General features: G+C 70.2%; 53 protein-coding genes (2 of these 53 cut by a window edge). 31 read left to right on the top strand and 22 right to left on the bottom strand.

Translation table 11 applies throughout. The features are described 5' to 3' along the window. A protein-coding gene (locus ACFZDJ_RS01230; RefSeq protein ID WP_390928293.1) for a DUF899 family protein crosses the window boundary here: on the top strand, positions 1-88 show its end. It extends 602 nt beyond the left edge of the window; 88 of the gene's 690 nt are visible here — the last part of the coding sequence; its start codon lies off the left edge, out of view; its stop codon occupies positions 86-88. A 189-nt stretch (positions 89-277) separates the two neighbouring features. Continuing rightward, positions 278-451, top strand: coding sequence for a hypothetical protein (locus tag ACFZDJ_RS01225; RefSeq protein ID WP_095855250.1), 174 nt, complete (start codon positions 278-280; stop codon positions 449-451). Between the two features lie 12 nt (positions 452-463). On the opposite strand, the gene ACFZDJ_RS01220 is transcribed toward ACFZDJ_RS01225, so the two are convergent. From ACFZDJ_RS01220 to ACFZDJ_RS01210, 3 genes are all read right to left on the bottom strand, one after another. Continuing rightward, on the bottom strand, positions 464-2473 hold the full coding sequence (locus ACFZDJ_RS01220; RefSeq protein WP_391055247.1) for an ATP-binding cassette domain-containing protein: 2010 nt from the start codon (positions 2471-2473) through the stop codon (positions 464-466). Between the two features lie 229 nt (positions 2474-2702). Next, complete coding sequence (locus tag ACFZDJ_RS01215; RefSeq protein WP_390928296.1) at positions 2703-3149, bottom strand: hypothetical protein; 447 nt, start codon at positions 3147-3149, stop codon at positions 2703-2705. After that, positions 3146-3850 (bottom strand): ATP-binding protein, encoded by a 705-nt coding sequence (locus ACFZDJ_RS01210; protein WP_390928298.1) that lies wholly within the window; start codon positions 3848-3850, stop codon positions 3146-3148. Before ACFZDJ_RS01210 ends, ACFZDJ_RS01215 begins: the two co-directional genes overlap by 4 nt. 298 nt (positions 3851-4148) lie before the next feature. On the opposite strand from ACFZDJ_RS01210, the gene ACFZDJ_RS01205 reads away from it, so the two are divergent. Together ACFZDJ_RS01205 and ACFZDJ_RS01200 are read left to right on the top strand one after the other, a co-directional pair. Further along, positions 4149-5009 carry a helix-turn-helix transcriptional regulator gene (locus tag ACFZDJ_RS01205; protein ID WP_060897851.1) on the top strand — a complete coding sequence of 287 codons (861 nt, stop codon included), beginning with the start codon at positions 4149-4151 and terminating at the stop codon, positions 5007-5009. Continuing rightward, the gene (locus tag ACFZDJ_RS01200; RefSeq protein ID WP_266623926.1) at positions 5010-5273 is read left to right on the top strand and encodes a DUF397 domain-containing protein; all 264 of its coding nucleotides are present in this window, start codon (positions 5010-5012) and stop codon (positions 5271-5273) included. A 171-nt stretch (positions 5274-5444) separates the two neighbouring features. Here the strand turns inward: ACFZDJ_RS01200 and ACFZDJ_RS01195 are convergent, their stop codons facing one another. Further along, positions 5445-6857, bottom strand: a complete 1413-nt coding sequence (locus tag ACFZDJ_RS01195; protein ID WP_391055244.1) for an aminotransferase class I/II-fold pyridoxal phosphate-dependent enzyme — start codon at positions 6855-6857, stop codon at positions 5445-5447. Between the two features lie 47 nt (positions 6858-6904). On the opposite strand from ACFZDJ_RS01195, the gene ACFZDJ_RS01190 reads away from it, so the two are divergent. Further along, entirely contained in the window at positions 6905-7441 is a 537-nt protein-coding gene (locus ACFZDJ_RS01190) for a carboxymuconolactone decarboxylase family protein (protein WP_391055241.1), read from the top strand. Positions 7442-7490: 49 nt separating this feature from the next. Here the strand turns inward: ACFZDJ_RS01190 and ACFZDJ_RS01185 are convergent, their stop codons facing one another. The 3 genes from ACFZDJ_RS01185 to ACFZDJ_RS01175 form a co-directional block, all read right to left on the bottom strand. Continuing rightward, a complete protein-coding gene (locus ACFZDJ_RS01185) occupies positions 7491-8978 on the bottom strand; it encodes a glutamate synthase subunit beta (RefSeq protein ID WP_168508095.1) in 1488 nt (495 codons plus the stop codon). Between the two features lie 158 nt (positions 8979-9136). Then, positions 9137-9616 carry an anthrone oxygenase family protein gene (locus ACFZDJ_RS01180; RefSeq protein WP_390928304.1) on the bottom strand — a complete coding sequence of 160 codons (480 nt, stop codon included), beginning with the start codon at positions 9614-9616 and terminating at the stop codon, positions 9137-9139. Between the two features lie 162 nt (positions 9617-9778). Continuing rightward, entirely contained in the window at positions 9779-10474 is a 696-nt protein-coding gene (locus ACFZDJ_RS01175; RefSeq protein ID WP_384905986.1) for a DUF2293 domain-containing protein, read from the bottom strand. 206 nt (positions 10475-10680) lie between these two features. Here ACFZDJ_RS01175 and ACFZDJ_RS01170 point away from each other — a divergent pair, with 206 nt between their 5' ends. Both ACFZDJ_RS01170 and ACFZDJ_RS01165 read left to right on the top strand, forming a co-directional pair. After that, positions 10681-11313 carry a uridine kinase gene (locus tag ACFZDJ_RS01170; protein ID WP_391055238.1) on the top strand — a complete coding sequence of 211 codons (633 nt, stop codon included), beginning with the start codon at positions 10681-10683 and terminating at the stop codon, positions 11311-11313. A gap of 128 nt (positions 11314-11441) precedes the next feature. Next, positions 11442-11870, top strand: coding sequence for a CBS domain-containing protein (locus ACFZDJ_RS01165; protein ID WP_095855260.1), 429 nt, complete (start codon positions 11442-11444; stop codon positions 11868-11870). 85 nt (positions 11871-11955) lie between these two features. Here the strand turns inward: ACFZDJ_RS01165 and corA are convergent, their stop codons facing one another. Then, a complete protein-coding gene (corA, locus tag ACFZDJ_RS01160) occupies positions 11956-13083 on the bottom strand; it encodes a magnesium/cobalt transporter CorA (RefSeq protein WP_384905988.1) in 1128 nt (375 codons plus the stop codon). 260 nt (positions 13084-13343) lie between these two features. Between corA and ACFZDJ_RS01155 the strand changes: the two genes are divergently transcribed. Continuing rightward, entirely contained in the window at positions 13344-14135 is a 792-nt protein-coding gene (locus tag ACFZDJ_RS01155; protein ID WP_391055235.1) for a methyltransferase domain-containing protein, read from the top strand. A 5-nt stretch (positions 14136-14140) separates the two neighbouring features. Here ACFZDJ_RS01155 and ACFZDJ_RS01150 read toward each other — a convergent pair whose 3' ends face one another. Next, on the bottom strand, positions 14141-15058 hold the full coding sequence (locus ACFZDJ_RS01150) for a PfkB family carbohydrate kinase (RefSeq protein WP_391055232.1): 918 nt from the start codon (positions 15056-15058) through the stop codon (positions 14141-14143). 71 nt (positions 15059-15129) lie between these two features. Next, positions 15130-16035, bottom strand: a complete 906-nt coding sequence (locus ACFZDJ_RS01145) for a pseudouridine-5'-phosphate glycosidase (RefSeq protein WP_384905990.1) — start codon at positions 16033-16035, stop codon at positions 15130-15132. Between the two features lie 97 nt (positions 16036-16132). On the opposite strand from ACFZDJ_RS01145, the gene ACFZDJ_RS01140 reads away from it, so the two are divergent. Together ACFZDJ_RS01140 and ACFZDJ_RS01135 are read left to right on the top strand one after the other, a co-directional pair. Continuing rightward, positions 16133-16561, top strand: coding sequence for a VOC family protein (locus ACFZDJ_RS01140; protein WP_390928314.1), 429 nt, complete (start codon positions 16133-16135; stop codon positions 16559-16561). Positions 16562-16624: 63 nt separating this feature from the next. Further along, positions 16625-16987, top strand: coding sequence for a cupin domain-containing protein (locus ACFZDJ_RS01135; protein ID WP_384905992.1), 363 nt, complete (start codon positions 16625-16627; stop codon positions 16985-16987). Positions 16988-17000: 13 nt separating this feature from the next. Here ACFZDJ_RS01135 and ACFZDJ_RS01130 read toward each other — a convergent pair whose 3' ends face one another. From ACFZDJ_RS01130 to ACFZDJ_RS01120, 3 genes are all read right to left on the bottom strand, one after another. After that, the gene (locus ACFZDJ_RS01130; RefSeq protein ID WP_168508086.1) at positions 17001-18275 is read right to left on the bottom strand and encodes an MFS transporter; all 1275 of its coding nucleotides are present in this window, start codon (positions 18273-18275) and stop codon (positions 17001-17003) included. Between the two features lie 185 nt (positions 18276-18460). After that, entirely contained in the window at positions 18461-19015 is a 555-nt protein-coding gene (locus ACFZDJ_RS01125) for a methylated-DNA--[protein]-cysteine S-methyltransferase (RefSeq protein ID WP_391055228.1), read from the bottom strand. 92 nt (positions 19016-19107) lie between these two features. After that, positions 19108-19983 (bottom strand): glycerophosphodiester phosphodiesterase family protein, encoded by an 876-nt coding sequence (locus ACFZDJ_RS01120; RefSeq protein ID WP_391055226.1) that lies wholly within the window; start codon positions 19981-19983, stop codon positions 19108-19110. A 279-nt stretch (positions 19984-20262) separates the two neighbouring features. On the opposite strand from ACFZDJ_RS01120, the gene ACFZDJ_RS01115 reads away from it, so the two are divergent. From ACFZDJ_RS01115 to ACFZDJ_RS01090, 6 genes are all read left to right on the top strand, one after another. Beyond that, on the top strand, positions 20263-21129 hold the full coding sequence (locus ACFZDJ_RS01115) for an MHYT domain-containing protein (protein WP_168508083.1): 867 nt from the start codon (positions 20263-20265) through the stop codon (positions 21127-21129). A 40-nt stretch (positions 21130-21169) separates the two neighbouring features. Then, positions 21170-23299 (top strand): excinuclease ABC subunit UvrB, encoded by a 2130-nt coding sequence (gene uvrB / locus ACFZDJ_RS01110; protein WP_391055223.1) that lies wholly within the window; start codon positions 21170-21172, stop codon positions 23297-23299. A gap of 160 nt (positions 23300-23459) precedes the next feature. Continuing rightward, on the top strand, positions 23460-24038 hold the full coding sequence (locus tag ACFZDJ_RS01105; protein WP_054235941.1) for a TerD family protein: 579 nt from the start codon (positions 23460-23462) through the stop codon (positions 24036-24038). Between the two features lie 45 nt (positions 24039-24083). Beyond that, positions 24084-26102 (top strand): TerD family protein, encoded by a 2019-nt coding sequence (locus ACFZDJ_RS01100; RefSeq protein ID WP_391055221.1) that lies wholly within the window; start codon positions 24084-24086, stop codon positions 26100-26102. A 283-nt stretch (positions 26103-26385) separates the two neighbouring features. Continuing rightward, positions 26386-27402 (top strand): TerC/Alx family metal homeostasis membrane protein, encoded by a 1017-nt coding sequence (locus tag ACFZDJ_RS01095; RefSeq protein WP_390928323.1) that lies wholly within the window; start codon positions 26386-26388, stop codon positions 27400-27402. 127 nt (positions 27403-27529) lie between these two features. Continuing rightward, a complete protein-coding gene (locus ACFZDJ_RS01090) occupies positions 27530-28630 on the top strand; it encodes a calcium:proton antiporter (protein ID WP_389601290.1) in 1101 nt (366 codons plus the stop codon). A 44-nt stretch (positions 28631-28674) separates the two neighbouring features. Here the strand turns inward: ACFZDJ_RS01090 and ACFZDJ_RS01085 are convergent, their stop codons facing one another. Then, on the bottom strand, positions 28675-29976 hold the full coding sequence (locus ACFZDJ_RS01085) for an MFS transporter (RefSeq protein WP_390928326.1): 1302 nt from the start codon (positions 29974-29976) through the stop codon (positions 28675-28677). A 223-nt stretch (positions 29977-30199) separates the two neighbouring features. On the opposite strand from ACFZDJ_RS01085, the gene aroQ reads away from it, so the two are divergent. Further along, on the top strand, positions 30200-30673 hold the full coding sequence (gene aroQ / locus ACFZDJ_RS01080) for a type II 3-dehydroquinate dehydratase (RefSeq protein WP_168490478.1): 474 nt from the start codon (positions 30200-30202) through the stop codon (positions 30671-30673). Between the two features lies 1 nt (position 30674). Here the strand turns inward: aroQ and ACFZDJ_RS01075 are convergent, their stop codons facing one another. From ACFZDJ_RS01075 to ACFZDJ_RS01055, 5 genes are all read right to left on the bottom strand, one after another. Then, positions 30675-31427 carry an amino acid ABC transporter ATP-binding protein gene (locus ACFZDJ_RS01075; protein WP_067364105.1) on the bottom strand — a complete coding sequence of 251 codons (753 nt, stop codon included), beginning with the start codon at positions 31425-31427 and terminating at the stop codon, positions 30675-30677. After that, a complete protein-coding gene (locus tag ACFZDJ_RS01070) occupies positions 31424-32326 on the bottom strand; it encodes an ABC transporter permease subunit (RefSeq protein ID WP_391055218.1) in 903 nt (300 codons plus the stop codon). Before ACFZDJ_RS01070 ends, ACFZDJ_RS01075 begins: the two co-directional genes overlap by 4 nt. Continuing rightward, positions 32323-33207 (bottom strand): transporter substrate-binding domain-containing protein, encoded by an 885-nt coding sequence (locus ACFZDJ_RS01065; RefSeq protein ID WP_391055215.1) that lies wholly within the window; start codon positions 33205-33207, stop codon positions 32323-32325. The genes ACFZDJ_RS01070 and ACFZDJ_RS01065 overlap by 4 nt, the downstream gene beginning before the upstream one ends. 360 nt (positions 33208-33567) lie before the next feature. Next, positions 33568-34224: an MBL fold metallo-hydrolase gene (locus ACFZDJ_RS01060; protein WP_075026258.1), complete on the bottom strand. Its 657-nt coding sequence runs from the start codon at positions 34222-34224 to the stop codon at positions 33568-33570. Between the two features lie 9 nt (positions 34225-34233). After that, a complete protein-coding gene (locus tag ACFZDJ_RS01055; RefSeq protein WP_391055212.1) occupies positions 34234-34923 on the bottom strand; it encodes a maleylpyruvate isomerase family mycothiol-dependent enzyme in 690 nt (229 codons plus the stop codon). A 223-nt stretch (positions 34924-35146) separates the two neighbouring features. On the opposite strand from ACFZDJ_RS01055, the gene uvrA reads away from it, so the two are divergent. Beyond that, a complete protein-coding gene (gene uvrA / locus ACFZDJ_RS01050; protein ID WP_391055210.1) occupies positions 35147-38188 on the top strand; it encodes an excinuclease ABC subunit UvrA in 3042 nt (1013 codons plus the stop codon). 129 nt (positions 38189-38317) lie between these two features. Here the strand turns inward: uvrA and ACFZDJ_RS01045 are convergent, their stop codons facing one another. Then, on the bottom strand, positions 38318-39229 hold the full coding sequence (locus tag ACFZDJ_RS01045; RefSeq protein WP_390928335.1) for a PfkB family carbohydrate kinase: 912 nt from the start codon (positions 39227-39229) through the stop codon (positions 38318-38320). Then, positions 39226-40311, bottom strand: coding sequence for a substrate-binding domain-containing protein (locus ACFZDJ_RS01040; protein WP_391055207.1), 1086 nt, complete (start codon positions 40309-40311; stop codon positions 39226-39228). Before ACFZDJ_RS01040 ends, ACFZDJ_RS01045 begins: the two co-directional genes overlap by 4 nt. Before the next feature lie 211 nt (positions 40312-40522). On the opposite strand from ACFZDJ_RS01040, the gene ACFZDJ_RS01035 reads away from it, so the two are divergent. Next, the gene (locus tag ACFZDJ_RS01035; RefSeq protein WP_391055204.1) at positions 40523-40927 is read left to right on the top strand and encodes a Rieske 2Fe-2S domain-containing protein; all 405 of its coding nucleotides are present in this window, start codon (positions 40523-40525) and stop codon (positions 40925-40927) included. A 39-nt stretch (positions 40928-40966) separates the two neighbouring features. Here ACFZDJ_RS01035 and ACFZDJ_RS01030 read toward each other — a convergent pair whose 3' ends face one another. After that, entirely contained in the window at positions 40967-41914 is a 948-nt protein-coding gene (locus ACFZDJ_RS01030) for a hypothetical protein (protein ID WP_101405790.1), read from the bottom strand. Between the two features lie 292 nt (positions 41915-42206). Between ACFZDJ_RS01030 and uvrC the strand changes: the two genes are divergently transcribed. From uvrC to pgi, 12 genes are all read left to right on the top strand, one after another. Continuing rightward, positions 42207-44375, top strand: coding sequence for an excinuclease ABC subunit UvrC (uvrC, locus tag ACFZDJ_RS01025; protein ID WP_391055201.1), 2169 nt, complete (start codon positions 42207-42209; stop codon positions 44373-44375). A gap of 122 nt (positions 44376-44497) precedes the next feature. Then, positions 44498-45385 carry an RNase adapter RapZ gene (gene rapZ, locus ACFZDJ_RS01020; RefSeq protein ID WP_075026813.1) on the top strand — a complete coding sequence of 296 codons (888 nt, stop codon included), beginning with the start codon at positions 44498-44500 and terminating at the stop codon, positions 45383-45385. Next, complete coding sequence (yvcK, locus tag ACFZDJ_RS01015; protein WP_390928342.1) at positions 45382-46449, top strand: uridine diphosphate-N-acetylglucosamine-binding protein YvcK; 1068 nt, start codon at positions 45382-45384, stop codon at positions 46447-46449. Before rapZ ends, yvcK begins: the two co-directional genes overlap by 4 nt. Then, a complete protein-coding gene (gene whiA / locus ACFZDJ_RS01010) occupies positions 46440-47429 on the top strand; it encodes a DNA-binding protein WhiA (protein ID WP_010987695.1) in 990 nt (329 codons plus the stop codon). The genes yvcK and whiA overlap by 10 nt, the downstream gene beginning before the upstream one ends. Before the next feature lie 163 nt (positions 47430-47592). Further along, a complete protein-coding gene (locus tag ACFZDJ_RS01005) occupies positions 47593-50550 on the top strand; it encodes a M14 family zinc carboxypeptidase (RefSeq protein WP_391055199.1) in 2958 nt (985 codons plus the stop codon). 190 nt (positions 50551-50740) lie between these two features. Then, positions 50741-51751: a type I glyceraldehyde-3-phosphate dehydrogenase gene (gene gap / locus ACFZDJ_RS01000; RefSeq protein ID WP_384906011.1), complete on the top strand. Its 1011-nt coding sequence runs from the start codon at positions 50741-50743 to the stop codon at positions 51749-51751. A gap of 132 nt (positions 51752-51883) precedes the next feature. Next, on the top strand, positions 51884-53095 hold the full coding sequence (locus ACFZDJ_RS00995; protein ID WP_391055196.1) for a phosphoglycerate kinase: 1212 nt from the start codon (positions 51884-51886) through the stop codon (positions 53093-53095). Positions 53096-53101: 6 nt separating this feature from the next. Further along, positions 53102-53878, top strand: a complete 777-nt coding sequence (gene tpiA / locus ACFZDJ_RS00990) for a triose-phosphate isomerase (RefSeq protein WP_168490465.1) — start codon at positions 53102-53104, stop codon at positions 53876-53878. A 125-nt stretch (positions 53879-54003) separates the two neighbouring features. Further along, entirely contained in the window at positions 54004-54240 is a 237-nt protein-coding gene (gene secG, locus ACFZDJ_RS00985; protein ID WP_006373292.1) for a preprotein translocase subunit SecG, read from the top strand. Between the two features lie 236 nt (positions 54241-54476). Continuing rightward, positions 54477-54812, top strand: a complete 336-nt coding sequence (locus tag ACFZDJ_RS00980) for an RNA polymerase-binding protein RbpA (protein WP_075026247.1) — start codon at positions 54477-54479, stop codon at positions 54810-54812. A 188-nt stretch (positions 54813-55000) separates the two neighbouring features. Further along, positions 55001-56269, top strand: coding sequence for an MFS transporter (locus ACFZDJ_RS00975; RefSeq protein ID WP_391055193.1), 1269 nt, complete (start codon positions 55001-55003; stop codon positions 56267-56269). 72 nt (positions 56270-56341) lie between these two features. After that, a protein-coding gene (pgi, locus tag ACFZDJ_RS00970) for a glucose-6-phosphate isomerase (RefSeq protein ID WP_168508066.1) crosses the window boundary here: on the top strand, positions 56342-57671 show its 5' portion. The gene runs 323 nt beyond the window's last position; the window shows 1330 of its 1653 coding nt (coding positions 1-1330); the start codon lies at positions 56342-56344; its stop codon lies off the right edge, out of view.

The raw sequence follows: 57671 nt of genomic DNA, 5'->3' as shown, positions 1-57671 counted from the left end.
GTGGGAGGTGCCCCGGGGGCGCGCCTCGGCACTGGGGGCGCCGGCGGGCAGCGAGCGGATCCTGTACCACGACGAGTACGAGGAATGACAAGAAAGTACGAGAAGGGGAAACGCACGAAGTGAAACGTGCACAGGCCGAGAGTTCCCTCACAGCGGAGTGGTGAACGAGTGTTGACTATGTCTCAGTACCGTCACTGACCGAGCCGTTCACCCCGCCCTTGGCGTTTAACTCTATGAGTACGCGTCATGAGTACGGCGCGCTCCATGGAGGTGCAGGGTGAACGGGCGAATGGTGCTGGAGCGCTTTCCCGCCGGAGGGCCGCGCGGTTCGTGGCCCGCCGAGGAGTTCGCGCAGGCGTGCCGCCTTCAGGGGCAGGCTGCCGAGGTCGTCATGGACCTCGCCTCGGACGCGTTCTTGGTGATCGTGCGTGCCGGGGAACTCGTCGAGTGAGGTCGGCCGAGGTCAGCCCACCTTCGGGGCGGGCACTGTCGGTGCGGGCACTGTCGTAGGAATCTTCGTGGGCACCTTCGTCGTGAACTGCTCGGCCTGCAAGGAGTACAGCTCGGCGTAGACACCGCCCTTCGCCAGCAGTTCGTCCGGACTGCCGGACTCCACCAGGCGACCTTGTTCGAGGACATGCACCAGATCGGCGTGGCGGACCGAGGCCAGCCGGTGGGTGATGAGGACGACCGTCTGGCCGCTGCCCGCCAGGGCCCTGATCTTGTCGAAGACCTCCAGCTCGGCCCGGGCGTCGAGCGCCGCGGTCGGCTCGTCCACGATCAGGATGCGACCACGGCGGTACGCGGCCCGTGCGATGCCCAGCCGCTGCCACTGCCCGCCCGACAGCTCGTGCCCGCCGCTGAAACCGCGGGCCAGCAGCGTGTCCAGGCCGCGGGGCAGGTCGGCGACCACGTCCTCGGCCCCGGCCTGCGTCACCGACGCGGTGACGCGCTCGTCCGTCAGCGGCACCGAGGCGCGGCCGACCGCCACGTTGACGCGGGCCGTGAACGGCCAGCGTTTGAAGTCCTGCGCCACCATCGCGATGCGTTCGGCGAGTTGCTGTCGGTCCGCGGTCGCCGCGTCGACGCCGTCCCACAGGATCCGGCCCCGCTCGGGCGCGTACAGGCCCGCGAGCAGCTTCACCAGGGTCGTCTTGCCCGAGCCGTTCTCGCCGACGAGCGCCACGATCTTGCCGAGCGGCAGACGGAGGGTGACGTCCGCGAGCGCCGGCCGGGTCGAGGCGCCCGGATAGGTGAACGTGACGTTCTCGAAGCGGATTTCGCTCGGATCGTCGGGGAGCGGCTCGCCGCCCACCGGGATCGCGCGCTCGGCCGCCTCCACGTACAGGCGTTGCAGATCGCCCACGAACAGGGCTTCCTCATGCAGGGAGTTGACCTCCAGGACGAGGGTGTCGAGGCTCGCGGAGCCGGTGCGGATCGCGATGACGGCCGTACCGGCGACGGAGAGTGCCATCGCACCGGCGAGCAGCAGTCCGCCGAGCGTCGCGTACGTCGCCACGGTGGCGATGCCCGTCCAGCCCGCCGCGACCAGGCCGGTGCGGGCGGAGAGACGGGCCAGGCGGGCCTGTTCCGCCTCCGCGGTCTCCGACATCGAGCGGAAGTGACGGAGCAGGAACGGGCCGACGCCGTGCACGCGGATCTCCGGGGCCGCCGCGGGCTCGGTGAGCAGACTGCTGATCAGATGCCCGGCGCGGGCGTGCTGCACCCAGGTGTGAAAGGACTCGTAGCGGCGCCGGGCGATCGTCAGGGAACTCCAGGCGCTCGGCAGGGTCATCGTCACGAGCAGCGGCAGCAGGGCGGGGTGCAGCACGGTCAGCACACCCGCGGCCGCGATGAGCGAGATCATCGCGTTCACCACGCGGGTGGCGATCGCGATCATGCGGCGGGCCGAGGAGGCACCGTACTGCGCGGTGTCCAGCAGTTTGTGAAAGGCGTCGTCCTCGATCGCGGACAGTTCGACGGCCGCCGCGCGCTCCAGGTACAGCTCGGTGGCGACGCGTTCCACCTTGGGTTCCAGCCGCCCGGTGGCATACGTCGAGGCCGCCCGCAGCAGCGCGCCGAGCAGCATGACGGCGGCGACCGTGATCAGCGCCGGGACCGCGCCGTGCAGCCGGTCCCCGACGGAGCCGCTCGTCATCAGACGGCCCAGCACGATGTTGACGGCCAGCAGGCTCACCGCCTGCGCCGCGCCCCGGGCCAGTTCGGCGGACACCACGATCCGGGCGGCGCGGCGGTCGGCGGTCCAGGCGAGCCGGAAACTGGACGCGAGCAGGGACGGCAGCCGTGTCACCATCGCGCGGAAGTTCAGCTCGAGGAACGCGTCGGAGTGCTGCGACCAGCCCATGTCATAGCGCAGCGGGCCGCCGAAGAGCAGGTGTTCGGAGGCGGACGGCGCCGGTTTGTCGTCGTCGCGTTTCTTCTTGCGCGCTTTCCCTGTGGTTTTCCCCACCATCGGCCTCCCCGGGAACGGATGAACGTGCCCTCCCCAGGAACACGGCACTCCACTCGTGGTGATGGCCGAGTACGGGTGGCGACCGGCGCACTTCGGACACGCTCGCCAGCCCCCGGACCGGAGGACTACGCGCCGCTCGGCGACCGGAGGGTCACGCGCTGATCGGCGACAGGAGAGTCATGCGCCGCTCGGCGACAGGAGAGTCATGCGCCGCTCGGCGACCGGAGGGTCACGCGCTGATCGGACGCGACCAGACGGGTGTCGTACCGGTGACCCGGCACAGGGCCAGATAGAGGGGGATCGGCGGGGTGTACGGCAGGGTGCCGGCCGGCTTGTGGATGAGGCCGGGGGCGTGCGGGGTGTCCGGTACGACCGCCCCGGCGGCGTAGTGGGCGGGTGCGGGCCAGTCCAGGGCCACATCGGACTCGGAGGGCACGAGCCACCACCAGTGCGCCCCGTCGGCGTACACACAGCCCACCCGGGGCAGCCGGGTCATCAGCAGGGGGCCGAACCGGGCGGGCACCGCGACCGCGTCGCAGCCCAGCGGTACCGTCATGCCCTCGGGCACGGGGAGACGTCGCAGCGCCTTGGACGCCGTCTGCTCGCGTCTCAGGCGGACCAGCGTGTCCAGGCTCAGGACCTGAGCACCGGGTCCTGTCGCCGACGTACCCGTCACAACCTTCCCCGATCCCGGCTTCGCCCGATCGGGGGGACCCCCATGGTCCGCGTCCCCCAGGAGGTTTCCCTCCTCCAGGACGCCTCCCTCCTCCAGGACCCTTCCGTCCTCCAGGAGTCTTCCGTTCCCCAGGACGCTTCCGTCCCGGTGCCCCGGCCGTCGGCCGGTGGCTTCCTCGCGCCCCATCCGAGGTCGGAGCGGGCCGCTGCGGCACCCGTGGCGTCGGCGGCAGGGGAGCGCGGGAGATCCGCCCAGACCAGCAGCCCCGGCGCGGTGTCCTGGGCGCCCCAGGACCGGCACACGGCCGTGACGAGCAGCAGCCCCCTGCCGTGTTCCTCCTCGGGACGCTGCGGCGAGGGGTGCGGCTCATCAGGAGCGCATCCCTCGTCACGTACGGCTATCCGCACCAGGTCGTCCCCGTCGTGCAGTTCGCACACCACACGCGCGCTCGCGCTGTGCACGATGGCGTTGGTGACCAGCTCGGAGACGACGAGGACCGCCGTGTCACAGGTGTCGTCGGACACGTCCCAGCCGGAGAGCCGGGCGCGCGTCAGGTGCCGGGCCTGAGCCACGGAACCCGGGTGCGCGGCCAGCTCGAAGCGGAACCGGCGCGCGGCGGCGCCAGGGCGCACCCCTGCGGCGGCACGCAGACCGGAGCGGTCCTCGGCGGCGTCTGTTCCTAAGGGCGCGGACGGAATCACGCTTGCCACTATCTCCCCGCCGTGAACACTTGGCAAGTGTCACTCTGAAAATTGCAGAGTGACGTGTGACTCTGAGAAGTGCCGTGGCACACTGCTGGCAACAGCACGCCGAGCGGCGCCAGTTGGGATCGTCGAAGAAGTCGAAGAAGACGAAGAAGACGAAGAGGACCCCGAACGGCGCCGTCCGGTCTGTCATGACGCAGCACCTGTTCAGAACCGTTCAGAACGGCGTTTGACCGTTCACGACGGCATCCGACCGTCGCAACGGCGTCTGTTCGGGACTCAGTGGAGGTGGGACGTGAGCGAACCGCGGTCCGCGCCGACGGTCGGCCAGGTCGTCCTCGGCCGGCGCCTGCTGGACCTACGGGAACGCGCGGGTCTCAAACGTGAGGAGGCGGCGCGCATCCTGCGTGTCGCGCCCGCCACGGTCCGCCGGATGGAGATGGCCGAAGTCGCCCTCAAAATCCCGTACCTCCAGCTCCTGCTGAAGTCGTACGGGGTGTCGGACGAGGAGGCCGAGGCCTTCGTCCAACTGGCCGAGGAGGCCAACCGGCCCGGCTGGTGGCAGCGCTTCCACGACATCCTGCCGGGCTGGTTCTCGATGTACGTCAGCCTGGAGGGCGCCGCCACCCTCATCCGTTCGTACGAACCCCACTTCGTGCCCGGAATCCTGCAGACCGAGGAGTACGCCCGTGGCGTCCTGAAGTCGGGCGCCATCGGCCAGACCAGACCCGAGGACATCGAGCGCCATGTGGCGCTGCGCATGCAACGCCAGAATCTGCTCACCCGTGAAGGCGCACCCCGGATCTGGGCCGTGATGGACGAGACGGCCCTGCGCCGCCCCGTCGGCGGTCCGGAGGTGATGCGCGCCCAGATCGACAAGCTGATCGAGGCCACGAAGCTGCCCAACGTGACGCTCCAGGTCGTCCCGTTCTCCACGGGGCCGCACCCCGGCACGTACGGGCCCTTCGTGCTGTTTCGCTTTGCCATGCCGGAACTCCCGGACATGGTCTACAGCGAGTACCTGACCGGCGCCGTCTATCTGGACGAGCGTTCCGAGGTGGCGACCCACCTCGAGGTCATGGACCGCATGGCGGCTCAGGCCGCCACGGCACATCGCACGAAGGAGATCCTCCGGGATTTCCGCAAGGAGTTGTGAATGGACAACATCAAGCAGCGGATACGCAATGAGCGGATCTACAACGGGATGCCCGCCCGTGAACTGGGCAGCGAGGGCTGGCACAAGCCCTGGAGCGGCGGCAACGGCGGCAACTGCCTGGAGGCGATGAAGCTCGCGGACGGGCGTATCGCCGTCCGCCAGTCGGCGGATCCGGACGGGCCCGCGCTGATCTACACACCCGGTGAGATGACCGCGTTCATCCAAGGCGCCAAGGAAGGGGTGGCGGACTTCCTTCTCTCCTGAACTCTCTTGAAATGGTGCTGAATAAATTGGTGCTGAATTGATTACTTGCAGCGGTAGAAGACCGAGACCGTAGGACCACGACAACAACCGCTTTACGCAACAACCGCTTTACGAGACAAACGCTTTACGAGACAAACGCTTTACCTGGCGGGGCGTCGGCCAAGAGGGTGTCTAAGGACCCGGCGGCAGCGCCCCGCACAACGCCTCCAACGCCGCCCCGTACGCATGCTCCGAGGGTGTCGCGTAACCCACCACCAGCCCGTCCGGCGCGGACATCGTCGCCTCCGGATGCCGGAACCCGGCGAGCCCGTCGAGCGCGACACCCTGCCAGGTCGCGGCCTTGACGGCCGACCGCTCGGTGCCGGGCGGCAGCCGCAGCACCGCGTGCAGCCCGGCCGCGATCCCCGTCACCTCGATGTGCGGCGCCCGCTCCGCGAGGGCCGCGACGAGCCGGTCACGCTGCCCGCGATACCGCTGCCGCATCCGGCGGACATGACGGTCGTACGACCCGGAGGCGAGGAAGTCCGCGAGCGTCAGCTGCTCCAGGACGCTCGCCCACGCCTCCCGTTCGCCTTTGACGGCGAGGACGGCGTCGACGTACCGCCGCGGCAGGACCATCCAGCCGAGTCGCAGCGCCGGCGACAGACTCTTGCTCACCGAGCCGATGTGGATGACCCGCTCGGGGTCCAGTCCCTGCACGGCGCCGACGGGCTTGCGGTCGTAGCGGAACTCGCCGTCGTAGTCGTCCTCCAGAATCACGCCGCCACGCGCGCGTGCCCAGTCGACGACGGCGGCCCGCCGCTCCGGGTGCAGCGGGCCACCGGTCGGGAACTGGTGCGCGGGCGTGAGCAGGACCGCCCGCTCCCGGCCCAACTCGCCCACCTGGGCACCGTTCTCGTCCAGTGGCAGCGGCACGGTCCGGACCGACGCGGCGGCCAGCAGCTCGCGGTGGAAGCCGAGGCCGTACGACTCGACCGCCAGCGGTCCGCGCAACACGCCCGGGAAGAGCAGCCGCAGGGCGTGCGCGAAGCCCGAACAGATCACGATCCGTCCCGGCTCGGTGCGCACGCCACGCACGCGTGCCAGATACTCGGCGAGGGCCTCGCGCAGCTCGACGCGGCCCGCGGGATCGCCGGGCCCGAAGGCCGAGTTGGGCGCCTGCTGGAGCGCACGCCGGTACGAGGCGAGCCAGGCGGCGCGCGGGAACGACGAGGCGTCAGGCGTCCCCTGCCGCAGATCGTGTCGGGGTCCACGCGCGCGTGGAGGTGCCTTTTTCGGTACGCGCTCCGGGGCACCCAGTGGTTCGGCGCGCTCGGCAACGCGGGTGCCCGAGCCCTGCCGGGCGGTCAGCCAGCCCTCGGCGACGAGTTCGGCGTACGCGTCGGCGACCGTGTTGCGGGCCACGCCCAGGTCGGCGGCGAGCGAGCGGTACGGCGGCAGCCGGGTGCCCGGGGCGAGCCTGCCACCGCGTACGGCCTCGCGCAGCGCCCGGATCAGCGCGGCCCGCCGGCCGCCCGGCCCGGACAGCTCCAGATGCAGGTCGGCGCCGATCCGCTCCGCAGAATTGACCCATGATTCCGCCATGGAAATGCACCCTACAGCCGGTCTTTCCGGTCCGTAGATTCATGGTCATGACGACGAACACGAACACGAACGCGACGAACACGAACACGACGAACGCGAACGCGGCGAACATGATCAACGCGACGACCGCCGTCCCCGCTCGCCTCGACTTCGCGAAGTCCGCCCCGAAGGTCTTCCGCGCCCTCGTCGGCTTCGACGCGGCGGCCCGCGACGGGCTCGACCCGGCCCTCGTCGAACTGATCCAGATCCGCGCCTCCCACCTCAACCACTGCGCGTACTGCCTCCACATGCACACCAACGACGCCCGCAAGGCCGGCGAGAGCGAAGACCGGCTGCACATGGTCCCGGTGTGGCGCGAGGCCCGGCACTTCTTCACCGAGAGGGAGCGCGCGGCCCTCGCCCTCACGGAGGCGGTCACGCGCGTCGCCGACACGGGTGTGCCCGACGACGTCTACGCGGAGGCCGCCGCCCACTTCGACGACCAGGAACTCGCTCACGTCCTGGCCCTCATCCTCACGATCAACACCTGGAACCGGGTCGCGCTGTCCACGGCGAAGGTCGCGGGCACGGACGAACGCCGCTGACCCGCACGGCTTCGCAGCCCCGGGGTCTCCCGCACCGACCGGCCGAGCCCTACGCGGTCATGGGGCGGTCGTACGGTCCGATCGGCGTCGGCAGCTGCGACGTCCCGGCCAGCGCACGGTCCACGGCCGCCGCCACCGCCCGCCCCTCGGCGATGGCCCACACGATGAGCGACTGCCCGCGGGCCGCGTCTCCGGCGACGTACACCTTGGGGACATTGGTCGCGAAGTCGGTGTCACGGGTGATCGTGCCCCGCGCGTCGAGGACCAGGCCGAGCTGGTCGATCAGACCGTCGTGCCGGTCGGGCCCCGAGAAGCCGAGGGCGAGCAGCACGAGGTCGGCGGGGAGAGTCCGCCCGGAGCCGGGGACCGGGCGGCGCCGCTCGTCGACCTCGACCAGATGCAGCGAGCGCACATGCCCGTCCGCGTCCCCGGTGAAGTGGAGCGTGGACGCCGCGAAGAGGCGCGCGTCCGCGTCCGCGGCGGGCGCCGTCTCCAGGTCCCGGGCCTCCTCGTGCGCGGCCGAGAGCCGGTAGATCTTCGGGTATGTCGGCCATGGCTCGACGTCCTCGTCGCGCTCGGCCTCCGGCTGCGGATAGATGTCGAGCTGGGTCACGGACGCGGCGCCCTCGCGCACGGCGGTCCCCAGACAGTCGGCGCCCGTGTCACCACCGCCGACGATGACGACGTGCTTCCCGGCCGCGGACAAGGGCGAGACCTCCAGATCCCCCTCGCACACCCGGTCGGCCAGCGGCAGATACTCCATCGCCTGATGGATGCCGGCCAACTCCCGCCCCGGAACGTCCAGTTCGCGCCAGGCCGTGGCGCCCACCGCGAGCACGACGGCGTCGTAGCGCGCCCGCAGCTCGGCCGCCCCGAGGTCCCGGCCGATCGCCGTGGACGTCCGGAACTTCGTGCCCTCCGCCCGCATCTGCTCCAGCCGCCGGTCCAGATGCCGCTTCTCCATCTTGAACGCGGGGATCCCGTACCGCAGCAGCCCACCGATCCGGTCGGCCCGCTCGTACACGGCGACGGTGTGCCCGGCCCGGGTCAGCTGCTGCGCCGCGGCGAGCCCGGCGGGCCCCGACCCGATCACCGCGACCGTACGGCCGGAGAGCCGGTCCGGCGGACGCGGCGGCGTGAAACCGTCCGCCCAGGCGCGGTCGGCGATGGCGACCTCGACGTTCTTGATCGTCACCGCGGGCTGGTTGATCGCGAGAACACAGCCCGCCTCGCAGGGCGCGGGGCACAGCCGGCCGGTGAACTCGGGGAAGTTGTTCGTCGCGTGCAACCGGTCGCTCGCCGCCCGCCAGTCCTCGCGCGAGACGAGGTCGTTCCACTCGGGAATCAGATTGCCCAGCGGGCAGGCGTCGTGGCAGAACGGAATGCCGCAGTCCATACAGCGGTCGGCCTGCCTGCTGATGATCGGCAGCAGCGCACCGGGGACGTACACCTCGTTCCAGTCCCGCACCCGTTCCTCGACGGGCCGACGGGGGTACTCCTCGCGCGGAGTGGTCATGAATCCCTTGGGATCGGCCATGGCCGTCTCCCTCACGTACGCGTACCGGTACGGGGCCGCGCGGCCATCGAACGCCTTCGGCCCACGGCCCCTGGGCGGCACTCCTTTCCCGCCACGATACGTCGCCTCCACGTACCCTGCCGCTCAGCTGCGGGCCCCGGTCGCAAGTGGTGGCAGCCTCAGGTGAGGGCCAGCGTGTACGACACCGCCGCGGCGGCCGACGCGACCGCGCGAACGTGGTTCCACCGCGTCCACTCGCGCACGTACGAACGCCAGTACACGGCCGCCTCCGGCGTACCCGGGTCCATCTCCAGCAGCGCGTCGTTGCGCGGGACGTTGGCGACGACCGTCACCCCGAACGTCCCGAACAGATACAGCGCGCTGCCCACCAACAGCTCCACCGTCCCCTCGTCGGGCAGCAGCACGAAGGTGACCACGGCGAGCACGGCACACAGCCCCGCCGACCCGACGAACACGAGCATGAACGCCGGGCGCACCGCGGCCACGTTGATCGCGTTCATCGCCGCCACGCCCTGCGCGGGCGGCAACGCGGCGAGCCCCCGCATCACGAACGTCGAGAACCCGCAGAACACCCCGGCCACCAGCCCGCAGCCGAGCACCCCCAGCACGGTCAGCACGAAATACGGTCCATCGATCATGACAACTCCCCCGTCGCTCCCCGAAGCCCAAGATCCTGCACGCCACCCACCGTCACCACAAGTGAAATCCCGCACTGCCACAGTGACCATGGCCGAGGGGTGCGGAGGCATGCGCGAGCGTCCAGAACCCGGGGTGGCACGCCCTCGCCGGGTGGCACGCCGTCACGCGCGTGCCGCGAGCTCGTCGTGCCACCCCTGGAGCCGCGCCTCCACCGCGGCCGCGATCCGCCGGCGCGCCTCGTGCCGCGGCACGCCACTCATCAGCAACTGGTCGTACGGAGTGTCCGTGTGCCGTACGGCGGCACGGACCGCAGCCGTCACCGCGGCCTCGGACAGCGCACGGCCCGCGGCGCTGCGCCCCACCCGGCCGCTCCCGCGCACCGAGGCGTGCGCGGCGATCGCCAGCGCCCGGTCGGCAGGACAGCCGGGGAAAAGCCCGCGTATCTCCCGCGCGAACGCCTCCGTGAACCGCAGATCCTCCGCCTCCCGCCGCCGCGCGTCCCGTGCCCGGCGCCGCCGTCGCGCCTCCGCGTCCGCCAGGCACCGCTCCTCGGCCCGGGTGAGCGCCGCCTCCTCGACGAGGACGCCCTGCCGCTCGTAGCGGCTCCGCCGCCGGTTGAAGCGCACCACCACCGCCGACAGCGCGCTGCCCTCCCGCGACCGGCGCGTCAGCGCGGTGTCGCCCCGCGGCAGGAACACCAGGTGCCCCAGGTCCGCGCAGTCCAGACAGCGTGGCTCCCCCTCCTCCAGCACCAGCAGCGCCAACGGCCCGCTCCGGCACTCGGCACAGAGCCGCTTCTTGAGCGGCTGGATGACGAGAAGTCCGCCACGGGGCGGGGGAGTTGCGATCGGTGCCATAGGTCGTTCATTCCCCCGTCGGGGGCGGCTCCCTACGCGATGCCGCCCCCCTTCTCGGCACCGCCCCCTCCTCGACCCCCGCCCCCTGGGGCCCGCCCCCTCGCCCCCTCCCCCACCCTCTTCTCGCCCCGCCCCGCCCCGCCCCCCTGGCCCTCGCCGCTCGTCGCGCCCACGAGAGCGACTCGTGATCGCGGCATCATGGGGCTGTGCGACTCGAAGCGATCACCTGGGAACGGCTCGGCGACCTCCTCGCCGAGCGCCTGCTCGACCTGAAACCGGACGACGGCAGTCCGTGGCCGCGGATCGCTTTCGACGGAGCCCCCGCCGCCCGCCCCGGTGACCTCGCGCGGCGCGTCGGTGAGGCGCTGCGCATACGCGGCCGGTCCTCGCTCGTCGTCGGCACGGAGGGCTTCCTGCGCCCCGCGTCACTGCGGCTCGAATACGGTCACGAGGACGCCGAGGCGTACTACAACGGCTGGGTCGACACCGGCGCCCTGTGGCGCGAGGTCTTCGGCCCGCTCGACCCCGACGGCGACGGCCGCGTCCTGCCCGACCTCTGGGACCCGGCCACCGACCGCGCCACCCGCAGCCCCTATGTCCAGCTCCCGCCCGGCGGGGTGCTGCTGCTCCACGGCCCCTTCCTGCTGCGGCACTGGTTCCCGTTCGACCTGAGCGTCCACGTCCTGCTCTCCCCGGGCGCCCTTCGCCGCCGCACTCCGGAACCCGAGCACTGGACCCTGCCCGCCTTCGAGCGCTACGAGACGGAAGTGGACCCGGGCGCCACGGCCGACGTCCTGGTCCGCGCCGACGATCCCCGCCACCCGGCCTGGAACGGCTGAGCGGCTGCCACGGAAACGCATCCCGAACCTCCGGGTGCGCGTCCCTGGGGACACGGCAAGAATGTAGGGCGCCGGGACTAGCGGTGTGTTCCGCGCCGCGCCGGCCGTCCGGCACCGGGAGGTACTTCATGACCACCGCCGGAGACATCATGCACCGTGGTGCCCAGTGGATCCCCGCTCACGAGACCCTGGACCGCGCAGCCCAGCTGATGCGTGAGCTCAACGTGGGCGCGCTGCCCATCAGTGACGAGAACGAACGGCTCTGCGGCATCCTCACCGACCGCGACATCGTCGTCGGCTGTGTCGCCATGGGCCACGACCCGGCCCAGGTCACCGCGGGCGAGATGGCCCAGGGCACCCCGCGCTGGATCGAGTCGGGTGCCGATGTCGGCGAGGTGCTCCAGGAGATGAAGGGGCACCAGATCCGCCGGCTTCCCGTGATCGAGAACAAACGCCTCGTCGGCATGATCAGCGAGGCCGACCTGGCCCAGCACCTGACGGACGAACAGCTCGCCGCGTGGGTCGAGAGCGTCTACGCGAGGAGCGCGTTGCGCTGACCGCGCGGACTCTTCCGACCGGGAGGGTCATGAGCGCGCACTCCCGCCCGGCCGGCCGTGCCGGGCGAGGAGCGGCTCACCACCCTCACAGCCAGCCGTTGCGCCGGAACCCCCGGTACAGGACGAGGCAGGCGAGGGTGATCACGCCGATGACTATGGGGTAACCGAACCGCCAGTGCAGTTCCGGCATGTGGTCGAAGTTCATGCCGTAGAGCCCGCAGACCATCGTCGGTACGGCGATGACCGCCGCCCATGCCGTGATCTTCCGCATGTCCTCGTTCTGCGCCACCGTCACCTGCGCGAGGTGCGCCTGCAGGATCGAGTTGAGCAGTTCGTCGAAGGCGGCGATCTGTTCGGTGACCCGCAGCAGATGGTCGGAGACGTCCCGGAAGTACGCCTGTATCTCCGGGGCGATCACCCGTATCGGCCGGGTGGCGAGCTCCTGGACGGGGCGGGCGAGCGGCACCACCGCCCGCTTCAGTTCGAGAAGTTCGCGCTTGAGCTGGTAGATGCGGCCCGCGTCCGCCCGCGCGCCGTTCTCGGCGAACACATCGGCCTCGACCTGGTCGATGTCCTCCTGGACCGAGTCCGTGACATGCACGTAGTCGTCGACCACATGGTCCGCGATCGCGTGCAGCACCGCGGCCGGGCCCTTGGCGAGCTGACGGGTGTCCGCCTCCAGCTCCTCGCGCAGCGGCCCCAGCGACCCGTGCCGTCCGTGCCGCACGGTGATGACGAAGTCGGACCCGACGAAGACCATGATCTCGCCGGTGTTCACCACCTCGCTGGTCGCCGTCAGCTCCTTGTGCTCGACGTAGCAGACCGTCTTGAACACCGCGAAGAGTGTGTCGCCGTACCGCTCCAGCTTCGGCCGCTGGTGAGCCTCCACCGCGTCCTCGACGGCCAGCGGGTGCAGGTCGAAGAGGTCGGCGATGCCGGCGAACTCCTGGTCCGTGGGCTCGTGCAGCCCGAGCCAGACGAAGCCCTCGTCATTCTTGCGGATCCGCTCCACCGTCTCGACGAGATCGCGTCCGCCCGGGACCCTGGCGCCGTCCCGGTACGCCACGCAGTTCACCACCGCCGTGCCCAGCGGGGACCGGGCGTGGTGACTCAGGTCGACACGGGTACGCCGCCGGGCCAGCCGCGCCACCTTGCGGAGGCCGCCGACCTTGCCGAGGCCCGTGACCTTCCGCAGATTCCCTGCCATGGACATCCGGAACTCCTTGCGTGGATCTCCCCGCGCCGTACTTCGCGCCCTGGCGTGCAAGTCTGCCAGTCCCTTTCGCTCGCCGGGAAAGCCTGTGGGAACGGAATGTTCCACTTCGTTTCTGTGGTGCCGGGCGGTCTCGGACCAGACCGGGCAGGGTTGCTGTCCGAGCGTCAGCGGAGGTCGGTGCCCGCGGTGACGCACGGGTGGGGAGAACGGGAGCGTCGGCGATTCCGGACAAGCGGGTCAACTGGGATGATCGCGGTATGACGCAAACCGACGGCTATCTCCTCGACAACCGGCAGACCGAGGCGGGAAAGCGCTTCGACGCCTTCGCCACTCTCTTCGACCCCACGACCTTCCGGCACATCGAGCGCTTCGGCATCGGGTCCGGCTGGCGCTGCTGGGAGGTCGGCGCGGGCGGCACGTCCGTGGTGTCCTGGCTCGCCAAGAAGGTCGGCCCGACCGGGCGGGTCGTCGCGACCGACATCGACACGTCGTGGGCGGCCTCCGCGGCCCGCCCGCCGGTCGAGATCCGGCTGCACGACGTGGGCGCCGAGGAACCGCCGGGGGAGGGCTTCGACCTCGTGCACGCACGGCTCGTGCTGGTCCATGTACCGGACCGGGAGCGGGCGTTGCGGTCGATGGTCAAGGCACTGCGGCCCGGCGGACGGCTTCTCATCGAGGACGCCGACCCCGCGCTGCAACCGCTGCTCTGCCCCGACGAACACGGCCCCGAGCAACAGCTCGCGAACCGGCTGAGGCAGGGCTTCCGCAAGCTGCTCGCCGAGCGCGGCGCCGACCTCTCCTACGGCCGCAAACTCCCTCGCCTGCTGCGGGAGGCGGGGCTGCGCGAGGTGGAGGCCGACGCGTACTTCCCCGTCACCTCGACCGCCTGCGCGGACCTCGAGTCCGCGACGATCCGTCAGATCCGCGACCAGCTCGTCACCGCGGGACTCGCCACCGACGAGGACATCGACCGCCACCTGGCCAACGTGGCCTCCGGCTCGATGGACCTGGCGACCGCGCCGATGATCTCGGCCTGGGGACGCAAGTAGCGCCGCTACCGGACCCGCGCCCCCTCGGGCCTGCCCCCGACCCGCTCCACCGCCATCGCCCCCGCCCTGCACCCCTCCACCGCCGCCGCCTCGGGCTCGGCGCCCGCGAGAAGGGCGGCGAGGAACGCTCCGGTGAAGGCGTCGCCGGCGCCCGTGGTGTCGCGAGGGTTCGCGGGCACCGCCGGGACGTGGGCCCGTACGGCACCCGAGCGGGCCACCAGGGCCCCGTCGGGGCCCTGCTTCGCGACGACCAGGGGGACGTGGCGGCTCAACTTGGCCGCCGCGTCCGCCGGATCGGGCAGGCCCGTCAGCAGGAACGCCTCGTCGCGACTGGGCAGCAGCAGATCGACGCCCTCGGCGAGCGCGAGGAAGCGGTCCACGCCCAGTTCCGTGAGGAACCCCGCCGACGCGGGGTCCAGGCTGACCGGTACCCCCCGCGCGCGTGCCGACTCCAGAGCCACCGACACCAGCGCCCGGCTCGGCTCGGAGAAGAACAGATAGCCCGACAGGTGCAGTCGCGCGACACCGTCCAGCAGCGCGGGCGACCAGTCGTCGGGGCCGAGCCGCAGGGAGGCCCCGCTGTCGGTGAGGAACGTCCGCTCGGCCGAGGCATCCTGGTCCACCAGGCAGATCACCGTCCCCGTCGGCGCCTGCGGATCGACGACGAGGAGGGGGCGTACGCCGCAGGTCACCAGCTCACGCTCGTGCCAAGCGGCGGAATCCGCCCCCACCCGGCCCAGCAGCCGCACCTGCGCGCAGCCCCGATGCGCGGCCCAGCACGCGACGTTGGCACCGGCCCCGCCCGGCAGGGTCCGGATCGCGGCGGCCGTGTCGGTGCCCGCCGCGAGCGGCCCGTGGTGCCGGGCGACGATGTCCGTGACCACGTCACCGACGACGAGCAGCGCCCCCGGCGCCGGGCTCACGTCCCGCCCAGCACCGTCCCGGTCCGTCCGGTTCGCGCCCCGGCCCGGACCGCCGTCGCGATCCGTCCCGTTCACGCCCCGGCCCAGGCCGCCGCGATCCGTCCCGCGAGTCGCACGTTGCCGCGCACCGCCGCCAGATTGGCGCTCAGCGACGCGCCGTCGGTGTGCCGCACCAGATGGTCGAGCAGGAACGGCGTCACGGCCTGCCCGCTCACGCCCTCCGCCTCGCACGCCCGCAACGCCTCGGCGAGCACGCGCGCGTGGAGCGCGGGATCGAGCTGCTCCTCCTCGGGGACCGGGTTCGCCACGATGAGCGCCGATTCCGGGCCGTCCAGCGCGTCCTGCGCGCGCATGACGTCCGCCACCTGTCCCGGGGAGTCCAGCGTCCAGTCCACGGGATGCCCCGAGTCGGACAGATAGAAGCCGGGGAAGCGCCCCGTGCCGTACCCGGCCACCGCGACGCCCAGTGTCTCCAGGCGCTGCAGCGTCGCCGGCACGTCCAGGATCGACTTGACGCCCGCGCACACCACCGTGATCCGGGTCCGCGCCAGCAGACCCAGGTCCGCCGACTCGTCCTGCGTCACCGTCCACTCCCGGTGCACCCCGCCGAGGCCGCCCGTCGCGAACACGCGGACACCCGCGAGAGCGGCCAGCAACGCCGTCGCGGACACGGTCGTCGCGCCGCTCGCGCCCGCCGCCACCGCGAGCGGCAGATCGCGGTGCCCCAGCTTGCGGATCCCGTCCTCGTTGGCGACCCGCTCCAACTGCTCCTTGTCCAGTCCGACATGGGGCCGCCCGTCCAGCACGGCGATCGTCGCCGGTACGGCGCCCTCCTGCCGTACGACGTTCTCCAGCTCCAGCGCGACCTGCAGATTGCGCGGGCGGGGCAGCCCGTGCGCGATGATCGTCGACTCCAGGGCCACCACCGGCCGGCGCGCGTCGAGCGCTTCCCGCACCTCTTCGGACACCACGATCACGTGCCTGCCTCCTGTCTGCCGCCTTTCCTCATCTCTGGCGGGCGGCGCGCCCGGTCAAACCCTTGCGACCTGCGGCGTACGACACCAGCCTGGGGGCATGACGGACAACTCGGCACGTCTTGACCATGTCGTCCTCTGGGTGCGCGATCCGGTCGCCTCGGCCGACTTCTACGAGAAGACGGTCGGCCTGGAACCCGTGAGGGTCGCCGAATACGCGGAGGGGAAGGCACCGTTTCCCTCCGTGCGCCTCGGTGAAGAGACCATTCTCGACCTCATGGCCCTTCCCATGGCCGCGTACATGAACATGATCCCGGGCGCCGCGGACAGCGCGGGGCACCCGGTCAACCACGTATGTCTGTCCTTCCAGAAAGCCGATTTCGACGCGCTGCACACACGTCTGGAGGAACGGTCCGTCCCCCTTTCGGGCTTCTCGTACGACTCCTTCGGCGCCCGTGGCATGGCCAAGCGCAGCTTCTACTTCCAGGACCCGGACGGAAACGTCTTCGAGGCACGCCACTACGACTAGGTTCCGGGCTCTCCGGCCACCCTGCGCGTGAGGCTTTCTCGCATGCCCTTAAGGTGACCGCTCATGACCACGAACACGCAGGCCACCCCGTCCTTCGCCGTGCACATCCCCGACGCCGAGCTGGAACCGGAGCCCCTGGACCCGGCTCAGATCGTCTCCGGCGACCCGGTGGTGAGCGGCAAGGTGCTGTGGGAGTCGGCCGACGGCAAGCAACTGCGCGGCATCTGGCAGATCACGCCCGGCGTGGTCACGGACACCGAGGCCAACGAACTCTTCGTCGTCGTCAGTGGCCGCGCCACGATCGAGGTCGAGGGCGGTGACGTGATCGAGGTGGGTCCGGGCGACGCGGCCGTGCTGCGCGAGGGCGACCGTACGACGTGGACCGTGCACGAGACGCTCCGCAAGGCGTACCACATCAGCCTCTGAGGCCGTTGGGCGCTCACCGGCGGCTTCGGCCTCGGCGCCGCGTGAACAGCGCCAGCCCGCCCAGCGGCACCAGCAGGCACGCGGCGAGGAGGTTCAGCCACCCGTAGCTCGCCTGTGCGACGACGAGACCGGCGGTCGCCCCACCGACACCGGCCGCCGTGTTCATGGTCAGGTCGGACACCCCCTGGGCGGCGGCCCGCGCGGCCTGGGGCACCGAGTCCGTCAGGAGCGCCGAGCCGGACACGAGCCCGGACGACCAGCCGAGACCCAGCACGAAGAGCCCCGCGGCAATCTGCCCGTGGCTGCCGCCCGCCGTGCCCGCGAGGAGCGCCGCGCAGGCCAGCAGGCCCACGGCGAGCCCGATCCCGGAGAGCCGCCCGAGCCGGTCCGAGAGCCGCCCCATGAGGGGCGAGAACGCGTACATGCCCGCGATGTGGCCACTGATCACCAGCCCGATCAGATCGATGCTCGCCCCGTGGTGTCCGAGGTCGACGGGGGTCATTGACATGATCGAGACCATCGCGGTGTGCGAGACGGCCACGGTCACGAGCGCCAGCCTGGCCCGCGGCGAGGCGGCGACCGCGGCGAAACCGGCGCGGATGGAACGCGCCTGAGCCGACTGCTCCTCGACGGGCGCCAGCGCCCGGGCGGTCAGCAGGGGATCGGGACGCAGCAGTACGGCCACCAGCAGCGCGGAGAGGAGGAAGACTCCGGCCGCCCAGAGGAACGGCCCCGCCGCCTCGGGTATCCCGAGCCCGGAGACGCTGCGTCCGGCGGGTGCGGCGATGTTGGGCCCCAGCACCGCTCCGATCGTGGTCGCCCACACCACGTTCGAGATGGCCCGGGCACGCCGCTGCGGCTCGGCCAGATCGGCGGCCGCGAACCGCGCCTGGAGGTTCGCCGACGAGGCCGCGCCGAAGCCCGCCATGCCGAGCAGCAGCAGCGGAAAGCTCCCCAGACAGGCGGCGACCACGACGACGCCCGCTCCCGACGCCCCGATGAGGTACGCCAGCACCAGGCCCGGTCGGCGTCCTCGCGCCGTCATCAGCGCGGCCAGCGGCACGGAGAGCACCGCCGTTCCGGTGACCGTCGCGGTGGGCGCGAGCCCGGAGAGCGACTCGGTGCCGCTGACCTGCTTGGCCAGCACGGTGGCGAGCGCGATGCCGGTGGCGACGCCGAGCCCGCCGAGGATCTGACCGGCGATGAGTACGGCGGTGATACGGCGCCGCAGCGCCGGTATCTCCTCGGCGTCCACGGGTACGGCGAGCTGCCGCTCGACGGAGGTCACGGCGAACACTGGGATGCGCTGGAATCGGCTCGGGTCACCGGCGCAGTTTCCAGCCCGCGCCCCCACATGAACAAGGGATATCGCGAAGCGATGAGCGCTGTCGGCTCCGCCGGTCCGGCAGATACGGCAGCCCACACCGGGCACGCCAGGCACCATACACAGCCGCCGGCCGCCAGCCCCGCCCGTCAGAACAACGGCTCCGGCAGCACCCCTTCCAGCGCCAGCAGCTTCCGCTTGGTCTCCAGGCCGCCCCCGAACCCCCCGATGCCGCCGTCGCTCTCCACCACCCGATGGCACGGCACGACGACCGGCAGCGGGTTCGAGCCCATGGCCACGCCCACGGCCTGCGCCGCGCCCGGCTGACCGACCCGCCGGGCCAGATCGCCATAGCCCACGACCCCGCCGTACGGAACTCCCGCGGCCAGCTCGCGCAGCACCTGACGGTTGAACCCGGAGATCAGCGACCAGTCCAGCGGCAGCTCGAAGTCCCGCCGCTCGCCCGCGAAGTACGCCGCGACCTGGCGTATCGACTCGGCCAGGAGCGGCGACCTGGGCGCCTCGACCGGCTCGGTGCCCAGACGCGCGGCGAGCCGCTCGAGTGCCTTGTCGCGCACCGCGTCCGTGGCGTGGAAGACCACGTTCACCAGGCCGTCCGGTGTCGCCGCCAGCAGCAGCGGACCGATGTTCGTGCCGACGACGGCCCACACGACCCGCTGTTCGTCCTGCCCATCGCTGTTCATGCGATCCACCGTACGATCCGCCACTGACAATGCCCGCGGCACGGACGCCGCCCGGCGTCCGCACCACGGGCGAGAGGTCCGCCGGCGACCGTTCAGGTCTGTTGCAGAGCGCTCCGGATCACGTCGGGCTTGTTCGTGATCACGCCGTCCACGCCGTAACCCGCCAGGCGCCGCGCGGTGTCCGCGTCGTCGATGGTCCAGGCGAAGACCTCCATCGGCCGGCGGTGCGGTCCGACGAACGAGTGGACCGCGGAGACATAGCCGGACGAGAGGGAGGTGTGGTCCGGGTTGATCAGATCGGCGAACCGTGCGAACTCGTGCAGGCGCGCGAGCGACGGCTTGCCCAGGAAGGCCGTCGTGATCCCCGGACGCAGTTCGTGGACCGTCCGCACGCTCTGCTCGCTGAAGCTCTGGACGACCAGCCGGTTCCTGAGATGGTCCGGATCCAGCCAGCCTTCGTTGCTCAGGACCTTGAGGGTCTGCCGCTCGATACCCGGATAGAGCTCGGGGTTCTTGATCTCCAGCACGAGCTTCTGGTGATTGTGCGAGACGCGGTTCATGTACTGCTTCAGCGTCGGCACACGTGTGCCCGCGTACCGGCGACCGAACCAGCTGCCCGCGTCCAGGCGCGCGATCTCCGCCGCGGTGAAGTCCTTGACCTTCCAGGGAGCCCGGCGGGGATAGACCTTCTTGACGTCGGTCGTACGCGCCAGGCTTGCGTCGTGGAGCACGACGAGCTCGCCGTCCTTGGTGCGCTGGACGTCGTTCTCGACCCAGTCGAAGCCCATCGCGGCCGCCTTGTCGATGGAGGCGAGGGTGTTCTCGGGCGCGTGGGCGGACGCTCCGCGGTGCGAGACGATCACCGGAGCTTTGCGCAGGGAGCCGGCCTGTGCGTGGGAGGTGGGCAGTATCAGGACGGTTCCCCCGACAAACGCGGCGGTCGTGGCGGCGGCAACGCGCGCGTGCATACGTACTCCTCGCGTCGAGCGATCACAGACAGGTCAAGAGTGACAGCAGAGAGTCAACGACGGAGGGGTACGGGATGGACACGGATTGAATGGAGTTGACCAAGTCCGCTCACCGGCATCACACAGGTGCGGCGAGGTCGTGATTCTTTGCCGGAAAATCGTTCGACCATTCAGGTGAGGGTCATACTCTCTGCCTCGACCCCGGCCGTTGTTTCGGTCCTGAGGGTGGGGGCATTTCCGGGAATTTCTGGCGTAAAAGGGCGGGAAGGGCAGCCGCGCATGCAGGGCACGGTCGACGGCTTCAGTTACGGACTCGTCACACCGCTGGTGGCGTACCTCATGGCCTGCCTGGGTGGAGCGCTCGGCCTGCGCTGCACCACCAGATCGATGCTCGTCGCCCACTCCTGGCGGGCCGGCTGGCTCGCGCTCGGCTCGGTGGCGATCGCCTCGGGCATATGGACCATGCATTTCATAGCCATGATGGGGTTCACCGTGAAGGAGACCCCGGTCCACTACGACAAGCCGACGACATTCGCGAGCCTGGGCGTTGCCATCGTGATGGTCGGCATCGGCATCTTCATCGTGGGTTACCGGGGCGCCACCGGAACGGCGCTCTTCACCGGGGGCACCATCACCGGTCTGGGAGTCGCCTCGATGCACTATCTGGGCATGGCCGGCATGCGCCTCAACGGGAACCTCGAGTACAACACCCTCACCGTCTCCGCCTCGGTGGTCATAGCCGTCGTCGCCGCCACCGCCGCTCTGTGGGCGGCGGGTCAGGTCCGGGGCTTCCTCTGGAGCGTGGGCGCCAGCCTCGTCATGGGGCTGGCCGTCAGCGGTATGCACTACACGGGCATGGCCGCCCTCAGCGTCCATCTCCACGGCACGTCCAGCCGTCCCGGCGGCGACTCGGCCGCCGCACTGCTCGCGCCCATGATGATCGGCCCGCTGGTCTTCCTGTGTCTGGCGGGCGTCGTCGTGATGTTCGACCCGCTGATGGTCATGGGCAAACCCGACTGGAGGCCCACGGAGCACCGGCCCGGCGTCCCGGCCCACCCCACGGTCCAGTACGTCGGCCGCCGCCCCCTGCCGCGAGCCGGCCGGGAGCGCGGCCACCGCAGCTCACGCACCCCCCAGAACCGGTGATCCGGGCCCGTTGTCAGTGCGGGGTCGTACGGTGGAACCCATGCGGCCCGTATCAAAGATCGAACGTTCGGTGGCGCCCTTCGAGGTCGTCAGCCCCTACCAGCCGAGCGGTGACCAGCCGGCGGCCATCGCCGACCTGGAAAAGCGCATCCGCGCGGGTGAGAAGGATGTCGTCCTGCTGGGCGCGACCGGCACCGGAAAGTCCGCCACCACCGCGTGGATGATCGAGAAGCTCCAGCGCCCCACGCTCGTCATGGCACCGAACAAGACGCTGGCCGCCCAGCTGGCCAACGAGTTCCGCGAGCTGCTGCCGAACAACGCGGTCGAGTACTTCGTCTCGTACTACGACTACTACCAGCCCGAGGCCTACGTCCCGCAGTCGGACACCTACATCGAGAAGGACTCCTCGGTCAACGAGGAGGTCGAGCGCCTGCGCCACTCCGCGACCAACTCGCTGCTCACCCGCCGTGACGTCGTGGTGGTCGCCTCGGTCTCCTGCATCTACGGCCTCGGTACTCCACAGGAGTACGTGGACCGGATGGTTCACCTCAAGGTCGGCGACGAGATCGACCGCGACGACCTGCTGCGCCGTTTCGTGGACATTCAGTACACGCGCAACGACGTGGCCTTCGCGCGAGGCACCTTCCGGGTCCGCGGCGACACCATCGAGATCTTCCCGGTCTACGAGGAGTTGGCCGTCCGCATCGAGATGTTCGGCGACGAGGTCGAGGCCCTCTCCACGCTCCACCCGCTCACCGGCGAGGTCATCAGTGACGACACCTCGCTGCATATCTTCCCGGCGTCCCACTACATCGCGGGGCCCGAGCGCCTGGAGCGCGCCGCCAACGACATCGAGAAGGAACTGGGGGAGCGCCTCGCCGAGCTGGAGAAGCAGGGCAAGCTCCTGGAGGCCCAGCGCCTGCGCATGCGTACGACGTACGACCTGGAGATGCTCCGCCAGATCGGCTCCTGCTCCGGCGTCGAGAACTACTCGATGCACTTCGACGGCCGCGAACCCGGCTCCCCGCCGAACACGCTGATCGACTACTTCCCGGACGACTTCCTGCTCGTCATCGACGAGTCGCACGTCACGGTCCCGCAGATCGGCGCCATGTACGAGGGCGACGCCTCCCGCAAGCGCACCCTCGTCGACCACGGCTTCCGGCTGCCCTCCGCCCTGGACAACCGCCCCCTGAAGTGGGAGGAGTTCCAGGAGCGCATCGGCCAGACCGTCTACCTGTCGGCGACGCCCGGCAAGTACGAGCTCTCCCGCGGGGACGGCTTTGTCGAGCAGATCATCCGTCCTACCGGCCTGATCGACCCCGAGGTCGTCGTCAAGCCCACCGAGGGCCAGATCGACGACCTGGTGCACGAGATCCGGGAGCGCACCGAGAAGGACGAGCGTGTCCTGGTCACCACGCTCACCAAGAAGATGGCCGAGGACCTCACCGACTACTTCCTGGAGCTCGGCATCCAGGTGCGCTATCTGCACAGCGACGTCGACACCCTGCGCCGCGTCGAGCTGCTGCGCGAGCTGCGCTCGGGTGAGTTCGACGTCCTGGTCGGCATCAACCTGCTGCGCGAGGGCCTCGACCTGCCCGAGGTCTCCCTGGTGTCGATCCTCGACGCCGACAAGGAGGGCTTCCTGCGCTCGGGCACCTCGCTGATCCAGACCATCGGCCGTGCGGCGCGCAATGTCTCCGGCCAGGTCCACATGTACGCCGACCGGATCACCCCGGCGATGGAGAAGGCCATCGAGGAGACCAACCGCCGCCGGGAGAAGCAGGTCGCCTACAACGAGGAGAGGGGCATCGACCCTCAGCCCCTCCGCAAGAAGATCAACGACATCGTGGCGCAGATCGCCCGCGAGGACGTCGACACGGAGCAGTTGCTCGGCTCCGGATACCGCAAGGGCAAGGACGGCAAGGGAGCCAAGGCTCCCGTGCCCTCGCTCGGCGGCAAGGCGGCCAAGTCCGCCAAGGGCAAGGCCAAGGAGACGGTGCCGACCGACCGCCCCGCGGCCGAACTCGCGGAGCAGATCGAGGAGATGACGGAGCGGATGCGGGCCGCCGCGGCCGACCTCCAGTTCGAGATCGCGGCACGGCTGCGCGACGAGGTGTCGGAGATGAAGAAGGAACTGCGCCAGATGAAGGAGGCGGGCCTGGCCTGAGGCCCCCGCCCACCGTGCCGGACCTCGGCGGATGCGCGCTGTGTTGCAACACCGACACAAAGCGCGCCCCAGGGTTCGGCACGGTCGTCGGCGCTGCGTAGGGTTCTGGACATCCGCGGACTCCGCGGCAACAGGGGACAGCTCGAGAGGGGAACAGCGCGTGACGGTCAACATGACCAAGGGTCAGGCCATCAGTCTGCAGAAGAACGACGGGGGCACCCTGACCGCGGTGCGCATGGGGCTCGGCTGGCAGGCGGCTCCCCGGCGCGGCCTGTTCGGCTCGCGCACCCGGGAGATCGACCTCGACGCGTCCGCCGTGCTGTTCGCGGACAAGCAGCCCGTCGACGTGGTGTTCTTCCGTCACCTCGTCAGCGACGACGGATCCGTGCGGCACACCGGTGACAACCTGGTCGGCGGCGTGGGCCAGGGCGGCGACGACGAGGCGATCCTCGTCGACCTCCAGCGTGTCCCGGTCCACATCGACCAGATCATCTTCACCGTGAACTCCTTCACGGGCCAGACGTTCCAGGAAGTGCAGAACGCGTTCTGCCGTCTGGTCGACGAGACCAACGGCCAGGAGCTCGCCCGCTACACGCTCGCGGGCGGCGGCCAGTACACCGCGCAGATCATGGCGAAGGTGCACCGCGCGGGCCCTGGCTGGCAGATGACGGCCCTGGGTACACCCGCCAACGGCCGTACCTTCCAGGACCTGATGCCCGCGATCCTGCCGCACCTGTAGGCAGCGCGGCGCCCGGCACACGAAGCGACACGGGGGGACAAGGCGATGACGGCGGAGCTGGTCCGGGGGCAGAACCACCCGCTCTCCCAGGCCCGTCTTGAGGTCCGCGTATCGGCCGGCCGGCCGATCGTGGCCGGGGCCACGCTCAGCGACGAGCAGGGCAGGGTCCGGGGCGTCGAATGGGTGGCTCACCCCGGCGCGCCGACCCTGCCCGGACTCGAGGTCTCCAAGCAGGCGGCGGCCGACCACCGCCTCGCGTTCGACCTGGACGCCCTGCCGGGGAGCGTGCACCGCGTCAGCGTGCTGCTCGCACTGCCGACCGGTGTCGGTGGCCCTGTCCGGTTCGGGGCCGTCGCCGCCCCCTTCCTCGCCGTCACCGGCCTCGACGGCTCCGAGGTCGCCAGCTACACCATCACCGGCCTGGACACGGAGTCGGCCGTCGTCGCCCTGGAGCTCTACCGCAGGCAGGGCGCCTGGAAGGTACGCGCGGTCGGCCAGGGCTACGCGGGCGGCCTCGCCGAACTCCTCACCGACCAGGGCCTGTCCGAGGCCCAGCAGCTCGCGGGCAGCATCAACGAAGCGGTGGCCCAGGGGCTGGCCCGCTCGGTGTCGGCACCCCCGCCGCGTACGGCGGACACGGACCGCTCACGGCAGGCGGCCGCCTCGGCCCCGGGACCGGACCACCCGTACGCCGGACCGCGGGGCGCCTCCGGGACCGTACCGCCGCAGTCCCCGTACGACGCGCCGGGTCCGCAAGGCGCCACGGTGCCGCAGTCGGGCCACCCGGGAGGCCCCGCGCAGCCCGAGGCCTCCGCCGTCACCCAGCCGTCCGCTCCCACGGGTGGCCCGGTCAACTACAGCCACCCCGGCAGGCAGACCGCCGCGCCGCCCCCGTCTCCGCCGACCGCACCACCGGCCGCGCCGGGGCAGCCCGCGCAGCCCGTCGCCGGTGACGCGACCGGCTGGTCCATGGAGGAGCGGCTCTACAACCAGGTGTGGGGCATGTTCGAGGACCTGGCGCGCACCACGGCCGCGTATCGCAGCGCCGTCGACTTCGCCGACTCGCGCATGGAGCAGGAGCTCGACAAGGTCCTGTCCGACCCGCGCAGCCGGATCGGCGGGCAGGGCGACGCCGCGCGTGGGGCGGCCCAGGCCAAGCGCGCGGGTCTGGTCGACCAGGCCCGCGCCGCGCTCGACCGGGACCTCGCCCAGCTCGCGGCCGAGGCCGAGGTGGTCGAACCCGCGCTGCCCACGGCGTACGCGTCCTGGGACAACCCGGTCTGGCACGGCTACCGGGTGCCCATGGAGATCCCCATGGCCCTGCGCCTCGGTGACCTCCGGTTGCCCGAGAGCGAGAACCTGAGCATCCCGATGCTGGTCCGGCTTCCGCTCGAACGTGGCCTGTGGATCGACAGCGGACGGGCCGGCCTCGGCGACCCGCTCGCCGACTCCGACGAACTGCGCCGCCTCGCCATGGACACGGCGGTGGCGCACGCCGCCCGGCTGCTCGCCGTCTATCCCGCGGGTGAGTTCACGGTGCAGGTGATCGACCCGGCCGGTTCGGGAGCCTCGTCTCTCGCGCCGCTGGTGCGTTCCGCAGTCCTCGACGGTCCGCCCGCCGCCGGTGCCGCGGGGGTGGGCGAGGTGCTGGCCCGGCTCACCCAGCGTGTCGACCTGGTGCAGATGGCGGTGCGCGGCGGTGTGGCCGACTCGCTGCCGCCGGACCTCGACACCGCCGAACAGCTGCTGATCGTCAACGACTTCCCGCACGGTTTCGACGACCGCGCCGTGACGCAGTTGCGCTATCTCGCGGACGAGGGACCGGCCGTCGGCGTCCACCTGATGATGGTCGCGGACCGGGAGGACGCCGCCGCCTACGGGCCGCTGCTCGATCCTCTCTGGCGTTCGCTGTTGCGACTCACCCCGGTGCCCGACGACCATCTCGCCGACCCGTGGGTGGGACACGCCTGGACGTACGAACCCGCGCTCGTCCCGCCGGGCAGTCAGGTGCTCCAGCAGGTGCTCTCCCAGGTGGCGGCGGCCCGCCGCTCATGGAACCGCTGACCCTCAGAAGGCTTTACCAAGCATCAGTAAAGCGCCCTGACCAGGGTGTTTGGTCTTTCTTTTACTCATCACTTTACCTTTCCTTGGTGTTTCGGGTACAGTTTTCCGTACGGAGGGGAGTACTCCCTACCAGTAGCGGCGTTCCCGTCAATACGGATCCGACCAGATCCCGGGGCGTCGGTCCGTGGACCGCGGACGCATCACGCGTCCCTTCGGTCGCGGGCGGAAGAGACCTCCGGCAGCGACGACGCTGGTATTTGCCGTGACGACTGCCGGAGGCGCAGTGAATGTTTCCGTGACCCTTTGGGTCCTCACGATCGTGGGCCTCGCCGCCCTCATCGCGGTCGACTTCTTCATCGGTCGCAAGCCGCACGACGTATCGATCAAGGAAGCCGGAATCTGGACGATCGTCTGGATCGCTCTGGCCGGACTGTTCGGCCTGGGACTGCTCTTCTTCTCCGGCGGCCAGCCCGCCGGAGAGTTCTTCGCCGGCTTCATCACCGAGAAGTCGCTGAGCGTCGACAACCTCTTCGTCTTCGTCCTGATCATGGCGAAGTTCGCCGTGCCGACGCAGTATCAGCAGCGGGTACTTCTCGTCGGCGTCCTCATAGCGCTCGTCCTGCGCACGATCTTCATCGTCGCGGGCGCCGCGATCATCTCCAACTTCGCCTGGGTCTTCTACATATTCGGCGCGTTCCTCATCTACACGGCCTGGAAGCTGATCCAGGAGGCGCGGGCCGACGAGCCGGAGGAGGAGTTCGAGGAGAACAAGCTGCTCAAGGCCGCCGAGAAGCGCTTCGGCGTGGCCGACCGCTATCACGGCACCAAGCTGTGGATCCAGCAGAACGGCAAGCGCGTCATGACGCCGATGTTGGTCGTGATGCTCGCGATCGGCACCACGGACGTGCTCTTCGCGCTCGACTCGATCCCCGCGATCTTCGGCCTGACCCAGGACCCGTACATCGTCTTCACGGCCAACGCGTTCGCGCTGATGGGTCTGCGCCAGCTGTACTTCCTCATCGGCGGCCTGCTCAGGAAGCTGGTCCACCTCAGCTACGGCCTGTCCGTCATCCTCGGCTTCATCGGCGTCAAGCTGGTGCTGCACGCACTGCACGAATCCGGCGTCCACGTCCCCGAGATCTCCATCCCGGTCTCGCTCGGGGTGATCTGCGCGGTCCTGGTCGTCACGACGATCACCAGCCTGATCGCCTCCAAGAAGCAGGCGGCGCTGGAAGTGTCCGAAGGCGCTTCGCAGACTCCGACGTCTGAGAAGTCCCCGACGAGCAGCATCGACGTCTGATCACGTCGGAGGCGGCAACAGCCGCCCCGGGGGCAGGGTGCGCGGCGCAATGCCGCGCACCCCGCCACGTGTTCGCTCGGGCGACCATCGGAATGCGGGGCCCGCCCGCGCCTGCGACGATCGCTGCATGATCGTTCGGCTCCGGTCACTCCTGACGCAGTGGACGGCCGTCGTGCCCGTGGTCGCGGTGGTCCTGCTGGTCTTCACCTGGGGGCGCGACCTGCCCGGCGCGATCGTCGCACTGGTGACCCTGGTCCTGGCCGGGGCGGTGCTGGCCGCGGTTCACCACGCCGAGGTGGTCGCGCACCGGGTCGGCGAACCCTTCGGTTCGCTCGTCCTGGCCGTCGCGGTCACGATCATCGAAGTGGCGCTCATCGTCACCTTGATGGCGGACGGCGGCGCAAAGAGCTCGACGCTCGCCCGTGACACGGTGTTCGCGGCCGTGATGATCACGTGCAACGGCATCGTGGGACTGTGCCTGCTCGTCGCCTCCCTGCGTCACGGGCTCGCCGTCTTCAACGCGGAGGGCACCGGCGCCGCCCTGGCGACCGTCGCGACGCTGGCCACGCTCAGCCTCGTCTTCCCGACCTTCACCACCAGCAAGCCGGGCCCGGAGTTCTCCACGGTCCAGCTCACCTTCGCCGCGCTCGCCTCACTCGTCCTGTACGGCCTGTTCGTGACGACCCAGACCGTGCGGCACCGCGACTACTTCCTCCCGATCACCCGTCTGGGCGAGGTGATCGACGTGGACGAACACGCGAACGCCCCGTCCGCCCGTGCCGCCGGGATCAGCCTGGGCCTGCTCGCCCTGGCCCTCGTCGGAGTGGTCGGCCTCGCCAAGGGCGTGTCGCCCACCATCGAGTCCGGCGTCGAGGCAGCCGGTATGCCGCAGTCCGTGGTCGGTGTGATCATCGCGCTGCTCGTGCTGCTGCCGGAGACCATCGCCGCGGTCCGGTCGGCCCGCCGCGACCGGGTGCAGACGAGCCTGAACCTGGCCCTCGGCTCCGCGATGGCCAGCATCGGCCTGACGATTCCCGCGGTCGCCCTGGCATCCGTCTGGCTCTCCGGACCGCTCGTACTCGGCCTCGGCTCCACCCATATGGTGCTGCTCGCGCTCACGGTGGTAGTGAGTTCCCTGACGGTCGTCCCCGGACGCGCGACCCCCCTCCAGGGAGGCGTGCATCTGGTGGTGTTCGCGGCGTACTTGGAGCTGGCGGTCACTCCCTAGCCGCTCGCACGGTGGAGCCGCCGCTCAGTCGGTGGAGCCGCCGCTCACTCCGTGGCCGGTGCGACGGCCATCCGGGGCACCGGCCGGGTCTCCGGCAGCAGTGCGAAACACCCGAGGCTGAACAGGGCGATCCCCGTCAGATACGCCGCCACACCCCAGGGCACCCGCTCTCCCTCGGCCACCGCCGTCGCCACGATGGGCGTGAGCGCGCCGCCCAGGACCCCGCCCAGGTTGTAGCCCACCGCCGCCCCCGTGCAGCGCACCCGAGGCTCGTACAACTCCGGCAGATACGCGGAGATCACGGCGAACGTCGTGATGAACGCGAGCAGCGCCACCAGGAAGCCCAGGAACATCAACAGGGGTTCGCCGGTCGACAGCAGCGCGATCATCGGGAACATCCACAGTGCCGAGGCCGTACATCCCGCCAGGCACAGCGGCCGCCGTCCGTAGCGGTCGCCGAGAAGAGCCACCACGGGCGTGAGGGAGCCCTGCACCACCACGGCCGCCATGATGCAGGACAACATGACGGTACGGCTCACCCCGAGCCGCTCGACGCCGTAGGCGAGCGCCCAGGTCGTCACCGCGTAGAACACGGCGTAGCCGACCGCGAGTCCACCGGCCGTCAGCAGGACGAGCCGCCAGTGGTCGCGCACCACCTCGGCGAGCGGCACACGCGCGTGGTCCTCCATTTCGAGGAAGCTGGGGCTCTCCGCGAGCGAACTGCGCAGCCACAGCCCCGCGGCGGCGAGCAGGCCCGCCGCCCAGAACGGCACCCGCCACCCCCATGCCGCGAACTGCGCGTCGGACAGCGTCCCCGACAGCGTCAGCATCACGCCGTTGGCCAGCACGAACCCCACGGAGGGGCCGATCTGCGGAAAGCTCGACCACAACGCGCGCCGCTCGGCGGGCGCGTGCTCCGCGGTCAGCAGCACCGCCCCGCCCCACTCCCCGCCGAGCCCGAGCCCCTGCAGGAAACGCAGCACAAGAAGGAGCACGGGAGCGGCCGTACCGATCGAGTCGTACGTCGGCACGCATCCGACCGCGACGGTCGCGGCGCCGGTCAGCAACAGCGAGGCGACGAGCACCGGCCGCCGTCCGCGCCGGTCCCCGATGTGCCCGAACAGCACCGAGCCGAGCGGACGGGCGACGAACCCGACGCCGAACGTCGCGAAGGCCGCCAGCGTTCCCGCCAGCGGTGAGAAGGTCGGGAAGAACAACGGCCCCAGGACCAGGGCGGCCGCGGTCCCGTAGACGAAGAAGTCGTAGAACTCGATGGCCGTTCCGGCGAGCGAGGCGGCCGCGAGCCGGAGCATGGAGGGCGCCCTTACGGTGCGTACGTCGTGCATGCCGCGTCAACTACCCACGGTGACCAACGGTTACGGGGGCGTGCGGGAGCATGGTGCGCGTCGGAGGCCGATCACGATGCGCCGGAGCAGACCGGACTCGTACTGCTCGGAGCGGGTCCCATCACGGAATGGACGGCCCGTCACCGGCGCGCCGTAGCGTGATAGACCGGGTCCGAGCAGCGGTCCTCAACGGGCCGGCAGATCTGGAAGGACCGGAGGAACCGTGCCCCGCACCCTCGCCAACGCCCCGATCATGATCCTCAACGGGCCCAATCTGAACCTCCTCGGGCAGCGCCAGCCGGAGATCTACGGCTCGGACACGCTCGCGGACGTGGAGGCCCTGTGTGCCAAGGCGGCCGCCGCGCACGGCGGCACGGTGGACTTCCGCCAGTCCAACCACGAGGGCGAGCTGGTGGACTGGATCCACGAGGCGCGCCTGAACCACGCCGGGATCGTGATCAACCCGGCCGCGTACTCGCACACCTCCGTCGCGATCCTGGACGCGCTCAACGCCTGCGACGGCCTTCCGGTGGTGGAGGTCCACATCTCCAACATCCACCAGCGCGAGGCGTTCCGGCACCACTCGTACGTCTCGCAGCGGGCCGACGGGGTCATCGCCGGGTGCGGCGTGCAGGGGTACGCGTTCGCGGTGGAGCGGGTGGCGGCGCTGGCGGGGACGGGACAGGCGCAAGCCTGACTCAGAGCCGCCCCGCCTCCACGATCCGGCGCAGGAACCGCTGGGTGCGCTCCTGTCGCGGGCTCCCGAAGAGCTCCTCGGCCGTGCCGCGTTCGAGTACCACACCGCCGTCCAGGAAGCACACCTGGTCGGCGACCTCGCGGGCGAAGCCCATCTCGTGCGTGGCCAGCACCATGGTCATGCCCTCGTCCTTCAGGTCCCGGACGACGGACAGGACCTCACCCACGAGCTCCGGGTCGAGGGCGGCGGTGATCTCGTCGAGGAGCAGCAGCCGGGGACGTACGGCCAACGCGCGGACGATCGCGGCCCGTTGCTGCTGCCCGCCGCTCAGCCGGTCGGGATACTCGCCCGCCTTCGCGCCCAGGCCGAGCCGGTCGAGCAGCTCACGCGCGTGTGCCTCGGCCTCCGCGCGGCCCACGCCGTGCACGCGGCGCGGGGCGAGCGTGATGTTCTCCAGCACGGTCATGTGCGGGAAGAGGTTGTACGCCTGGAAGACCACGCCGATCCGACGGCGTACGGCATCGTGGTCGGCCCTCGGGTCGGTGATCTCCTCGTCGTCCAGCCAGATCGCGCCGTCGTCGATCTCCTCCAGGAGGTTCGCACAGCGCAGCAGGGTCGACTTGCCGGAGCCGGAGGCGCCGATCAGCGCGGTCACCGTGTGCGGGGCGACCTCCAGGTCGACGTCCCGCAGTACGACGGAGTCGCCGAAGGTCTTGCGGACGGATTCCATCCGCAGCACCGGTGTGCCGGTCATATGGTCCCTCCCTGGGCCCGCTGACGGTCCATCCGGGCCGTGATCCAGTCCGTGAAGCGGGTCATCGGGATGGTCAGCGCGACGAAGACCAGTCCCGCGACGATGTACGGCGTGTAGTTGAGGCTGCGGCCCACGATGATGTCGGCGGCCCGCACCGCGTCGACCGCGCCGCCGATCGACACGAGCCCGGTGTCCTTCTGGAGGGACACCAGGTCGTTGAGGAGTGGTGGCACCTGGCGGCGTACCGCCTGGGGGAGGACGACGTAGCGCAGGGCCTGCCGGTTGGTGAGCCCGAGCGAGCGGGCCGCGGCGCGCTGCGAGGGGTGGATGGACTCGATGCCGGCGCGGAACACCTCGGCGACGTACGCCGAGTACGTCAGCGTCAGCGCCGTACCGCCCAGAAGGACCGGGTCCACGGTGACGCCCTGCAGCCGCAGCGCGGGGACGCCCAGGACCACGATCATCAGGTTGATGATGAGCGGGAGGCCGCGGAAGAAGTCCGTGTACGCGGCGGCCAGCGCCCGTACGGGGAAGAACACCGGGCCGCGCAGGGTGCGGGCGATGGCGATCAGCATGCCCAGGACGAGGACCGCGACGCCGCATATCAGGAGCAGTCGTACGTTCAGCCACAGCCCTTCGAGGACCTTGGGGAACGCCTCGCGCGCGTACTGCCCGTTGAAGAACGTCTCCTTGGTGCGTGACCAGCCGGGCGCGTTGACGACGACGAGGTACAGCACGACGCCGGTGACCAGGGTGGAGAGCGCGGCGATCGCCGTCGCGCGGCGGGCGCGAGCGCGCTTGTGGCGCTCCCGCTCGATCCGCCGCTGCGACGGGACGTACGCCTCGGGCATGTCGCCCTCGCCGGAGTCCTCTCCCGACTCCTCCTTGGTGAGGGTCACTTGAGCACCGGGGCGTCGACGGCCTCGGACAGCCACTGCTTCTCGATCGAGGCGAGCGTGCCGTCCTTGCGCAGGGCGTCCACGGCCTTCGTCACGCACGAGGTCAGGGCGCTGCCCTTGTCGAGGACGAGTCCGAACTGTTCGGGCGTGCCGCCGGTGTTCTCGAACTGCCCGACGATCCTGGCGTCGGTCACCTCGGCCGCCGTGATGTAGAACGCGGTCGGCAGGTCGACCACGATGGCGTCGACCTGGCCGTTCTTCAGCGCGGACTTGGCCTGGTCGTTCTTCGCGTACGCGGCCGGCTGCCGGGTCGGCTTCACCACGTCGTCGATGTAGTTCAGGCTGGTGGTGCCGACCTGGGCGCCCAGCTTGACGCCCTTGAGGTCCGCGATGCTCTTCGCCTTCGCGGCCTTGGAGCCCTTGAGCGCGATGACGGCCTGGCGGACGTCGTAGTAGCCGGACGAGAAGTCCACCGCCTTCTTGCGTTCGGCGCTGATCGACACCTGGTTGATGTCGAAGTCGAAGGTCTTCACGCCGGGCGCGAAGGCCTTGTTGAAGGGGACGGTCTGCCAGACGACGGCGCTCTTGTCGTAGCCGAGCTGCTTGGCCACGGCGTACGCGACCGCGGACTCGAAGCCCTTGCCGTTCGCGGGCTTGTCGTCCTTGAACCACGGCTCGTACGCGGGCTCGTCGGTCGCGATGGTCAGCTTGCCGGACGTCCGGGTGCCCAACGCGCCCTTCGCGCAGGCTTCCCCGGTTGTCCCGGAGGCCTTGGTGGAGGCTTTGTCCTCCGGCTGCGGGGCACAGCCCACGGCGACGGCGAGCAGGGCGACGGTGGCGGCGGACGCGGCGCGGCGCAGGGTGCGTTGGGCGAGATGCATGGCGGGAGAGTGACAGCGCGGCATGCCGTTTGTCGAGGTCACAACGGTAAATGTCCGCATGGTGGGAACGTGTGTTGCGGTCCTGTGAACGCTCGATGAGGAGAGCCGCGGACCGGCCTGCGGACGGCTTTGCCGGGGCCGCCGGCCGAGGGCGGGGATCGATGGGCCGGCGGCCCGTTTCGCGTCAGGAGCCGTCGACCTGAGCGGGGCTGCTTCCAGTGGACTGCACCACCGCACGCGCCGGGAGCGCGCGCAGGGCACCGGCGTGTGCGCTCCATTCACACGGGGCGCGTGTTCGCGGACTTCACGCCCCCCTGGCCGGGGGGCGTCACCTGGCCGGGGGGCGTCACCTGGCTGGAGTCACCAGCCGCGCGCGTGCCACTCCGGAAGGTGCGGCCGCTCGGCGCCCAGCGTCGTGTCGTTGCCGTGCCCGGGGTAGACCCAGGTCTCGTCCGGCAGTGCGTCGAAGATCTTCGTCTCGACGTCGTGGATGAGACTGGCGAACGCCTTCGGGTCCTTGCGGGTGTTGCCCACACCGCCGGGGAAGAGACAGTCCCCGGTGAACACGTGCGGATGCCCGTGCGGGTCGTCGTAGACGAGGGCGATCGAGCCCGGCGTGTGCCCCACGAGGTGGCGCGCGGTGAGTTCCACGCGCCCCACCCGGATCGTGTCGCCGTCGCCCACGAGGACGTCGGTCGGCACGGGGATGCCCTCGGCGTCGTCCCGGCCCGCGTAGGTGCGGGCGCCGGTGGCCACCACGACCTCCGCGAGCGCCTGCCAGTGGTCGCCGTGCTGGTGTGTGGTGACGACGGACGCGATGCCGTCGTCACCGATCAGCGTGAGCAGGGTGCCGGCGTCGTTGGCCGCGTCGATCAGCAGCTGCTCGTCGGTGGCCCGGCAGCGCAGCAGATAGGCGTTGTTGTCCATCGGGCCGACCGCGACCTTGGAGATCATCAGGTTCTGCAGCTCGTGCACATCGGCTGGTCCGCCGACCTTCACCGCTCCGCTGTACGTCATGACGGCAGCCTATAGCGGGGGGAGCGCGGGGAGGGGCCCGCCATCGGCGCTCAGCCCCGAACCGTCGCGCCGTCCGCAGAGCCAGCCGAGCAGCGCCGGAGCGGGACCGGTCACCTTGACCTCGGGTCCGCCCTCGGCGTCGCGTCCCGTGCTCCACGTGCGAGCGGCGTCGGTGATCCGTGTGGGCGGCACCTCGGGGTGCCCCGTGAAGCGATCGGCGAGGAACTCGATCTCCCGTTCCACGAACTCCTCCGGGAGATCTTCGAGCTCGTACCCGATCCCCAGATCCACGTGATGCAGCTCGACCTCGCCCCAGCGCCGGAACGGCACCCGGGCCGCGGAGTCCGTGACCCCGTTGCGCAGCTCCACCGTGCGCGACCAGTCCGCGGGCACGGCCCCCACGTCCTGGAACCGGGCCGCGCTCTCCCGCACGTCCGCGAGCTGTACGTCCAGGGGGCGCGGCGCGTCCCGCTCGATGTCGGCGTCCCGGGCTTCCCCGGAGACGTACATGGGGCGCCCGTCGAGGACGTTCACGAGTGCGTCCGCGTTACGGGCGAGGTGGGCGAGCACATGGCCGCGGCTCCAGCCGGGCAGCCGTGACGGCTCGGCCACGGAAGCGTTGTCCAGTTCGGCGGCTGCGTTGAGCAGTCGTTCGGTCGCGTCGCGTACAGACGCCAGGTCGCGCACATGATCCATCATGCGGCCGACCCTAGCCCCGGCACACGTTCGGGTGAAGGTGGTCGGGCACGCCCGCAAATCGAATGCACGTGCTATACCCTCGGATGCGGCGTCGGGCATGCTGGATGGCCCGGGATTGTTGTGAACCAGGGAAAGCAACCGGCGCTGTCAGTGGCTCCCCCTAGTCTGGGAAAGACGGGGGCCTCGGCCCCTGTCACTTCTCTCAAGAAAGGTGCGGACCGGCGTGGCCGACCGTCTCATCGTCCGTGGAGCGCGCGAGCACAATCTGAAGAATGTCTCGCTCGACCTCCCGCGCGACTCGCTCATCGTCTTCACGGGCCTGTCGGGGTCGGGCAAGTCCTCGCTGGCCTTCGACACGATCTTCGCCGAGGGGCAGCGGCGTTACGTGGAGTCACTGTCCTCGTACGCCCGGCAGTTCCTCGGTCAGATGGACAAGCCGGACGTCGACTTCATCGAAGGCCTCTCCCCGGCGGTCTCCATCGACCAGAAGTCGACCTCGCGCAACCCGCGCTCGACGGTCGGCACCATCACCGAGGTCTACGACTACCTGCGCCTGCTCTTCGCGCGCATCGGCAAGCCGCACTGTCCCGAGTGCGGCCGCCCCATCACGCGCCAGTCGCCGCAGGCCATCGTCGACAGGGTTCTGGAGCTGCCCGAGGGGAGCCGCTTCCAGGTGCTGTCCCCGCTGGTGCGCGAGCGCAAGGGCGAGTTCGTCGACCTCTTCGCCGATCTCCAGACCAAGGGGTACAGCCGGGCCAGGGTCGACGGCCAGACGATCCAGCTCACCGAGCCGCCCACGCTGAAGAAGCAGGAGAAGCACACCATCGAGGTGGTCGTCGACCGCCTCACGGTGAAGGACTCCGCCAAGCGCCGCCTCACCGACTCCGTGGAGACCGCCCTCGGGCTCTCCGGCGGCATGGTCGTGCTCGACTTCGTCGACCTCCCCGAGGACGACCCCGAGCGCGAGCGCATGTACTCGGAGCACCTGTACTGCCCGTACGACGACCTGTCGTTCGAGGAGCTGGAGCCCCGCTCCTTCTCGTTCAACTCACCCTTCGGAGCCTGCCCCGAGTGCACCGGTATCGGTACGCGCATGGAGGTCGACCCCGAGCTGATCGTCCCGGACGAGGACAAGTCCCTCGACGAGGGCGCCATCCACCCCTGGTCGCACGGGCACACCAAGGACTACTTCGGGCGGCTCGTCGGAGCCCTCGCCGACGCGTTGGGATTCCGGACCGACATCCCCTTCGCCGGTCTCCCGCAGCGCGCCAAGAAGGCCCTGCTCTACGGCCACAAGACGCAGATCGAGGTGCGCTACCGCAACCGCTACGGGCGCGAGCGTGTCTACACCACGCCCTTCGAAGGGGCCGTCCCCTTCATCAAGCGGCGGCACAGCGAGTCCGAGAGCGACGCCAGCCGCGAGCGCTTCGAGGGCTATATGCGCGAGGTGCCCTGCCCCACCTGTGAGGGCACCCGTCTCAAGCCGCTCATCCTCGCCGTCACCGTCATGGAGAAGTCGATCGCGGAGGTCGCCGCGATGTCGATCAGCGACTGCGCGGACTTCCTGGGCGAGCTGAAGCTCGACGCACGCGACAAGAAGATCGCCGAGCGCGTCCTGAAGGAGGTCAACGAACGGCTGCGCTTCCTGGTCGACGTCGGCCTCGACTACCTGTCGCTCAACCGCGCGGCCGGCACGCTCTCCGGCGGCGAGGCCCAGCGCATCCGCCTGGCCACCCAGATCGGCTCCGGCCTCGTCGGCGTCCTGTACGTCCTCGACGAGCCGTCCATCGGGCTGCACCAGCGCGACAACCACCGGCTGATCGAGACCCTGGTCCGGCTGCGCGACATGGGCAACACGCTCATCGTCGTCGAGCACGACGAGGACACCATCAAGGTCGCCGACTGGGTCGTCGACATCGGCCCCGGCGCGGGTGAGCACGGCGGCAAGGTCGTGCACAGCGGCCCCTTGAAGGAGTTGCTCGCCAACCCCGAGTCGATGACCGGCCAGTACCTGTCGGGCAAGAGGGAGATCGCGCTTCCGGACATCCGCCGCCCCGCCGACCCGGGCCGCAGGCTCACCGTGCACGGCGCCCGTGAGAACAACCTCCAGGACATCGACGTGTCCTTCCCGCTGGGCGTGCTCACGGCGGTCACGGGTGTCTCAGGTTCCGGCAAGTCGACGCTGGTCAACGACATCCTGTACACACACCTGGCGCGCGAGCTCAACGGCGCCCGGAACGTTCCCGGGCGGCACACGCGCGTGGACGGCGACGACCTCGTCGACAAGGTCGTGCACGTCGACCAGTCGCCCATCGGCCGCACCCCGCGGTCGAACCCGGCGACGTACACCGGAGTCTTCGATCACGTCCGCAAGCTGTTCGCCGAGACGACCGAGGCGAAGGTGCGGGGCTACATGCCCGGCCGCTTCTCCTTCAACGTCAAGGGCGGTCGCTGCGAGAACTGCTCGGGCGACGGCACCATCAAGATCGAGATGAACTTCCTGCCGGACGTGTACGTCCCCTGCGAGGTCTGCCACGGGGCGCGCTACAACCGGGAGACCCTGGAGGTCCACTACAAGGGCAAGTCCATCTCCGAGGTCCTCGACATGCCGATCGAGGAGGCCCTCGGCTTCTTCGAGGCCGTCCCCGCGATCGCCCGCCACCTGCGCACGCTCAACGACGTGGGTCTCGGCTACGTCCGGCTCGGTCAGTCCGCGCCGACGCTGTCCGGCGGCGAGGCCCAGCGCGTCAAGCTCGCCAGCGAGCTCCAGAAGCGTTCCACGGGCCGCACGGTGTACGTACTGGACGAGCCGACCACGGGTCTGCACTTCGAGGACATCAGCAAGCTGATCACGGTGCTCTCCGGGCTGGTCGACAAGGGCAACACGGTCATCGTCATCGAGCACAACCTCGACGTCATCAAGACCGCCGACTGGGTCGTCGACATGGGCCCGGAGGGCGGCAACGGCGGTGGTCTCGTGGTCGCCGAGGGCACGCCCGAGCAGGTCGCCGGGGTTCCGGCCAGCCACACCGGCAAGTTCCTGCGCGACGTCCTGGGCGCGGACCGGATCAGCGACGCCGCCTCCGTACCGGCCCCCCGCAAGGCGGCGGCCAAGCAGGCGGTCGCGGCCAAGTCGACGGCCAGGAAGACGACCACGAAGGCCGTGAACAACACGGCCACGAAGAAGGCCGCCGCGGCCACCAGGACGACGGCCACGAAGAAGGCGACCCCCGCGAAGAAGACCACGCGGGCACGCAAGGCCTGATCCGGCCGGACGGGCCAGGCCCGATACATCACGAAGAATGCGGTGCCCCATGGGAACTCCCCGTGGGGCACCGCCCGTTGCGCGGTCGGCCACCCTTGGACCACATCGGTCTCAGAGGCTTCAGCTGCCTCAGGGGGCGTCGAGTTCCGCGGCGAACGGCGGCTCCGCGCCCGCTCGTGAGCAGGTGATCGCCGCCGCGCGGGCCGCGAACCGCAGCAGCTCGCTCCAGCCGTCGGGGCCCAGCTCGGCCAGCGCCGCCGGGGACAGCGCGTCCCGCGTGGCCAGGCCGTGCAGCAGGGCCGCGTTCACCGTGTCTCCGGCGCCGATGGTGTCCACGACCTCGACCGGCTGACCGGGCACGGAGTGGACGGAGCCGTCCTGGGTGAACACCGTCAGGCCGTCGCCGCCCTGGGTGATCACGACGGCCGCGGGACCGGACGCCAGCCACTCGCGCGGGGTGCCGCCCAGCCACAGCGCGTCCTCCTCGGAGAGCTTGAGGAGTGACACCGACGGCAGCCAGCTCTTGAAGCGGGCCCGATAGGCGTCCGCGTCGGGGATGAGCACGGCCCGGATGTTCGGGTCGAGCATGGTGAACACACCGCGCGCGGCGGCGGCCCGCATCAGCTCCTCGTAGGCGCTCGCGCCCGGCTCCAGGACCAGCGAGCAGGTCCCGAAGGACACCGCCCGGGTGGCGTCCGGGAGGCGGTCCGGCGCGGCGAACAGGCGGTCGGCCGTGCCCTCGACGTAGAAGGAGTACGCCGCCGAGCCGTCCGCGTCGATGGAGGCGACCGCGAGGGTCGTCGGCTCCGTCCCGCGCTGCACGGAGGAGACATCGACGCCCGCCTCGTGCAGCCCGCCGAGGAGGGCCTCGCCGAAGGCGTCGTACGAGACCCGGGAGCAGAACGCGGTGGGGGAGCCGAGGCGGCCCAGCGCCACCGCCGTGTTGTAGGGGCCGCCGCCGCGTGCGGGCCGCAGGCTGACGAGCGCCCCCGCGCCCTGCGGTACCAGGTCGATCAGGGCCTCACCGGCGACGACGATCACGACAGGGATCCTTTCGCGGGACTCTTCTGACTCAGGTCGGTGTGGGTGGCCCCCGACGTCCTGGGGGGCTCGGCGCAGCCGCACGAGGTGCGGTGGACGAAGGCGCAGGGGAGCCGTACGGTGCGGGCCGGGTGGTCCGGCGAGGCGAGCCGTTCCAGGAGCAGCCGGACGGCCTGCGTGCCGATCTCCTTGCTGGGCTGGGAGATCGCGGTCAGCCGGGGCGCGAACAGATCCGCCCAGGCGAAGTCGTCGAAGCAGCACAGCGCCAGGTCGTCCGGCACGGACAGATCGCGTTCGCGCAGGGCGCGCAGGACTCCGATGGTCATCGCGTTGTTTCCGGTGACCAGCGCGGTCGGGGGCGCCGCCAGGGACAGCAGCGCGTCGGTGGCACGTTCGGCGGCCGTCGCCTCGGAGTCGCCGTGCGCCACGAGCCGTTCGTCGTAGGGGAGCCCGGCGCCCGCGAGGCCGTGGCGGTAGCCGGAGATCCGCTCGTTGGTGGTGCTGAGCCCGGGCAGGCCCGCGACGAGTCCGATGCGCCGGTGACCCCGTTCGGCGAGATGCCCGACCAACTGTGCCATCGGCTCGGCGTTCTCGGTGCAGACCTGGTCGAAGCGGAAGGGGTGGCCCGCCGGGGCCTCGACCAGGCGGTCCAGGAAGACGGTCGGCACGTTGTGCTGCCCCAGGTAGCGCAGGAGTGCGTCCGGATCGGCGGAGGGCGCGACGATCAGACCGTCGACGCGTCGCTCGTGCAGCAGCTGGACGACCTTCCGCTCGTGCTGGGGGTCGTCGTGGGGATCGGCGAGGAGCAGCCCGTATCCGTGCTCCAGGGCGCCCGCCTCGACGCCCTGGAGGATCTCCGTGAAGTACGGGTTGCTGATCGCCGACACCGCGAGGCCGATGGACCGGGTGCGTGCGGTGACCAGCGAACGGGCCAGGGTGTTGGGCGTGTAGCCGAGCGCGTCGATGGCGTCCAGGACGGCCTGGCGGGTGTGGGGCAGCACAGGGCGCGTGTCGTTGAGCACATGGGAGACGGTCGCCACGGACACTCCCGCGTGCGCCGCCACGTCGACCATCGTTGCCATCGCCCTGCCTCGCCTCTCACCGGGCGCCCCTTTGGGGCCCTCCCCGAACTCTCGGCCTGCTCCGGCGGGAACGTATCGCATTCGACGGTGGACGTAAACGCTTGCGCAAACGTTTACGTCCTGTCACTCAGACCTGTGCGGACCCCCTCCAGGCGGAATGATCCGTACCGGTATCGTCGACACACACCCGGCCCCGACCTGTGGAGACGCCATGCCTGCCCGCCGTACCGTCCTGCGAGGAGCGGCGCTCGCCCCGGTCACCGGGATCGCCCTCAGTGCCTGCTCCGGCGGAAGCGGTGGCGGGACGCCGGCGACGCCGACCGCGCCGGTCGAGCTGGGCGCGGAGAGCGAGATCGCCAAGGGCGGGGCCAAGCTGTACCGGGAAGAGAACGTCGTGGTCAGCCGCGCCGAGAACGGCTCCCTGAAGGCGTTCAGCACGATCTGCACGCACGCCGGGTGCGCCATCAACAAGCTTCAGGGCACAACGCTCATCTGCCCGTGCCACGGCAGCGAATTCGACGCGGCGACGGGCAAGGTGCTGCAGGCCCCGGCCACCGTGGCGCTGAAGGAGCTGTCGGTGGAGGCCAAGGGCGGCAGGATCGTCGCGGGTCCCTGACCGCAAGCGCGGTGACGCCGCGTTCCCGGCCGGCCGGGATCACTCCCAGTCCCAGCCGATGCCCACGATGCCCGACCGCACCCGCGGCTCGACGAGATGCACCGAGCGATGGCGCCCGCTGAGGGGGAGCTCCTGGCGGCCGCTGCGTGGCGCCGCCGCCGAGTGCTGGGTGAACCGGTGGCAGCGCACGGGCAGTACCTCCTCGGCGAACCGCACCTGGAGGGCGTACTGCCCACCCGCGAAGCCGAACCCGCGTACGTACTCGCTGGACGCACCGGCCGTGCCGTCCTCGAAGCCGTAGCGGAACAGGAACGTATCTCCTGCGCGCAGCCGCGTGTCGAAGAGCAGCTCGGCGACCAGCACTCCGGTGTCGTGGTGCCAGCGCACCCGTCCCGTACGGCAGTTTTCCAGGGCTCGGACCGCCGTGCGCTCCGGGGCGCAGCCCGGGTCGCCGTGGTGGACGGCCACATAGCGGTCCACACCGTCCTTGTAGGCCCGCACGATGTGGTGGGACTCACGCGCGAGCAGCTCGCGGTGCGTGCCTATCCGGACGAGCTCGTGGTGGCCGAGGGTGTGCAGCCCGCCGTCGAGCGGTGACTCCAGCTCGGCCAGGAGCCGCTCCAGGACGCCGGAGGCCTCCACCAGGGAGCGGTACGAGCGGCCGGTGGGGCGCTGGGGGGCGCAGCGCTCGTCGGCCTTGGCCAGCAGCCGGATCAGCGACTCGTCCGGGAGCTGGAGGATCTCCTCCAGAGCGCGTACGGCGCGCAGCGACTCGGGGCGCTGCGGGCGCCGGGCGCCCTGCTGCCAGTAACTCAGGCTCGTGACCCCGACTTTGACCCCGTACCGCGACAGATGGTGCTGCACGCGCTGCAGGGGCAGGCCGCGTGCGGCGATCGCGGCGCGCAGCGCGACATGGAAGGGGCCGCCCGCCAGGGCCGTCTCCAGTTCCGCGATGGCGACGTCCGCGTGCTGTGTGCCGTACCGCATGCAGGGGCCTTTCTGTGAATGTTCACAACGGCTGGTCAGACCGTTGGATGCAGGTCGTCGGGGGCGCCCGGCCGGCGCGCGGGGCTTGTTCACACGCGCCTGTCGCCGTCCACGACCCCGAGTTCCCACGCATTGAAGCGTGTTGACCAAGCCCCGACAACACCTGATACGCAACCTACTCAACCTGCCGTACCGCCCTCTGGCCGATCTGCGATCGCGGTCCCGGCGGCTGAGTCCACGGGCGGGCCGGGAGGTCGTCGCGGTGTCAGCCCTCGCCAGTAGGGTGTGTGACATGGCCGACCCCTCCAGCTACCGCCCCAAGCCGGGACAGATCCCGGACTCTCCCGGGGTGTACAAATTCCGCGACGAGCACCGCCGGGTGATCTACGTCGGAAAGGCGAAAAGCCTGCGCCAGCGCCTGGCCAGCTACTTCCAGGACCTGGCGGGCCTTCACCCCCGCACCCGCACCATGGTCACCACGGCCGCGTCCGTGGAGTGGACGGTGGTGTCCACGGAGGTCGAGGCGCTGCAGCTGGAGTACTCCTGGATCAAGGAGTTCGACCCCCGGTTCAACGTCAAGTACCGCGACGACAAGAGCTACCCCTACCTCGCGGTGACGATGAACGAGGAGTTCCCGCGGGTGCAGGTGATGCGCGGCCACAAGCGCAAGGGCGTGCGCTATTTCGGTCCGTACGGGCACGCGTGGGCGATCCGCGACACCGTCGACCTGCTGCTGCGCGTCTTCCCGGTCCGCACCTGCTCGGCGGGCGTCTTCAAGAACGCCGCCCGCACCGGCCGCCCCTGCCTCCTGGGATACATCGGCAAGTGCTCCGCCCCCTGTGTCGGGCGGGTCTCCGCCGAGGAACACCGTGACCTGGCCGAGGAGTTCTGCGACTTCATGGCCGGCCGTACGGGGACGTACATCCGTCGCCTCGAGAAGCAGATGACGGACGCGGCCGAGGAGATGGAGTACGAGCGGGCGGCCCGTCTGCGCGACGACATCGAGGCCCTGAAGAAGGCCATGGAGAAGAACGCGGTCGTGCTCGCCGACGCGACCGACGCCGACCTCATGGCCGTCGCCGAGGACGAGCTGGAAGCCGCCGTGCAGATCTTCCACGTGCGCGGCGGCCGGGTGCGCGGCCAGCGCGGCTGGGTCACCGACAAGGTGGAGGCCGTCACCACCGGTGACCTGGTCGAACACGCGCTGCAGCAGCTCTACGGGGAGGAGAGGGGCGACTCCGTCCCCAAGGAGGTGCTCGTCCCGGCACTGCCCGACCCCGTGGAGCCCGTCCAGGAGTGGCTGACCGAGCGCCGCGGGTCGAACGTGTCGCTGCGCATCCCGCAGCGCGGCGACAAGAAGGCGCTCATGGAAACCGTGCAGCGCAACGCGCTCCAGGCGCTCGGCCTGCACAAGACCAAGCGCGCCTCCGACCTGACCACCCGCTCTCGTGCGCTGGAGGAGATCGCCGGAGCCCTCGACCTGGACAGTGCCCCGCTCCGGATCGAGTGCTTCGACATCTCGCACCTCCAGGGTGACGACGTGGTCGCCTCCATGGTCGTCTTCGAGGACGGACTGCAGCGCAAGAGTGAGTACCGGCGCTTCCAGATCAAGGGCTTCGAGGGCCAGGACGACGTCCGCTCCATGCACGAGGTGATCACCCGCCGCTTCAGGCGCTATCTCGCCGAGAAGGAGCGGACGGGCGAGTGGACGGACGGCGAGAACGCCTCCACTGACGGGTCCTCGGCCGAAGGCGCCACTCTGGGGAACGTCACTCCGGCCACCGCCACTCTGGGGAACGCCACTCTGGAGAGTGACACCACGGGGAACGCCTTCGCGGGGAACGCCTTCACCGAGGAGGACGGCCGCCCCAAGCGCTTCGCCTACCCTCCGCAGCTCGTCGTCGTCGACGGCGGCCAGCCGCAGGTCGCGGCGGCCAAGAGGGCCCTCGACGAACTGGGCATCGACGACATCGCCGTCTGCGGCCTCGCCAAGCGTCTGGAGGAGGTCTGGCTGCCGCACGAGGACGACCCGGTGGTCCTGCCCCGCACCAGCGAGGGCCTGTACCTGCTCCAGCGGGTCCGTGACGAGGCCCACCGCTTCGCCATCACCTACCAGCGCACCAAGCGGGCCAAGCGTTTCAAGGCGAGCCCGCTGGACGAGGTGCCGGGCCTCGGCGAGACCCGCAAGCAGGCGCTGATCAAGCACTTCGGCTCGGTGAAAAAGCTGCGATCCGCCACCATCGACCAGATCTGCGAGGTCCCCGGCATAGGCCGCAAGACCGCCGAGGCGGTCGCCGTGGCCCTCGCCCAGGCGGCTCCGGCCGCACCCGCCGTGAACACGGCGACTGGAGAGATCATGGAAGACGAGGAAGCCGGGGCGTCCGTCACCACCACCACGGGCTCCCCGGAGGAGCCCGTGTCCGCGGGCGCCTCACACGAGCGACGGGGGCAGGAGACATGAGCGACAACGAACGACAAGAGAACCCAGCACAGACCGAACAACCGGCCGAGCAACCGGCCGGACCGCAGACCGGACAGACGGCCGCACCACAGGCCGCCGACGAGACCCAGGGGGGTACGACGATGGAGACGCCCGCGGTGCCCGAAGCCGCCATCCCCGAGCTGGTGATCATCTCCGGGATGTCCGGGGCGGGCCGGTCGACGGCCGCCAAGTGTCTGGAGGACCTCGGCTGGTTCGTCGTCGACAACCTGCCGCCCGCGCTGATCCCCACGATGGTGGAGCTCGGCGCCCGCTCGCAGGGCAACGTGGCGAGGATCGCGGTCGTCGTCGACGTACGAGGCCGCCGCTTCTTCGACAACCTCCGCGAGTCCCTCGCCGACCTGGAGGCGAAGAACGTCACCCGGCGGATCGTCTTCCTGGAGTCCTCCGACGAGGCCCTGGTGCGCCGCTTCGAGTCCGTGCGCCGTCCCCACCCCCTCCAGGGCGACGGCCGCATCGTCGACGGCATCGACGCCGAGCGCGAGCTGCTGCGTGAGCTGCGCGGCGACGCCGACCTGGTCATCGACACCTCCAGCCTGAACGTGCACGAGCTGCGCGCCAAGATGGACGCCCAGTTCGCCGGCGAGGAGGAGCCCGAGCTGCGGGCCACCGTCATGTCCTTCGGCTTCAAGTACGGCCTTCCGGTCGACGCCGACCTGGTCGTGGACATGCGCTTCCTGCCCAACCCGCACTGGGTCCCGGAGCTGCGCCCCTTCACCGGCCTGAACGAGGAGGTGTCGGCGTACGTCTTCAACCAGCCCGGCGCCAAGGAGTTCCTCGACCGCTACACCGAGCTGCTCCAGCTCATCGCCGCCGGCTACCGCCGCGAGGGCAAGCGCTATGTGACCATCGCGGTCGGCTGCACCGGCGGCAAGCACCGCTCGGTCGCCACCTCCGAGAAGCTCGCCGCTCGCCTCGCCTCGCAGGGCGTGGAGACCGTGGTCGTCCACCGGGACATGGGGCGCGAGTGACTGGACGTGCCGCACTGCGGCTGAGCAGGCTGCGCCGGGTCGCCTCCGAGGGACGCGGCGACAGGCCCGAGGCGCGCGGCGGGAAGCCGCGCCGCCGCGGCGCCCAGCCCAAGGTCGTCGCCCTCGGCGGCGGCATGGGGCTGTCCGCCTCGCTCGCCGCGCTGCGCCGGATCACCGGCGACCTCACCGCCGTCGTCACCGTGGCCGACGACGGCGGTTCCAGCGGGCGCCTGCGCGACGAGCTGGGCGTGCTGCCGCCCGGCGACCTGCGCAAGGCCTTGGCCGCGCTGTGCGGCGACGACGACTGGGGTCAGACCTGGGCCCGCGTCATCCAGCACCGCTTCCAGTCCCAGGGCGATCTGCACGAGCACGCGGTCGGCAATCTGCTGATCGTCGCCCTGTGGGAACAACTCGGCGACCATGTCCAGGCCCTGGACCTGGTCGGCAGGCTCCTCGGCGCGCACGGCCGGGTGCTGCCCATGTCCGCCGTACCCCTGGAGCTCCAGGCCCTGGTCAAGGGGCACGACCCGGAGCGGCCCGAGGACGTGGACACGGTACGGGGACAGGCGACCGTGGCCCTGACCCCCGGCGAGGTGCAGTCCGTGCACGTCGTCCCCGCCGACCCGCCGGCCGTCCCCGAGGCCGTGGCGGCGGTCCTCGACGCGGACTGGGTGGTCCTCGGCCCCGGCTCCTGGTTCTCCTCGGTGATTCCGCACCTTCTCGTGCCCGAGCTCCTCGATGCGCTCACCGAGACGAAGGCGCGCCGGGTACTCTCCCTGAACCTCGCCCCGCAGCCCGGAGAAACCGAGGGCTTCTCCCCGCAGCGTCATTTGGAGGTTTTGGGACGACACGCCCCTAAACTCGCCCTGGACGTGGTGCTGGCCGACGAGGCCGCCGTGCCCGATCGCGACTCACTCACCGACGCCGCCAAGCGGTTCGGCGCCGCGGTCGAGCTGGCGCCGGTGGCCCGGACCGACGGATCTCCGCGGCACGACCCGGAGCTGTTGGCCGCCGCGTACGACCGTATTTTTCGGATGCATGGAAGGATCGGCCCATGGCGATGACGGCAGCGGTGAAGGATGAAATTTCCCGGCTCCCCGTCACCCGGACCTGCTGCAGAAAGGCGGAGGTCTCCGCCATTCTGCGGTTCGCCGGCGGCCTCCACCTGGTGAGCGGCCGGATTGTGATCGAGGCGGAGCTGGACACCGCGATGGCGGCGCGCCGGCTGAAGCGGGACATTCTGGAGATCTTCGGCCACAGCTCCGAACTGATCGTGATGGCGCCCGGCGGTCTGCGCCGCGGCTCCCGGTATGTCGTACGGGTCGTCGCGGGCGGCGACCAGCTGGCCCGTCAGACGGGGCTCGTGGACGGTCGTGGCCGCCCGATCCGGGGCCTCCCGCCGCAGGTGGTCTCGGGGGCCACCTGCGACGCCGAGGCGGCCTGGCGCGGGGCCTTCCTGGCGCACGGCTCGCTCACCGAGCCGGGCCGCTCCTCCTCCCTGGAGGTGACCTGCCCGGGTCCGGAGGCTGCGCTCGCGCTCGTCGGCGCCGCCCGTCGGCTCTCGATCGCCGCGAAGGCCCGCGAGGTGCGCGGCGTGGACCGCGTGGTCGTCCGTGACGGAGACGCGATCGGCGCGCTGCTCACCCGCCTCGGAGCGCACGAGTCGGTGCTGGCCTGGGAGGAGCGGCGGATGCGCCGCGAGGTCCGCGCCACGGCCAACCGGCTCGCCAACTTCGACGACGCCAACCTGCGCCGCTCGGCCCGTGCCGCCGTCGCCGCCGGGGCCCGCGTGCAGCGCGCCCTGGAGATCCTCGCGGACGAGGTGCCCGAGCACCTCGCGGCCGCCGGACGGCTGCGCATGGAGCACAAGCAGGCCTCGCTGGAGGAGCTGGGCGCGCTCGCCGACCCGCCGCTGACCAAGGACGCCGTCGCCGGCCGTATCCGGCGGCTGCTCGCGATGGCCGACAAGCGGGCCCAGGATCTCGGCATCCCCGGGACGGAGTCGAACCTCACCGAGGAGATGGCGGACAACCTCGCCGGCTGACCGGTCCGATCGATCGTCAGAAGCCCAACACGCCGGTGCCGATGCCCACTTGGGACATCGGCGCCGGCGTTTGCGTTCCTGTGAGGCACCCTTGACTTGACCATGAAGTGTCATGAGCCTGGCATCTGTTCGCTGCTGTGGCGGACTCACGCAAGGGGGGCTCATGAGACGAAGAGCGAGAGCGATCCTCGCTACGGGCGCGCTCCTGCTGGGCGGTGCGGGCATGGCGCCCATCGCCCAGGCGCAGAACGGCGGTTCACCCAAGCCCGACGCGAACGCCGTGAAGGTGTTCCACGCGGAGATCACGAAGCAGCAGATACCCCTGCTGCTCGCGGCCGGGCAGGACGGCCACGAACTCGGCGACACGACGTGGAAGAACGGCAAGAGCGCGGTCGAGGTCTACGTCACCGACCAGCAGGCCAAGAAGCTGGAGAAGCAGGGCGTCCACCTCACCGAGCACACCCTGACGGCCAAGGCCGAGGCGCGGGTGGAGAAAGCGGCCCAGGGCGTGTTCCGCCCGTACAGCGGCAAGGGCAATCTCCAGGAGGAGATCGTCAAGACCGGCGCCGCCCACCCCGACCTCACCAAGGTCGTCTCCATCGGCAAGACGGTCAACGGCCAGGACATCCTCGCGCTCAAACTGACCAAGGGCGCGAAGAAGACCAAGGACGGCTCCAAGCCGTCCGTGCTGTACATGTCCAACCAGCACGCGCGCGAGTGGATCACGCCCGAGATGACACGGCGTCTGATGCACTACTACTTGGACAACTACTCCACGAACAAACGCATCAAGAAGATCGTCGACTCCACCGAGCTGTGGTTCGTCCTGTCGGCCAACCCCGACGGCTACGACTACACGTTCAAGGACGCCGACGCGCGCCAGTGGCGCAAGAACCTGCGGGACGTGAACGGCGACGGGGTCATCTCCACCGGTGACGGTGTCGACCTCAACCGCAACTTCGCCTACAAGTGGGGCTACGACGACGAGGGTTCGTCACCCAACCCCACCAGTGAGACCTACCGCGGCGCGAGCCCCGGCTCCGAGCCCGAGACCAAGGCGCTCGACGCCTTCGAGAAGCGGATCGGCTTCACGTACGGCATCAACTACCACTCCGCCGCCGAACTGCTCCTCTACGGAGTGGGCTGGCAGGTGGCGACGCCCACCCCGGACGACGTGCTCTACAAGGCGCTCGCAGGAACCCCCGAGAACTCCGCGATCCCGGGCTACCACCCCCAGGTCTCCTCGGAGCTCTACACGACCAACGGCGAGGCGGACGGCCACGCGGGCAACGTCAACGGCATGGCGATGTTCACCCCCGAGATGTCGACCTGCCAGACCGCCTCGGACATCGACCCGAACGACGCCTGGAACGCGGCCGACTGCGCCTCGGTCTTCACCTTCCCGGACGACGAGAAGCTGATCGAGCAGGAGTTCGAGAAGAACGTCCCGTTCGCGCTCTCCGTCGCCGAGACCGCGGCCCACCCGGACCAGCCCTCGTCCTCGGTGGGCCTCGACGCGCCCGACTTCACCCCGGCCCCCTTCACGACGTCGTACTCCCGCGGCGCCGACCAGGAGGTCTCCGTCGTCGTCCGCAAGTCCGTACGCGACAAGGAGCTCAAGTACCGCGTCAACGGCGGCCGTACGCTGGGCAGGGCCCTCAAGGCCTGGAAGGGCGGCGAGACCTACGGCGGCAAGGACAACCTCTACTTCGACGAGTACCGCGCCAAGGTGAAGGACGGCGACCCCGGCGACAAGGTCGAGGTGTGGTTCACCGGTGAGACCAGGAGCGGCAAGAAGACCTCCAGTACGCACTTCACGTACACCGTGGCCCAGCGGCCCGGTGCCGACACGCTGGTCGTCGCCGAGGAGGGCGCGACCGCCACGCAGTCCCAGGCCTACGTCGACGCCTTGAAGGCCAACGGCAAGAAGCCCCTCGTCTGGGACGTGGCGGCCCTGGGCGCCCCCGACGCGCTCGGCGTGCTCGACCACTTCAGGACGGTCGTCCACTACACCGGCGCCGCACGGCCGGGCAACGCCACCCAGCTCCAACTGCGCGCCTTCCTCAACGAGGGCGGCAAGCTGATCGAGGCGGGCGAGCAGGCTGGCGGCAACGTCGACCTCGGCGGCGGCACCCTTTCGAACGACTTCAGCCAGTACTACCTGGGTGCCTACTCCCGTACGTCCACTCCGGGGGCCAACGGATTCGCCGGCTCCGGAAAGCTCACCGGCTTCACGGGAGCGCTCGGCGACGCGCCCGGCAATCCGCTGAACACGGCGGGTACCTACGGCGTCACCTCGGACTCGCTGGCGCCCGCGCAGTACCCGCAGTTCGCGTCGAGCGCGGGAGCGGGCCAGTTCGCCGGGACCGTCAACCCGTACGGGCCCTACGCGGGCTCGTACATGGCCGCCGCCGTGCACACCGACGACGCCTACAAGCGCCTCACCCGGACCATCGACCTCACCGGTGTCAGCGCCGCCGACAAGCCGACGCTGCGCACCCAGCTCCTGTGGGACACCGAGCCCGGCTACGACCACGCGGTGCTCGAGGCCCACACCACCGGGGCCGACGACTGGACGACGCTCCCCGAGGCGGGCGGCGCCACCAGCACCGCGGTCCCCGCGGACTGCGAGGCCGGATTCCTGGTCAGGGAGCACCCCTTCCTCAAGCGGTACCTGACCGTGAGTTCCACCGGCTGCGCCAACACCGGTACCAGCGGGGCGTGGAACAGCTTCACCGGCGCCTCCAGCGGCTGGCAGCAGGTCAACTTCGACCTCAGCGCGTACGCCGGCAAGTCGGTCGAGGTGTCGCTGAGCTACATCACCGACCCGAACACCGGCGGTCACGGCGTCCTCGCGGACAACGCCTCCCTCGTCGTCGGCGGGGCGGCCACCGAGACCGAGGGCTTCGAGACCTCCCTCGGGCCCTGGAGCGCCTCCGGACCGCCTGCGGGCAGCCCCTCCGTCCTCAAGGACTGGGCGCGCTACGGAGAGCTGTTCAAGACGTACGGCGGCATCACCACGGACGACACCGTGCTGCTGGGCTTCGGCCTGGAGCACGTCACCGCGGCGGCCGACCGCGCGGCCCTCATCAAGAAGGCGCTCGGGGCGCTGAACAGCTAACCCTGTGTGACTATCTCGTCAACACCGAGGGTGTTCCGTACCCCTACTGGTGGGTACGGAACACCCTGCCGTGTATGGGGCATCTCGATGTCACCGCAGACGCCTCAGGGAGGTAGGGTCGTAGGCGGTCGGGGACATCCCATACAACTCGCCGGCACTGAGTCGGCGTACCTAACGAGGAGATCGGTTCGTGACGATCCGCGTAGGCATCAACGGCTTTGGCCGCATCGGTCGTAACTACTTCCGCGCGCTGCTGGAGCAGGGTGCTGACATCGAGATCGTGGCTGTCAACGACCTGGGTGACACCGCGACCACCGCTCACCTGCTGAAGTACGACACCATCCTGGGCCGCCTCAAGGCCGAGGTGTCGCACACCGCCGACACGATCACCGTCGACGGCCACACCATCAAGGTGCTCTCCGAGCGCAACCCCGCCGACATCCCGTGGGGCGAGCTGGGCGTCGACATCGTCATCGAGTCGACCGGCATCTTCACCAAGAAGGCCGACGCCGAGAAGCACATCGCCGGCGGCGCCAAGAAGGTCCTGATCTCGGCTCCGGCCAAGGACGAGGACATCACCATCGTGATGGGTGTCAACCAGGACAAGTACGACCCGGCGCAGCACAACATCATCTCCAACGCCTCCTGCACCACCAACTGTGTGGCGCCGATGGCCAAGGTGCTCGACGAGAACTTCGGCATCGTCAAGGGCCTGATGACGACGGTCCACGCGTACACGAACGACCAGCGCATCCTGGACTTCCCGCACTCGGACCTGCGCCGCGCCCGCGCCGCCGCCGAGAACATCATCCCGACCACGACCGGTGCCGCCAAGGCCACCGCCCTGGTCCTCCCGCAGCTCAAGGGCAAGCTGGACGGCATCGCCATGCGCGTCCCGGTCCCGACCGGTTCGGCCACCGACCTGGTCGTGCAGCTGCAGCGCGAGGTCACCAAGGACGAGGTCAACGCCGCGTTCAAGAAGGCCTCCGACGACGGCGACCTCAAGGGCTACCTGTCGTACACCGAGGACCCGATCGTCTCCTCGGACATCGTCGGCGACCCGTCCTCCTGCACCTTCGACTCCTCCCTGACGATGGTTCAGGAGGGCAACTCGGTGAAGATCCTCGGCTGGTACGACAACGAGTGGGGCTACTCCAACCGCCTCGTCGACCTCACGGTCTTCGTCGGCGGCCAGCTCTAAGTCCCGGAGCAGGCACCTCTGATGTGAGAGCAGGGCTCGGGCAGCGCACAGCCGCGTTGTCCGAGCCCTGCTCTGTGCACGGATCGATCAGCCCTCCCGGACCAATATCAGAGCCCTCCTAGGAGTCCCTTCATGAAGACGATCGACGAACTTCTCGCCGAAGGCGTGGACGGCAAGCGGGTCTTCGTCCGCGCCGACCTGAACGTGCCGCTGGCCGACGGCCTCATCACCGACGACGGCCGTATCCGCGCCGTCCTGCCCACCATCAAGGCCCTCGCCGAAGCGGGCGCCAAGGTGGTCGTCGCCTCGCACCTGGGCCGCCCCAAGGGCGCCCCGGACCCGGCGTTCTCCCTGCTGCAGCCCGCCGAGCGTCTCGGTGAACTGCTCGGCGCCCCCGTGGCGTTCGCCCAGGACACCGTCGGCCCCGCCGCCCACGACGCCGTGAACGGCCTCCAGCCCGGCCAGGTCGCCGTGATCGAGAACCTGCGCTTCAACCCGGGCGAGACGTCCAAGGACGACACCGAGCGCGGCGAGTTCGCCGACCAGCTCGCCGCCCTGGCCGATGTCTACGTAGGCGACGGTTTCGGTGCCGTACACCGCAAGCACGCCTCCGTGTACGACCTCCCGGCGCGCGTTCCGCACTACGCGGGCTACCTCATCGCCACCGAGGTCAACGTCCTCAAGAAGCTCACCGAGGACGTCAAGCGCCCCTACGTCGTCGCGCTCGGCGGCGCCAAGGTCTCCGACAAGCTCGCCGTCATCGACCAGCTGCTCGGCAAGGCCGACCGTCTGCTCATCGGCGGTGGCATGGCGTACACCTTCCTCAAGGCCAAGGGGTACGAGGTCGGCATCTCCCTCCTCCAGGAGGACCAGGTTCCGGCCGTCAAGGAGTACATGGACCGCGCGGAGAAGAACGGCGTCGAGCTGGTCCTCCCCGTCGACGTCCTGGTCGCTCCGGAGTTCCCGGACCTCAAGACCAAGGCCCCCGCCAACCCCACCACCGTCGCCGCGGACGCCATCCCGGCCGACCAGGAGGGCCTGGACATCGGTCCGGAGGCCCGCAAGCTGTACGCCTCGAAGCTCGCCGACGCGGCCACCGTCTTCTGGAACGGTCCGATGGGCGTCTTCGAGCACCCCGACTACGCCGAGGGCACCAAGGCGGTCGCCCAGGCCCTCGTCGAATCCCCGGCCTTCACGGTCGTCGGCGGTGGCGACTCCGCCGCGGCCGTCCGCATCCTGGGCTTCGACGAGAAGGCATTCGGTCACATCTCGACCGGTGGCGGCGCCTCCCTCGAATACCTCGAGGGCAAGACGCTCCCCGGCCTCGCCGCACTGGAGGACTGACCCCGCATGACGACCCGTATGCCGCTGATGGCGGGCAACTGGAAGATGAACCTCAACCACCTCGAGGCCATCGCGCACGTCCAGAAGCTCGCCTTCGCCCTGGCCGACAAGGACTACGAGGCCTGTGAGGTCGCCGTCCTGCCGCCCTTCACCGACCTGCGCTCCGTGCAGACCCTGGTCGACGGCGACAAGCTCAAGATCAAGTACGGCGCGCAGGACCTCTCGGCGCAGGACTCCGGTGCCTACACCGGCGAGATCTCGGGCCCGATGCTGTCCAAGCTGAAGTGCACGTACGTGGCGATCGGCCACTCCGAGCGCCGGCAGTACCACAACGAGACCGACGAGATCGTCAACGCCAAGGTCAAGGCCGCCTTCAAGCACGGTCTGACCCCGATCCTGTGCGTCGGCGAGGAGCTGGACGTCCGCGAGGCGGGCAACCACGTCGCGCACACGCTCTCCCAGGTCGACGGGGGTCTCAAGGACGTCCCGGCCGAGCAGGCCGAGTCGATCGTGATCGCGTACGAGCCGGTCTGGGCCATCGGCACCGGCAAGGTCTGCGGCTCCGACGACGCCCAGGAGGTCTGCGCGGCGATCCGCGCCCGGCTGGCCGAGCTGTACTCCCAGGAAGTGGCCGACCAGGTCCGCATCCAGTACGGCGGCTCCGTGAAGTCCGGCAATGTCGCGGAGATCATGGCGAAGCCCGACATCGACGGCGCCCTGGTCGGCGGTGCCTCCCTGGACGCCGACGAGTTCGTCAAGATCGTCCGCTTCCGCGACCAGTAAGTATGCGCTAGCGGCGATTCGTCGTACCCTTGCGGGGGTCGTGGCCTTCGGAGTGGGCTTGAGGTGCTCACCCAGTAGGCTTCGGCCCCCGTCGTCCATTCAGTTCCGAGGAAGTTGGTCCAGCCGTGGTTTTGGGGTTCTCGATCGCCCTGATCGTCTTCAGCCTGCTGCTGATGCTGCTGGTGCTGATGCACAAGGGGAAGGGCGGCGGTCTCTCCGACATGTTCGGTGGCGGCATGCAGTCGTCCGTCGGTGGCTCCTCGGTCGCCGAGCGCAACCTCGACCGCATCACCGTGGTGATCGGTCTGCTCTGGTTCGCGTCCATTGTCGTGCTCGGCATCCTGATGAAGGTCAACAACTGATCACCGACCGGCATCGGTACAGCAGCACAACTGCACATTACCCAAGCACAATCCGCACGTAAGGCCCCATGTCCGGTACGCGCCCCCAGGCGCGGCCTATCATGGGGCTTGCGTCTAGGGGCCGGGGTGTAACTCCAATCACTGGACGCGCGTTGGGCCTTACGTAGACTGAGGCGCTCGCAGCGAAGCGTCACGCCGACTCGCTTCGCGGCACCATTACGCAGGGAGTTACGACCGTGGCAAGTGGCAACGCGATCCGAGGAAGCCGGGTCGGGGCGGGGCCGATGGGCGAGGCCGAGCGCGGCGAGTCCGCGCCGCGGCTGCGCATCTCCTTCTGGTGCTCCAATGGGCACGAGACGGTGCCCAGCTTCGCCAGCGACGCGCAGGTTCCCGAGACCTGGGACTGCCCGCGCTGTGGCTTTCCCGCCGGACAGGACCAGGACAACCCGCCGGACCCGCCGCGCACCGAGCCGTACAAGACGCACCTCGCGTACGTACGGGAGCGGCGCAGCGACGCGGACGGCGAGGCGATCCTCGCCGAGGCGCTCGCCAAACTGCGGGGCGAAATCTAGCGGTTGATAACCGGCCGGGCACCGAGGTGCCTGGCCGGATGTGTTTCGTACGCCGGGTCGCGGACGGGCGCTCCGCCGGGGCGCACCGTCGTGCCGACCCGGTTGCGAAGCGCCCGCGGCGCTGCCCCGAGCCGATTGTCAGTGGTGCCCTCTACGGTTCTTGAAGTGGCGGAACCGGAGGGGGCGTTGTGACGACGGTCGAGGCGGCGGGGGTGCGGGCACCCGCGTGGCGCGGGGGCTTCGGGCGCCTGTGGAGCGCGGCGGTGGTGTCGCGTTTCGGGGACGCCCTGCGCACCGCCGCGCTGCCGCTGCTCGCCGTGCGGCTCACGGACGATCCGCTCGTCATCGCCTCCGTCACGGCCTGTGGCTACCTCCCCTGGCTCTTCTTCGGGCTGCTGGGCGGCGCGGTCGCGGACCGGGTGGACCAGCGGCGGGCGATGTGGGCCGTCGACACCGTGCGCGGCGGGCTGGTGGCCTGCTTCGCCCTCGCCGTCGGGCTCGGCCACGCCACGATCAGCCTGCTGATCATGCTCGCCTTCGCCCTCACCACCCTCCAGACGCTGTTCGACAACGCGTCCACGGCCCTGCTGCCCTCTCTGGTGGACAAAGAGGCCCTGGGCAGCGCCAATGCCCGCCTGATGACCGGCCAGCAGTTCGCCGGCGGTTTCCTGGCCGGCCCCTTCGTGCCGCTGCTGCTCACCCTCGGGGCCGCCGCGCCGTTCGCGGCCGACGCGCTCACCTATCTGCTGGCCGCGGCCCTCGTGGCCTCCCTGCGGATCCGGGCACCCGAGCGGGAGCCCCGGCCCGCCGGAAGCACCCTGCGGGCGGAGGTGGCCGAAGGAGTGCGCGCCCTGTGGCACGACAGGGTGCTGCGCGCGGTCTGCACGGCCACACTGCTGTGCAACATCGGCATGGGGGCCCTGATCGCCACGCTGGTCCTGCACGTGACCGGCTGGCTGCACGCGGGGAACGTGGGCTTCGCGGCCGCGATGACGGCCTACTCGGCCGGATCCCTGGCCGGGGGAGTGCCGGCCCAGTGGATCGCGCGCCGGATCGGACGGGTGCGGAGCCTGTTCCTGTGCGGATGCGTCCAGACGGCGGCCCTGGTACTCCTCGGCACCGTCCGCCACCTGGGTGCACTCCTCGTGGGCATGGCGCTGCTCGGACTGATGGGCATGGTGTGGAACGTCAACCAGGTCACGCTGATGCAGCAGCGCAGCCCGGCAGCCATGGTGGGCCGCGTCAGCTCCGCGTTCCGCACCGCCTCCACCTCCGGGGCCCCGCTCGGCGCCCTGCTCGGCGGCACCGTGGCGGGTGCCTACGGGCTGAACGGGCCCGCGCTGTTCGCGGCCGTCCTCTTCGGGCTCGCCGTCACCTCGCTGATACCCGGGCATCTGCCGGACGTATCTGTTGTTGAGCCGGACGACTGCGCTACGACAGCTCACGTCAAGCCCTGATCAATTAGGTTGGGACCGGCAGTGGGGCGAGGCAAGCAGCAGCACACGCAGGAAAGAAGGCGGAAGCCAGAGATGAACGCAGACAGCCGTGCCAGGCTCAACCAGACGCCCGAGTGGACCGCTCTGGCCAAGCACCGCGAGGAGCTCGCCAAGACCCATCTGCGGGACCTGTTCGCAACCGACCCCGGGCGCGGAACGGGCTACACCCTCCAGGTCGGCGATCTGCACGTCGACTACTCCAAGCACCTGGTCACCGACGAGACGCTGCGGCTGCTGCGCGAGCTGGCAGCGGCGACCGACGTCTTCGGGCTGCGGGACGCCATGTTCCGCGGCGAGAAGATCAACGTCACCGAGAACCGGGCCGTGCTCCACGTGGCGCTGCGCGCCCCGCGCGACGCGGTGATCGAGGTCGACGGGGAGAACGTCGTCCCTGGCGTGCACGCCGTGCTCGACAAGATGGCCGACTTCGCCGAGCGGGTCCGCTCCGGCGAGTGGACCGGCCACACCGGCAAGCGCATCAAGAACGTCGTGAACATCGGCATCGGCGGCTCCGACCTCGGCCCGGCGATGGCCTACGAGGTGCTGCGCTCCTTCACCGACCGCGACCTCACGGTCCGCTTCGTGTCGAACGTGGACGGCGCCGACCTGCACGAGGCCGTCCGTGACCTGGACCCGGCCGAGACGCTGTTCATCATCGCCTCGAAGACGTTCACCACCATCGAGACGATCACCAACGCGACCTCCGCGCGCGACTGGCTGCTGACCGAGCTGAAGGCCGGTCAGGAGGCCGTGGCCAAGCACTTCGTGGCGCTGTCGACCAATGCCGAGAAGGTCGCCGACTTCGGTATCGACACGGCCAACATGTTCGAGTTCTGGGACTGGGTCGGCGGACGGTACTCGTACGACTCCGCGATCGGTCTGTCCCTGATGATCGCGATCGGGCCGGACCGCTTCCGGGAGATGCTCGACGGGTTCCACCTCGTCGACGAGCACTTCCGCACCGCGCCCGCCGAGACCAATGTGCCACTGCTGATGGGCCTGTTGGGCATCTGGTACGGCAACTTCCACAACGCCCAGTCGCACGCCGTACTGCCGTACTCGCACTACCTTTCGAAGTTCACGGCGTATCTGCAGCAGCTGGACATGGAGTCCAACGGCAAGTCGGTAGAGCGCGACGGGCACGACGTGGAGTGGGAGACCGGCCCGGTCGTGTGGGGGACGCCCGGCACCAACGGGCAGCACGCCTACTACCAGCTCATCCACCAGGGCACGAAGTTGATCCCGGCGGACTTCATCGGCTTCGCCGAGCCGGTCGCCGATCTGCTGCCCGGTCTGGTCGCCCAGCACGACCTGCTGATGGCGAACTTCTTCGCGCAGACTCAGGCCCTCGCCTTCGGCAAGA

This window comes from Streptomyces sp. NPDC007896 (genome assembly GCF_042959425.1).
Taxonomy (GTDB): domain Bacteria; phylum Actinomycetota; class Actinomycetes; order Streptomycetales; family Streptomycetaceae; genus Streptomyces.
This window is presented reverse-complemented; position numbering and strand designations above follow the sequence as displayed.

Excerpts from the sequence above, each read along its gene's own strand:
- uvrC (WP_391055201.1), top strand. The coding sequence starts at position 42,207 with ATGGCCGACCCCTCCAGCTACCGCCCCAAGCCGGGACAGATCCCGGAC.
- ACFZDJ_RS01195 (WP_391055244.1), bottom strand. The coding sequence starts at position 6,857 with ATGGCGGAATCATGGGTCAATTCTGCGGAGCGGATCGGCGCCGACCTG.
- ACFZDJ_RS01060 (WP_075026258.1), bottom strand. The coding sequence starts at position 34,224 with ATGACGTACAGCGGAGCGGTGAAGGTCGGCGGACCAGCCGATGTGCAC.
- rapZ (WP_075026813.1), top strand. The coding sequence starts at position 44,498 with ATGGAGACGCCCGCGGTGCCCGAAGCCGCCATCCCCGAGCTGGTGATC.
- ACFZDJ_RS01090 (WP_389601290.1), top strand. The coding sequence starts at position 27,530 with ATGATCGTTCGGCTCCGGTCACTCCTGACGCAGTGGACGGCCGTCGTG.
- ACFZDJ_RS01030 (WP_101405790.1), bottom strand. The coding sequence starts at position 41,914 with ATGCGGTACGGCACACAGCACGCGGACGTCGCCATCGCGGAACTGGAG.
- ACFZDJ_RS01065 (WP_391055215.1), bottom strand. The coding sequence starts at position 33,207 with ATGCATCTCGCCCAACGCACCCTGCGCCGCGCCGCGTCCGCCGCCACC.
- ACFZDJ_RS01140 (WP_390928314.1), top strand. The coding sequence starts at position 16,133 with ATGACGGACAACTCGGCACGTCTTGACCATGTCGTCCTCTGGGTGCGC.
- whiA (WP_010987695.1), top strand. The coding sequence starts at position 46,440 with ATGGCGATGACGGCAGCGGTGAAGGATGAAATTTCCCGGCTCCCCGTC.
- corA (WP_384905988.1), bottom strand. The coding sequence starts at position 13,083 with ATGTCCATGGCAGGGAATCTGCGGAAGGTCACGGGCCTCGGCAAGGTC.
- ACFZDJ_RS01085 (WP_390928326.1), bottom strand. The coding sequence starts at position 29,976 with ATGCACGACGTACGCACCGTAAGGGCGCCCTCCATGCTCCGGCTCGCG.
- ACFZDJ_RS01155 (WP_391055235.1), top strand. The coding sequence starts at position 13,344 with ATGACGCAAACCGACGGCTATCTCCTCGACAACCGGCAGACCGAGGCG.
- ACFZDJ_RS01035 (WP_391055204.1), top strand. The coding sequence starts at position 40,523 with ATGCCTGCCCGCCGTACCGTCCTGCGAGGAGCGGCGCTCGCCCCGGTC.
- ACFZDJ_RS01220 (WP_391055247.1), bottom strand. The coding sequence starts at position 2,473 with ATGGTGGGGAAAACCACAGGGAAAGCGCGCAAGAAGAAACGCGACGAC.
- ACFZDJ_RS01115 (WP_168508083.1), top strand. The coding sequence starts at position 20,263 with ATGCAGGGCACGGTCGACGGCTTCAGTTACGGACTCGTCACACCGCTG.
- ACFZDJ_RS01040 (WP_391055207.1), bottom strand. The coding sequence starts at position 40,311 with ATGGCAACGATGGTCGACGTGGCGGCGCACGCGGGAGTGTCCGTGGCG.
- ACFZDJ_RS00995 (WP_391055196.1), top strand. The coding sequence starts at position 51,884 with ATGAAGACGATCGACGAACTTCTCGCCGAAGGCGTGGACGGCAAGCGG.
- ACFZDJ_RS01100 (WP_391055221.1), top strand. The coding sequence starts at position 24,084 with ATGACGGCGGAGCTGGTCCGGGGGCAGAACCACCCGCTCTCCCAGGCC.
- ACFZDJ_RS01005 (WP_391055199.1), top strand. The coding sequence starts at position 47,593 with ATGAGACGAAGAGCGAGAGCGATCCTCGCTACGGGCGCGCTCCTGCTG.
- ACFZDJ_RS01175 (WP_384905986.1), bottom strand. The coding sequence starts at position 10,474 with ATGGCACCGATCGCAACTCCCCCGCCCCGTGGCGGACTTCTCGTCATC.
- ACFZDJ_RS01190 (WP_391055241.1), top strand. The coding sequence starts at position 6,905 with ATGACGACGAACACGAACACGAACGCGACGAACACGAACACGACGAAC.
- ACFZDJ_RS01120 (WP_391055226.1), bottom strand. The coding sequence starts at position 19,983 with ATGCACGCGCGCGTTGCCGCCGCCACGACCGCCGCGTTTGTCGGGGGA.
- ACFZDJ_RS01165 (WP_095855260.1), top strand. The coding sequence starts at position 11,442 with ATGACCACCGCCGGAGACATCATGCACCGTGGTGCCCAGTGGATCCCC.
- ACFZDJ_RS01055 (WP_391055212.1), bottom strand. The coding sequence starts at position 34,923 with ATGATGGATCATGTGCGCGACCTGGCGTCTGTACGCGACGCGACCGAA.
- uvrB (WP_391055223.1), top strand. The coding sequence starts at position 21,170 with ATGCGGCCCGTATCAAAGATCGAACGTTCGGTGGCGCCCTTCGAGGTC.
- ACFZDJ_RS01180 (WP_390928304.1), bottom strand. The coding sequence starts at position 9,616 with ATGATCGATGGACCGTATTTCGTGCTGACCGTGCTGGGGGTGCTCGGC.
- ACFZDJ_RS01135 (WP_384905992.1), top strand. The coding sequence starts at position 16,625 with ATGACCACGAACACGCAGGCCACCCCGTCCTTCGCCGTGCACATCCCC.
- ACFZDJ_RS01125 (WP_391055228.1), bottom strand. The coding sequence starts at position 19,015 with ATGAACAGCGATGGGCAGGACGAACAGCGGGTCGTGTGGGCCGTCGTC.
- ACFZDJ_RS01075 (WP_067364105.1), bottom strand. The coding sequence starts at position 31,427 with ATGACCGGCACACCGGTGCTGCGGATGGAATCCGTCCGCAAGACCTTC.
- ACFZDJ_RS01200 (WP_266623926.1), top strand. The coding sequence starts at position 5,010 with ATGGACAACATCAAGCAGCGGATACGCAATGAGCGGATCTACAACGGG.
- tpiA (WP_168490465.1), top strand. The coding sequence starts at position 53,102 with ATGACGACCCGTATGCCGCTGATGGCGGGCAACTGGAAGATGAACCTC.
- ACFZDJ_RS01185 (WP_168508095.1), bottom strand. The coding sequence starts at position 8,978 with ATGGCCGATCCCAAGGGATTCATGACCACTCCGCGCGAGGAGTACCCC.